Origin of the sequence: Flavobacterium zhairuonense, from assembly GCF_004352915.1 — a bacterium.
GTDB classification, from domain to species: Bacteria; Bacteroidota; Bacteroidia; order Flavobacteriales; family Flavobacteriaceae; genus Flavobacterium; species Flavobacterium zhairuonense.
Map to the genome: position 1 here is coordinate 1 of NZ_SJSY01000058.1, position 57,671 is coordinate 57,671.

The 57,671-nt window shown below is 33.6% G+C and carries 51 protein-coding genes (1 of these 51 running past the window's edge); 37 read left to right on the top strand and 14 right to left on the bottom strand.

The window, feature by feature from the left end; all coding sequences use genetic code 11:
* Positions 1 to 309: 309 nt before the first annotated feature.
* Positions 310 to 741 (bottom strand): TerB family tellurite resistance protein, encoded by a 432-nt coding sequence (locus tag EYY60_RS01035; RefSeq protein ID WP_132987559.1) that lies wholly within the window; start codon positions 739 to 741, stop codon positions 310 to 312.
* A 169-nt stretch (positions 742 to 910) separates the two neighbouring features.
* Between EYY60_RS01035 and EYY60_RS01040 the strand changes: the two genes are divergently transcribed.
* The 5 genes from EYY60_RS01040 to EYY60_RS01060 all read left to right on the top strand — a co-directional run bounded on the left by EYY60_RS01040 (position 911) and on the right by EYY60_RS01060 (position 4,305).
* Entirely contained in the window at positions 911 to 1,504 is a 594-nt protein-coding gene (locus EYY60_RS01040; protein WP_132987560.1) for a HupE/UreJ family protein, read from the top strand.
* Between the two features lie 5 nt (positions 1,505 to 1,509).
* Positions 1,510 to 1,941, top strand: a complete 432-nt coding sequence (locus tag EYY60_RS01045; protein WP_132987561.1) for a deoxycytidylate deaminase — start codon at positions 1,510 to 1,512, stop codon at positions 1,939 to 1,941.
* Positions 1,942 to 3,525, top strand: coding sequence for a S41 family peptidase (locus EYY60_RS01050; protein ID WP_132987562.1), 1,584 nt, complete (start codon positions 1,942 to 1,944; stop codon positions 3,523 to 3,525).
* 12 nt (positions 3,526 to 3,537) lie between these two features.
* A complete protein-coding gene (locus EYY60_RS01055) occupies positions 3,538 to 3,903 on the top strand; it encodes a nuclear transport factor 2 family protein (RefSeq protein WP_132987563.1) in 366 nt (121 codons plus the stop codon).
* Positions 3,904 to 3,990: 87 nt separating this feature from the next.
* Entirely contained in the window at positions 3,991 to 4,305 is a 315-nt protein-coding gene (locus EYY60_RS01060) for a hypothetical protein (protein WP_132987564.1), read from the top strand.
* A gap of 392 nt (positions 4,306 to 4,697) precedes the next feature.
* On the opposite strand, the gene EYY60_RS01065 is transcribed toward EYY60_RS01060, so the two are convergent.
* From EYY60_RS01065 to EYY60_RS01075, 3 genes are all read right to left on the bottom strand, one after another.
* A complete protein-coding gene (locus EYY60_RS01065) occupies positions 4,698 to 5,303 on the bottom strand; it encodes an FAD-dependent oxidoreductase (protein WP_132987607.1) in 606 nt (201 codons plus the stop codon).
* 1 nt (position 5,304) lies between these two features.
* Positions 5,305 to 5,508: a hypothetical protein gene (locus EYY60_RS01070; protein WP_132987565.1), complete on the bottom strand. Its 204-nt coding sequence runs from the start codon at positions 5,506 to 5,508 to the stop codon at positions 5,305 to 5,307.
* 105 nt (positions 5,509 to 5,613) lie between these two features.
* Positions 5,614 to 6,192 (bottom strand): MarC family protein, encoded by a 579-nt coding sequence (locus tag EYY60_RS01075; RefSeq protein ID WP_132987566.1) that lies wholly within the window; start codon positions 6,190 to 6,192, stop codon positions 5,614 to 5,616.
* A gap of 292 nt (positions 6,193 to 6,484) precedes the next feature.
* On the opposite strand from EYY60_RS01075, the gene EYY60_RS01080 reads away from it, so the two are divergent.
* The 12 genes from EYY60_RS01080 to EYY60_RS01135 all read left to right on the top strand — a co-directional run bounded on the left by EYY60_RS01080 (position 6,485) and on the right by EYY60_RS01135 (position 20,163).
* Positions 6,485 to 7,267, top strand: a complete 783-nt coding sequence (locus tag EYY60_RS01080; protein ID WP_162847830.1) for a DUF4412 domain-containing protein — start codon at positions 6,485 to 6,487, stop codon at positions 7,265 to 7,267.
* A gap of 89 nt (positions 7,268 to 7,356) precedes the next feature.
* Positions 7,357 to 7,926: a DUF3109 family protein gene (locus tag EYY60_RS01085; protein WP_026728413.1), complete on the top strand. Its 570-nt coding sequence runs from the start codon at positions 7,357 to 7,359 to the stop codon at positions 7,924 to 7,926.
* 337 nt (positions 7,927 to 8,263) lie between these two features.
* The gene (locus tag EYY60_RS01090) at positions 8,264 to 9,241 is read left to right on the top strand and encodes a ribonucleotide-diphosphate reductase subunit beta (protein WP_111287426.1); all 978 of its coding nucleotides are present in this window, start codon (positions 8,264 to 8,266) and stop codon (positions 9,239 to 9,241) included.
* A gap of 263 nt (positions 9,242 to 9,504) precedes the next feature.
* Positions 9,505 to 11,898 (top strand): ribonucleoside-diphosphate reductase subunit alpha, encoded by a 2,394-nt coding sequence (locus EYY60_RS01095; RefSeq protein ID WP_132987568.1) that lies wholly within the window; start codon positions 9,505 to 9,507, stop codon positions 11,896 to 11,898.
* Between the two features lie 115 nt (positions 11,899 to 12,013).
* On the top strand, positions 12,014 to 12,391 hold the full coding sequence (locus EYY60_RS01100) for a hypothetical protein (protein ID WP_132987569.1): 378 nt from the start codon (positions 12,014 to 12,016) through the stop codon (positions 12,389 to 12,391).
* A 7-nt stretch (positions 12,392 to 12,398) separates the two neighbouring features.
* Complete coding sequence (locus EYY60_RS01105) at positions 12,399 to 12,653, top strand: hypothetical protein (protein ID WP_132987570.1); 255 nt, start codon at positions 12,399 to 12,401, stop codon at positions 12,651 to 12,653.
* A 217-nt stretch (positions 12,654 to 12,870) separates the two neighbouring features.
* Positions 12,871 to 14,268, top strand: a complete 1,398-nt coding sequence (locus EYY60_RS01110) for a DUF1800 domain-containing protein (RefSeq protein ID WP_132987571.1) — start codon at positions 12,871 to 12,873, stop codon at positions 14,266 to 14,268.
* Between the two features lie 12 nt (positions 14,269 to 14,280).
* Positions 14,281 to 15,447 (top strand): DUF1501 domain-containing protein, encoded by a 1,167-nt coding sequence (locus tag EYY60_RS01115; RefSeq protein WP_132987572.1) that lies wholly within the window; start codon positions 14,281 to 14,283, stop codon positions 15,445 to 15,447.
* A gap of 568 nt (positions 15,448 to 16,015) precedes the next feature.
* A complete protein-coding gene (locus EYY60_RS01120) occupies positions 16,016 to 16,855 on the top strand; it encodes a prephenate dehydratase (RefSeq protein ID WP_132987573.1) in 840 nt (279 codons plus the stop codon).
* Between the two features lie 96 nt (positions 16,856 to 16,951).
* Positions 16,952 to 18,097, top strand: a complete 1,146-nt coding sequence (locus tag EYY60_RS01125) for a pyridoxal phosphate-dependent aminotransferase (protein WP_132987574.1) — start codon at positions 16,952 to 16,954, stop codon at positions 18,095 to 18,097.
* Between the two features lie 109 nt (positions 18,098 to 18,206).
* On the top strand, positions 18,207 to 19,067 hold the full coding sequence (locus EYY60_RS01130) for a prephenate dehydrogenase (protein WP_132987575.1): 861 nt from the start codon (positions 18,207 to 18,209) through the stop codon (positions 19,065 to 19,067).
* 13 nt (positions 19,068 to 19,080) lie between these two features.
* Positions 19,081 to 20,163, top strand: a complete 1,083-nt coding sequence (locus EYY60_RS01135) for a bifunctional 3-deoxy-7-phosphoheptulonate synthase/chorismate mutase type II (RefSeq protein WP_132987576.1) — start codon at positions 19,081 to 19,083, stop codon at positions 20,161 to 20,163.
* A 413-nt stretch (positions 20,164 to 20,576) separates the two neighbouring features.
* Here EYY60_RS01135 and EYY60_RS01140 read toward each other — a convergent pair whose 3' ends face one another.
* Positions 20,577 to 21,626, bottom strand: coding sequence for a sialidase family protein (locus EYY60_RS01140; RefSeq protein WP_132987577.1), 1,050 nt, complete (start codon positions 21,624 to 21,626; stop codon positions 20,577 to 20,579).
* 238 nt (positions 21,627 to 21,864) lie between these two features.
* On the opposite strand from EYY60_RS01140, the gene EYY60_RS22215 reads away from it, so the two are divergent.
* The 11 genes from EYY60_RS22215 (at position 21,865) to EYY60_RS22405 (ending at position 38,635) form a co-directional block, all read left to right on the top strand.
* The gene (locus tag EYY60_RS22215) at positions 21,865 to 25,539 is read left to right on the top strand and encodes a VIT domain-containing protein (protein WP_162847831.1); all 3,675 of its coding nucleotides are present in this window, start codon (positions 21,865 to 21,867) and stop codon (positions 25,537 to 25,539) included.
* Between the two features lie 140 nt (positions 25,540 to 25,679).
* Positions 25,680 to 26,657 carry a ribosome small subunit-dependent GTPase A gene (rsgA, locus tag EYY60_RS01150; RefSeq protein ID WP_132987578.1) on the top strand — a complete coding sequence of 326 codons (978 nt, stop codon included), beginning with the start codon at positions 25,680 to 25,682 and terminating at the stop codon, positions 26,655 to 26,657.
* Between the two features lie 133 nt (positions 26,658 to 26,790).
* Positions 26,791 to 27,243, top strand: a complete 453-nt coding sequence (gene dtd, locus EYY60_RS01155; protein WP_132987579.1) for a D-aminoacyl-tRNA deacylase — start codon at positions 26,791 to 26,793, stop codon at positions 27,241 to 27,243.
* A gap of 63 nt (positions 27,244 to 27,306) precedes the next feature.
* Complete coding sequence (locus EYY60_RS01160; RefSeq protein WP_132987580.1) at positions 27,307 to 29,214, top strand: DUF3857 domain-containing protein; 1,908 nt, start codon at positions 27,307 to 27,309, stop codon at positions 29,212 to 29,214.
* Between the two features lie 26 nt (positions 29,215 to 29,240).
* Positions 29,241 to 31,253: a DUF3857 domain-containing protein gene (locus tag EYY60_RS01165; RefSeq protein WP_132987581.1), complete on the top strand. Its 2,013-nt coding sequence runs from the start codon at positions 29,241 to 29,243 to the stop codon at positions 31,251 to 31,253.
* A gap of 3 nt (positions 31,254 to 31,256) precedes the next feature.
* Positions 31,257 to 33,248, top strand: coding sequence for a DUF3857 domain-containing protein (locus tag EYY60_RS01170; RefSeq protein WP_132987582.1), 1,992 nt, complete (start codon positions 31,257 to 31,259; stop codon positions 33,246 to 33,248).
* A 2-nt stretch (positions 33,249 to 33,250) separates the two neighbouring features.
* Complete coding sequence (locus EYY60_RS01175) at positions 33,251 to 33,577, top strand: nucleotide pyrophosphohydrolase (RefSeq protein ID WP_012022600.1); 327 nt, start codon at positions 33,251 to 33,253, stop codon at positions 33,575 to 33,577.
* Positions 33,578 to 33,675: 98 nt separating this feature from the next.
* Entirely contained in the window at positions 33,676 to 34,905 is a 1,230-nt protein-coding gene (locus EYY60_RS01180) for a 3-phosphoshikimate 1-carboxyvinyltransferase (protein WP_132987583.1), read from the top strand.
* A 364-nt stretch (positions 34,906 to 35,269) separates the two neighbouring features.
* Positions 35,270 to 36,319, top strand: a complete 1,050-nt coding sequence (gene queA, locus EYY60_RS01185) for a tRNA preQ1(34) S-adenosylmethionine ribosyltransferase-isomerase QueA (protein WP_109190745.1) — start codon at positions 35,270 to 35,272, stop codon at positions 36,317 to 36,319.
* A 327-nt stretch (positions 36,320 to 36,646) separates the two neighbouring features.
* Positions 36,647 to 37,921 (top strand): kynureninase, encoded by a 1,275-nt coding sequence (kynU, locus tag EYY60_RS01190; RefSeq protein ID WP_132987584.1) that lies wholly within the window; start codon positions 36,647 to 36,649, stop codon positions 37,919 to 37,921.
* Between the two features lie 450 nt (positions 37,922 to 38,371).
* Entirely contained in the window at positions 38,372 to 38,635 is a 264-nt protein-coding gene (locus tag EYY60_RS22405) for a YMGG-like glycine zipper-containing protein (RefSeq protein ID WP_235832263.1), read from the top strand.
* A gap of 49 nt (positions 38,636 to 38,684) precedes the next feature.
* Here EYY60_RS22405 and EYY60_RS01200 read toward each other — a convergent pair whose 3' ends face one another.
* The gene (locus EYY60_RS01200; RefSeq protein WP_132987586.1) at positions 38,685 to 40,496 is read right to left on the bottom strand and encodes a hypothetical protein; all 1,812 of its coding nucleotides are present in this window, start codon (positions 40,494 to 40,496) and stop codon (positions 38,685 to 38,687) included.
* 11 nt (positions 40,497 to 40,507) lie between these two features.
* On the bottom strand, positions 40,508 to 40,696 hold the full coding sequence (locus EYY60_RS01205; protein ID WP_132987587.1) for a hypothetical protein: 189 nt from the start codon (positions 40,694 to 40,696) through the stop codon (positions 40,508 to 40,510).
* Positions 40,697 to 40,887: 191 nt separating this feature from the next.
* Here EYY60_RS01205 and EYY60_RS01210 point away from each other — a divergent pair, with 191 nt between their 5' ends.
* Positions 40,888 to 41,202, top strand: coding sequence for a GIY-YIG nuclease family protein (locus EYY60_RS01210; protein WP_132987588.1), 315 nt, complete (start codon positions 40,888 to 40,890; stop codon positions 41,200 to 41,202).
* Positions 41,203 to 41,289: 87 nt separating this feature from the next.
* Here the strand turns inward: EYY60_RS01210 and EYY60_RS01215 are convergent, their stop codons facing one another.
* The gene (locus EYY60_RS01215) at positions 41,290 to 42,846 is read right to left on the bottom strand and encodes a hypothetical protein (RefSeq protein WP_132987589.1); all 1,557 of its coding nucleotides are present in this window, start codon (positions 42,844 to 42,846) and stop codon (positions 41,290 to 41,292) included.
* Between the two features lie 116 nt (positions 42,847 to 42,962).
* On the opposite strand from EYY60_RS01215, the gene EYY60_RS01220 reads away from it, so the two are divergent.
* Positions 42,963 to 45,350: a penicillin acylase family protein gene (locus EYY60_RS01220; protein WP_132987590.1), complete on the top strand. Its 2,388-nt coding sequence runs from the start codon at positions 42,963 to 42,965 to the stop codon at positions 45,348 to 45,350.
* A gap of 90 nt (positions 45,351 to 45,440) precedes the next feature.
* Here EYY60_RS01220 and EYY60_RS01225 read toward each other — a convergent pair whose 3' ends face one another.
* From EYY60_RS01225 to EYY60_RS01245, 5 genes are all read right to left on the bottom strand, one after another.
* Complete coding sequence (locus EYY60_RS01225) at positions 45,441 to 45,890, bottom strand: hypothetical protein (protein ID WP_132987591.1); 450 nt, start codon at positions 45,888 to 45,890, stop codon at positions 45,441 to 45,443.
* A gap of 148 nt (positions 45,891 to 46,038) precedes the next feature.
* Entirely contained in the window at positions 46,039 to 47,487 is a 1,449-nt protein-coding gene (locus tag EYY60_RS01230; protein ID WP_132987592.1) for a serine hydrolase domain-containing protein, read from the bottom strand.
* A gap of 144 nt (positions 47,488 to 47,631) precedes the next feature.
* Positions 47,632 to 48,708: a serine hydrolase domain-containing protein gene (locus EYY60_RS01235; RefSeq protein WP_132987593.1), complete on the bottom strand. Its 1,077-nt coding sequence runs from the start codon at positions 48,706 to 48,708 to the stop codon at positions 47,632 to 47,634.
* Positions 48,709 to 48,786: 78 nt separating this feature from the next.
* Positions 48,787 to 49,581 (bottom strand): helix-turn-helix transcriptional regulator, encoded by a 795-nt coding sequence (locus EYY60_RS01240; protein ID WP_132987594.1) that lies wholly within the window; start codon positions 49,579 to 49,581, stop codon positions 48,787 to 48,789.
* A gap of 68 nt (positions 49,582 to 49,649) precedes the next feature.
* Positions 49,650 to 50,243 carry a GNAT family N-acetyltransferase gene (locus EYY60_RS01245; RefSeq protein WP_132987595.1) on the bottom strand — a complete coding sequence of 198 codons (594 nt, stop codon included), beginning with the start codon at positions 50,241 to 50,243 and terminating at the stop codon, positions 49,650 to 49,652.
* A 280-nt stretch (positions 50,244 to 50,523) separates the two neighbouring features.
* On the opposite strand from EYY60_RS01245, the gene EYY60_RS01250 reads away from it, so the two are divergent.
* The gene (locus tag EYY60_RS01250) at positions 50,524 to 51,873 is read left to right on the top strand and encodes an FAD-dependent oxidoreductase (protein ID WP_132987596.1); all 1,350 of its coding nucleotides are present in this window, start codon (positions 50,524 to 50,526) and stop codon (positions 51,871 to 51,873) included.
* A 134-nt stretch (positions 51,874 to 52,007) separates the two neighbouring features.
* On the opposite strand, the gene EYY60_RS01255 is transcribed toward EYY60_RS01250, so the two are convergent.
* Positions 52,008 to 53,525: a helicase HerA-like domain-containing protein gene (locus EYY60_RS01255; protein ID WP_132987597.1), complete on the bottom strand. Its 1,518-nt coding sequence runs from the start codon at positions 53,523 to 53,525 to the stop codon at positions 52,008 to 52,010.
* Between the two features lie 379 nt (positions 53,526 to 53,904).
* Here EYY60_RS01255 and EYY60_RS01260 point away from each other — a divergent pair, with 379 nt between their 5' ends.
* From EYY60_RS01260 to EYY60_RS01285, 6 genes are all read left to right on the top strand, one after another.
* Positions 53,905 to 54,729 (top strand): MotA/TolQ/ExbB proton channel family protein, encoded by an 825-nt coding sequence (locus tag EYY60_RS01260; RefSeq protein WP_132987598.1) that lies wholly within the window; start codon positions 53,905 to 53,907, stop codon positions 54,727 to 54,729.
* Between the two features lie 61 nt (positions 54,730 to 54,790).
* Positions 54,791 to 55,417 carry an ExbD/TolR family protein gene (locus tag EYY60_RS01265; protein WP_132987599.1) on the top strand — a complete coding sequence of 209 codons (627 nt, stop codon included), beginning with the start codon at positions 54,791 to 54,793 and terminating at the stop codon, positions 55,415 to 55,417.
* A gap of 19 nt (positions 55,418 to 55,436) precedes the next feature.
* Entirely contained in the window at positions 55,437 to 55,997 is a 561-nt protein-coding gene (locus EYY60_RS01270; protein ID WP_132987600.1) for an ExbD/TolR family protein, read from the top strand.
* Positions 55,998 to 56,035: 38 nt separating this feature from the next.
* The gene (locus EYY60_RS01275; RefSeq protein WP_132987601.1) at positions 56,036 to 56,836 is read left to right on the top strand and encodes an energy transducer TonB; all 801 of its coding nucleotides are present in this window, start codon (positions 56,036 to 56,038) and stop codon (positions 56,834 to 56,836) included.
* Positions 56,836 to 57,066 carry a hypothetical protein gene (locus EYY60_RS22410; protein ID WP_053472547.1) on the top strand — a complete coding sequence of 77 codons (231 nt, stop codon included), beginning with the start codon at positions 56,836 to 56,838 and terminating at the stop codon, positions 57,064 to 57,066. The genes EYY60_RS01275 and EYY60_RS22410 overlap by 1 nt, the downstream gene beginning before the upstream one ends.
* A gap of 2 nt (positions 57,067 to 57,068) precedes the next feature.
* Positions 57,069 to 57,671 carry the 5' portion of a PstS family phosphate ABC transporter substrate-binding protein gene (locus tag EYY60_RS01285; protein WP_132987608.1) on the top strand. It continues 318 nt past the right edge of the window, so 603 of the gene's 921 nt are visible here — the first part of the coding sequence; its start codon is at positions 57,069 to 57,071; the stop codon falls past the right edge of the window.

Sequence of the window (57,671 nt, forward strand, 5' to 3'; positions counted from 1 at the left end):
AAAGCCTGTCGGGTTTGTTATTTGATAAAAAAGCAGATTCTCTTTTTCTTAAATCCATTGATTGCATTTTTTAATCTAAACTGGACTGAAGTCCAGCTCTACAATATAATTTGTTCCTTCGGAACTGAAAGAGAGCTTTAGCTCGGCCCATGTTGTAGGGCCGGACTTCAGTCCGGTTTGTGGTTGAAAGTATAAAGCACAAAAAATAAACCCGACAGATTTTTAAAATCTGCCGGGTTTGTTATTTAAAACGCATTTCAATTTTCGATTAATTTAAACTGAAAACTGAGACCGAAATCTGAAAAACTATTATTTATGCATGTGCTGCATTTCGTAAATAAAAGTATCTCCATCAACTTTTTTGTCTACTAGCGACAATGCTTTTGCAATAATATAATCAACGTTGCTTGGAGTAAATCCTAAAGCAACACTTATTTTCTTTAATAATACTTCTTGCTTGTCTTCAAGTTGGTGGTCAACATGTACCATTCGGGTTAAATCGTATAAGCGCTCCAAACGTTGAACATAAGAATACGGCGGGTTGATAGGATATTTTAACGGATCACTTAAGATTTCCTCGTACTCAGACTCTGTAATTTCTAAACGTGAAGCTAATTTGTCTAAAAATTGTTTTTCCTCTGGATACACAACTCCGTCTGCTAATGCTACACGAACGATAGCTGAAAAGTGCCCCTTGTTTCTTTGTTTGAATTCGCTATCAAATAATTCTGAAAATGACATAATTATAAAGTTTTATTAACACAAATATAAATCTTATTTTAATTTAACGATTTTAAATTTCTCATAAAATTTAACGTAACTTTCTGCGTTGTTTTAAAGATGGACTTCACGAAATTTTCAAAATAAGTCGTAAGTTTACATCCCCTAATCATTTAATAGAAACAACCCCATGTCAGAATTTTGGATTTATTTTCAGATAGGATTAAAACACGTTTTAGATATCCATGCCTACGATCACGTTCTTTTTTTAATCGCACTAACGATTCCTTATACATTTAAAGACTGGAAACGAATTTTGCTCTTGGTTTCTGTTTTTACAATCGGCCATACCGTAGCATTAATTCTTTCTGTTTTCGGAATAATTGCAGTAAAGGTAAATCTTGTTGAATTCCTAATTCCAATTACGATTTTAATAACCGCCTTATATCATTTGTTTACGGCTGGAAAAGCTACCAAAAATGAAGGTGTAAATTTGGTTTTCATTGTTGCATTGTTTTTTGGACTAATTCACGGACTTGGATTTTCAAATTATTTTAAAACAATTTTAGGTGGTACGGCAACTTCAAAATTATTACCTTTAGGGGAATTTGCTTTAGGAATTGAAGCAGCACAATTAGTTGTGGTTTTTGTAGCTTTGATATTATCATATATAGTGCAAACTGTATTTCGTTTTTCAAAACGCGATTGGGCACTTGTAATGTCGGCTTTTATTGTTGGAGTTGTGATTCCAATGATTATTGAAAGCCCAATTTGGAACAGATAAAATAAATGGAGATAAAAAAATTAAACAAATACGATAAAGCTTATTTGAGAATTGCAAAAGAATGGAGTTTGCTTTCGTACTGCAAACGCAAGCAAGTAGGTGCCATTATCGTAAAAGACCGAATGATTATTTCTGATGGCTATAACGGAACGCCGTCTGGATTTGAAAATTGTTGCGAAGATGAAGAAGGTTTGACCCGTTGGGATGTTCTTCATGCCGAAGCAAATGCAATTTTAAAAGTAGCTCGGTCAACGCAATCTTGCGAAGGTGCGACATTGTATATTACGCTTTCGCCTTGCAAAGAATGCAGTAAATTGATACACCAATCCGGAATAAAAAGAGTGGTGTACAAAGATGGATATCGTGATGATTCTGGAATTCAATTTTTAATAAAAGCAGGTATTGAAGTCGAACATATTCCTGTTTTAGAAGAGTAAATGAAATTTAATTCTAAATATTTGCCAATTGTTATCGGAGCGACTTTTGCTCTTGGAACCGTGCTTGGAAGCTTGATGAATGCTCCCGCAGATGATCAGCTTTTGGCTAAAAATTACTCTAAAACCAAACTCAACAAACTGATCGATTTCATTAATAATGAATATGTCGACAGTATCAATACAGATTCGATTGTAAATCTTACAGTTGATAATATTCTTTCCAAATTAGATCCGCATTCGGTTTATATTCCGCCAAGCGAACAAGCCGAAGTTGCCGAAAGCATGAAAGGTGATTTTGTTGGGATCGGAATTAATTTTTATATGTATAAAGATTCCGTTGCGATTATAAAACCAATTGAAAACGGACCTTCAGCGAAAGCGGGAATTAAATCGGGAGATCGCATTTTATTTGCTGGAAAAACGAAATTATTTGGAAGAAAATTGCCTTCAGACAGTTTGTTTTCGAAATTAAAAGGACTTCAAGGTTCAGAAATTGAATTGACAGTTTTTAGAAAATCGGAACAAAAGAAACTGAAATTTAAAGTTCGTCGAGATGTTATTCCGATAAAAAGTGTCGATGCTTCTATTTTACTCGGAAACAATACGGGTTACATCAAAATCAATCGATTTGCCGAAACAACTTATAAAGAATTTAAAACCGGCTTAACAAGATTGAAACAAAGCGGCATCCAATCACTTGTAATTGACCTTCGTGACAACGGAGGAGGTTATATGGAAGAAGCTGTGGCAATTGCCGATGAATTTTTGAAAGACAAGCAATTGATTGTTTTTACAAAAAATAAAAACGGTGAAACCGAAAAAACGTACGCTACCAAAGCTGGAAGTTTTGAAACAGGAAAAGTATATGTTTTAATAAATGAAAATAGCGCTTCTGCAAGTGAAATTTTAGCTGGAGCTATTCAAGATAATGATCGTGGAATTATTGTTGGACGTCGTTCTTTTGGGAAAGGTTTGGTACAGCGTGAAATGGATTTTAATGATGGATCAGCGGTAAGATTGACTGTGGCGCGTTATTACACACCAACAGGAAGATCGATTCAAAAGCCTTATAAAAAAGGAAACGAAGAATATTTTAAAGAATCAGAATCTCGAATTAAATCGGGAGAGCTTTATGCAAAAGATAGTATTAAAGTAGCAGATTCTTTAAAATTCAAAACTCCAAAAGGAAAAATCGTTTATGGCGGAGGAGGAATCGTTCCTGATGTTTTTGTTCCGATGGAAGCAGAGCACGGAAATGAAAACGTCGCGTATTTGCTTCAAACAGGAATTGTAGGCCATTTTGTTTTTGAAGAATTGGATAAAAACCGAAATGCATTTGCCGGACTGAATTTTGCCACGTTTTTAGACGAAATGAAAAACTCAGATGTTTATTTCAAAAAGTTTAAAAAATACGTCGCAATAACAGGTTTGGATTTGAAATTGGATAAAACTAAAACTTTGGTAAACCGCTATATTACTGCAGAATTTGCAAGACAATTGTTTGGCGAAATATATTACTACAATGTTGTTTTGAAAGATGATGCAATGATCAAATCGGTTTTGAATCCAAAGAAACAATCCTGAAATTTTTAAAATATGAAAACAGAAGCCGTTGTAAATGCTGAAATCGAACTTTTGACTGCAATAAAAAATGCTGATGTTTCAACCTTAGAAAAAATGCTGCACGACGATTTGCTTTTCAGTTTACCCGATGGAAATACAATCACAAAAAACTTTGATTTAGATTCTTATCGTTCGGGAAAAATGCAAGTAGAATCATTGGAAGCTTCAGATCAAATTATTAATATAATTGGTGATACGGCTGTGGTTGCTGTTACAGTTTCGTTAAGAGGAGTTTATGATAATACTCCAATAAATGGTGTTTTGAAATATATCAGAGTTTGGAAACGGTTTGATGAAGGGTTAAAAGTTATCGCCGGAAGCTGTGTTCCATTGGCATAAATTTTGGTTTAAAATAATATTAATTTAAAGCAAAACTTGCCGAGCATAGAATTTGTTTTAGCGTAATTTGCAATCAAAATATAAAATATGAAAAATTTAAAGAAGATTGGTTTCCTTTTATTGTTGGTGACTTTTATGATTTCTTGTGCTGGTGCAAAGGATGCAACAAGAACAGTTTCAGGGAAAGTGGAATCAATTGAAGGCGGAAAAGACGGTTACACGGCAAAAATCAACACAGCTCAAAAAGAAGTGTATTTTGCTACTATCAGTATTGTAAATGTGGGCGGACCGCAAAACTACAAACAAGTAAAAATTGGTGATCAAGTTTCAGTAAAAGGAGAATTCTGGAAAAACGAAGATGAAAACCATATCAAAGTTACGCAGATTATTTCGGTGAAATAAAATATTTTTAAAACGATTTACTAATTTGCATCGATATATCGGTGCATTTTTTTTGAACTAAAACAGACAGAATTTGAAATCAATAAATACTTTTTTCCTGATTATCATAATTGGTATTGTCGCTTTTTTTAGTTTTTTTTGGATAGGAAGTTATGAGGATAAATTAGAGTTAAATAAAGAACTTCCTTTTTCGTTTATTTTTCGATTTCTCGTATTATTAATGATTGGTATAATAGGAATCGGATTTCTTCTGCTCTTTAATTATTTAATAAAAAAGTTGATTTTTAAAGGGATCAATGTTTCGGACTTAAAGAAATTGGCAATTAATGGTGTGGTTGCGGTGGGAATCGTTGCTTTAATTGGAACCATACTATTTTTTTTTCTAAAAAATATTATCGAATGCTGTCATGCGCATGTGTCTGTACGCCATTATTCCATAAAGTAAGAATATCTGTAGCAACAGCGGCACCGCTTCCGGCAGCAATGGCCAATTGACTTCTCCAGCCCGCTAAAGTTCCAATTACATAAATTCCGTCAGCAACTTTGTGATCTTCGTTTTTCAGCTGAATACGCTGTTTTTCTGGAAGCGCTTTTTTGTGTGGTTCAACAAACTGCATCAAACCTTCAATGTCAAAAGTATTAGCGGAGCCAATTCCAACAACAATATTTTTTGTCTGATATGCATTTTTATTGGTTACGACAGTGAATTTTGGATAATCGCCTTCAATGCGAATTACCTTTTCATTAGGAATCTGATTAATATGAGGGTAAGTCGTTGCTAAATCCTGTGTGCTTTCTGTAAGCAGTTCAGAACCTAATTTGCCTGGCGTAATGCCATAAGCATTGTAGAAGATTGCCTCTTGTAACGAAGAATTCTTTTGATGTGTAAAAATTCCGATTTTTTTATCGGTAACAAAAGCTTTGTTTTTTGCAGAGCCTAAGACCAAAGCACAAGACATGCCCGATACGCCTCCACCAATAATAAGAACATCAAACATGTTATCTGTTTTCATTCATTTTTTCTTCAATTCTTTTTGATATTCTAAAAATCAAAAGAATCAATACGGCGCAGAAAGAAGCTGCGATTCCAATAAAAGCTACCATACTGTCACCCTGAAATGGGTTTTTAAAGTCTAATAGCGTAATATTAAAAACAATTAAAGCCAATGCCAAAAGCACTAATATTGAAGTAAAAATTTTCATATGGTTGTTTTTGTTTGTCTAAAACATAAAAGTGAACTTTAAGTGAAAAAAGTCTTAAAGTTATATTTTTAGAGATTTTATGGGGTAAATGTATAAAAATAAATTTTAGACAAACAAACCTTTAACATTAGCGGCGAATAATTTAACAGCAATTGCTAAAAGTATGACGCCAAATGTCTTGCGAACCACTCCAAGTCCGTTTTCTCCTAATAAATTTTCTATTTTTTTTGAAGATTTTAAAACAATGTAAACCAGGACGATATTTAATAAAATCGCAATCACAATATTGATTGTATGAAATTGAGAACGAAGTGAAAGCAAAGTCGTCATTGTACCAGCTCCCGCAATTAAAGGAAATGCCAAAGGTACAATAGATGCGGATCCTGGTTCTTCGTCACGATAAATTCGGATTCCTAAAATCATTTCTAATGCCAAAAAGAATAATACAAAAGAACCGGCAACTGCAAAAGAGTTTACATCAATGCCGATGAGGTTAAGGACCCCTTCTCCAACAAATAAAAAAACGATCATTATAAGGCCGGCAACGATAGACGCTTTTTCGGAATCGATGTGGCCAACTTTTGCTCTTAAATTAACAATAATAGGAATGGAGCCTACAATGTCAATTACAGCAAAAAGTACCATTCCAACGGTAACAATTTCTTTAAAGTTGATTTCTAACATATTGTTCTGATTTTAAGCGATTAATAATTTGCGGCAAAAGTAGGTAATAAAGTTAGTTGATTTTTTGATACGCTGTATTTTTGTTATAAAAACATTGTTTTGATGTGTAAAATGTGATATTTGTAACAGTATTAAGTTTAATTTATTGATTTAAAGAAAAAAGAGCGGTTTGCTTTTGAACTTGATTTATTCTGTTTTTTTGGCTGCAAAGATTTGATGAAATCAAACGTTAAATGTTTTAACTTGTTGAAAATCAATTGTTAAATTTGTTTATGGTTTAAAGTTAATGATTATGAAAAAGATGATGTTTGTTTTAGTCTTCTTGTGTTTGTTGTTTTCATTCAATACTACACAAGCCCAAATCTGGCAGCAAATTAAAAAAGCAGCGCAGCAAAAAAATCAAAATAATAGCGGAACTGCTGATCAGAATGTAAGTATGGAAAATGCTGTTTTGAATTATGGTAAAAATAAGGTTGATCCTTCGGCAGTTCCAGATTCTTATTCTTTCAGTTGGAAATATGTAATGGAAATTAAAACCGATGAAGGCAAGGCTATGAATGCAAATTATTTTCTGGAACCAAATGCTCCTTATTTTGCAATGAACATCGATCAAGGGAAAGGTCAAAACATGATGATGATTATGGATTCAAAAAATAATATTACAGTGACAGGTTTTGGTGATGGCAAAGATAAAATGGCGACAGCTTCAAAAATGCCAGACTATTCGGGAATGGCAAAAAAAGAAGGTGAAAAGTCAAAATACACAATTAAGACATTGCCTAATAAAACTTTTTTAGGGTACAATTGCAAAGGAATTCAAATGACAAACGACGAACATGATATTATTTGTTATTACACGAGTGAGGCAAAAGTGAGTTTTGGAGATATGTTCAAAAATCAGAAAGGTTGGAAAATGCCCGAAGGATTGTCGGATTATTTCAAACCTGACGACCGTACCTTATTAATGGATATGACCATGAAAGATTTAAAAAGCCGTAAAGTGACTACCATGAAGTGTGTTAGTTTGGAGAAAAGTGCCTATGCATTCAATAAATCGGATTACAAGTTCATGTAAAAAGAGAATATTCTGTTAATTTTTTTGTTGCGGAGATCTAATATGTCATGGTGGTTTTTATTTCCTGAATCTTTAATTACCTTTGCAAAATGTTTCAATTAGGAAAAACCATAGTATCAGAGGATATCCTCGAAAAAGAATTTGTTTGTAATTTATCAGCTTGCAAAGGGGCTTGTTGTGTCGATGGAGATGCCGGCGCGCCTTTGAATGAAGCTGAAACTAAAATATTGGAAGAAATTTATCCAAAAGTCAAGCCTTTTTTAAGAAAAGAAGGAATTGCCGCTATTGAAGCGCAAGGAACTTGGGTAAAAGGAACCGACGGCGATCTTGAAACGCCGCTTATTGACAATAAAGATTGCGCTTACGTAATTTTTGATGGAAAAACTGCACTTTGCGGCATCGAACAAGCATACAATCAAGGAATTGTTGATTGGAAAAAACCTGTTTCTTGCCATTTGTATCCAATCCGTGTAAAAGACTTTACTGAATTTGCTGCTGTTAATTACGATAAATGGGATATTTGTGATGACGCTTGCTCGTTGGGTAAAGAATTAGAAGTTCCAGTTTACAAATTCGTAAAAGAAGCATTGATTCGCCGCTTTGGTGAAGATTGGTATTTGGAGCTTGAAAAAGTTGCCGAAGAACTTAAAAATTCTTAATAAATCTGCGGTCATCCGCTGTACTTGAGATTGCTCAAGTTTTAGTTGAAAAAGCAAAGCTTGAGCATCAAAAAAAAACTTTTAAAAACAATTAAAAAATCTTGCTTTTTATTTCAAAAAGTCTATATTTTACAGCCCTTCGAGATGTAAAATAAGGTTTTAAAATGTTCATTTACAATTAATTAATTATTGTCTGAAAAGTTTGCTGCTTTTGGTGTGTTGTTAAAAACTACGCCCGATTGTGAATAAGTTTGACTTTTATTTTTGGCAACAATTAACAATCTTTGTAGTGTACTGAAAAAGCAAAATTTTGGTATAAAAATTAAACAAAATTGTCATGTCGCAAATAGAGCCAATCTTACAAGAAAATAAAAATCGTTTCGTTATTTTTCCTATCAAACATCATGATATTTGGGAATGGTATAAAAAAATGGAAGCTAGTTTCTGGACTGCTGAAGAAATCGATTTGCACCAAGACTTGACAGACTGGAATAATAAACTTAATGATGACGAAAGATATTTCATTAAGCATATTTTAGCATTCTTTGCGGCTTCTGACGGAATCGTAAATGAAAATCTTGCTGAGAACTTTGTAAACGAAGTTCAATATGCTGAAGCTAAATTTTTCTATGGTTTCCAGATCATGATGGAAAACATTCACAGTGAGACATATTCTTTATTAATTGATACTTACGTTAAAGACGAAGCAGAAAAAACAGAATTGTTTAATGCTTTAGAAGTGTTCCCTGCAATTGCTAAAAAAGGAGAATGGGCTTTAAAATGGATTGAATCTGATTCGTTTGCAGAAAGACTTATTGCTTTTGCTGCGGTTGAAGGAATCTTTTTCTCAGGAGCTTTCTGTTCAATTTATTGGTTGAAAAAACGTGGTTTGATGCCAGGTTTGACTTTCTCTAATGAATTGATTTCTCGTGACGAAGGTGTACATTGTGATTTTGCAGTTCATTTGCATAATCACCACTTGGTTAACAAAGTTCCAAAAGAAAGAATTAAAGAAATCATTGTTGATGCCTTAGATATCGAAAGACAATTTGTTACAGAATCTCTTCCGGTTAGTTTAATTGGTATGAACGCTACTTTAATGACGCAATATTTAGAATTTGTTGCTGATAGATTATTAGTAGAATTAGGTTGCGAGCGTGTGTATGGATCAGCGAATCCGTTTGATTTCATGGACATGATTTCTCTTCAAGGAAAAACCAATTTCTTTGAAAAACGTGTTGCAGAGTATCAAAAATCTGGTGTGATGAATACTGATAGTGATGCTCAGAAAATTTCATTTGATGCAGATTTTTAGACAACAAGAATACTTTTAGCATTTACTTCTTCAAGAAACGCTGAAAAAAGATTAACAGAATATTTTAAGGTTGAATCTCTTTCCCAAATCGAAGATTCAATAGCAATTTTTGACGTATTTAAGTTCGATTTCCGAATTTGAAACGGGTAACTATTGAGAATTTGACAATTCTCTAAAATTAATTTTAAAACACGCAATGTTTAAGTGCTGGAGTTCGTTCTCTATGTACTTTCATTTTTTCAATAACTATAAATAGTAAGCTTATGTATGTAGTAAAAAGAGATGGCCACAGAGAGCCAGTAATGTTTGATAAGATTACAGAAAGAATCAAAAAATTGTGTTACGGCTTGAATGAGCTTGTAGATCCAGTAAAGGTAGCCATGAGAGTTATCGAAGGATTGTATGATGGGGTTTCTACTTCTGAACTAGATAATCTTGCGGCAGAAACGGCGGCTTCTATGACTATTGCGCATCCAGACTATGCTCAATTGGCAGCGCGTGTGGCAATTTCGAATCTACATTCAAATACTAAAAAATCTTTCTCTGAAACGATGAAAGATATGTACAATTACGTAAATCCAAGAAACGGACAAGATGCGCCGTTAATTGCAGATGACGTGTACAAAGTAATTCAGGAAAATGCTGCTTTTTTAGATTCTCATATTATTTATACAAGAGATTTTAATTACGATTACTTTGGTTTCAAAACTTTAGAACGTTCTTATCTTCTTAAAATAAACGGAAAAATCGTGGAGCGTCCGCAGCACATGTTAATGCGTGTTTCTGTGGGTATTCACTTAGACGATTTAAAATCGGTTATTGAAACTTACGATTTAATGTCTAAAAAGTTCTTTACGCATGCAACGCCAACGTTGTTCAATGCAGGAACTCCAAAACCGCAAATGTCTTCTTGTTTCCTTTTGGCTATGCAGGATGATAGTATTGATGGTATTTACGATACATTAAAACAAACAGCGAAAATCTCGCAATCTGCGGGAGGAATCGGACTTTCTATTCATAATGTTCGTGCAACAGGATCTTACATTCGCGGTACAAACGGAACTTCAAACGGAATTGTTCCGATGTTGAGAGTTTTCAACGATACAGCTCGTTATGTAGATCAAGGTGGAGGAAAACGTAAAGGTAGTTTTGCGATTTATATTGAAACTTGGCATGCTGATATCTTTGAATTCTTGGATTTAAAGAAAAATACAGGAAAAGAAGAAATGCGTGCGAGAGATTTATTTTTCGCAATGTGGACTTCAGATTTGTTCATGAAACGTGTTCAGGAAGATTCAACTTGGACTTTAATGTGTCCTAACGAATGTCCAGGTTTATATGATGTTTACGGAGATGAATTCGAAGCGTTATATACAGATTATGAATTTAGAGGAAAAGGAAGAAAAACAATCCGTGCTCGTGAATTATGGGAGAAGATCCTGGAATCTCAAATCGAAACCGGAACACCATATATGTTGTACAAAGATGCAGCAAACCGTAAATCGAACCACAAGAATTTAGGAACTATCCGTTCTTCTAACTTGTGTACAGAGATTATGGAGTTTACTTCTAAAGATGAAATCGCAGTTTGTAACTTGGCTTCTATTTCGTTGCCAATGTTCATCGAAAACGGAAAATTTGATCACGAAGCGCTTTACAACGTTACAAAACGTGTAACTCGTAACTTGAACAAAGTAATCGACAGAAACTATTACCCAGTAAAAGAAGCCGAAAACTCTAACATGCGCCACCGTCCAGTTGGTTTAGGTGTGCAAGGTTTGGCAGATGCTTTCATTATGTTGCGTATGCCGTTTACAAGCGACGAAGCAAAAGCTTTGAACCAAGAAATTTTCGAAACATTATACTTCGCTGCTGTAACCGCTTCTATGGAAATGGCAAAAGAAGAAGGGCCATATTCAACTTTCGAAGGTTCTCCAATGTCACAAGGAGAATTCCAGCACAATATGTGGGGAATGAAAGATGAAGAATTATCAGGCCGTTGGGACTGGGCTTCATTAAGAAAAGAAGTTATGGAACATGGAGTTCGTAACTCTTTATTAGTTGCGCCAATGCCAACTGCGTCGACTTCTCAAATCTTAGGAAACAATGAAGCTTTCGAACCATATACTTCAAATATTTACACGCGTCGTGTATTGTCTGGAGAGTTTATCGTAGTAAACAAACATTTACTTGAAGACTTAGTAAAACTAGGTTTATGGAACGAGTCATTGAAACAAGAAATTATGCGTCATAACGGATCTGTTCAAAATATTGATATTATTCCGCAAGACTTGAAAGATCTTTACAAAACAGTTTGGGAAATGTCGATGAAAGATATTATCGATATGTCTCGTCAAAGAGGATATTTTATTGACCAGTCTCAGTCGTTAAACTTGTTCATGCAGGATGCAAACTATTCTAAATTGACTTCAATGCACTTCTACGCTTGGCAATCTGGTTTAAAAACAGGAATGTACTACCTAAGAACAAAAGCGGCTGTAGATGCGATTAAATTCACATTAAACAACGATAAAAAAGAAGAGACAGCACCATCTTTAGTTCAGGAAACTGAAGCAATCAGCGTTGAGGATTACAAAGCGATGCTTTTAAAAGCACAAGCGGCAGATCCTGAAGATTGTGAAATGTGTGGGTCTTAATGATTTTAGATTGTAGATCTGAGATTTTAGATTTTAAATTGATATATGAAAGCAGTTATTGTAATGATAGCTGCTTTTTTTGTTTATTTGTTAGTAATCTAATTGTATCAGTTTTATGTATAAGACTTTAATCTTAATTTTATTTTTGATTAATTCTGCCTCTGCTCAGAAGAGAGATATTGTTTATAGAATTGCTTATGATTCTTATCCTGCAATTGGTTATTCGTATGATGTTAGTGTTTTGTATTTACGAGATGATAATACTTATAAATGTTTGTTTCAGAAGTATAATTCAAGAAGAATGGCAAGAAAGAATATTTTAAGAAGCTCTACTGATGAATATGGTAAATGGAAGATGTATGGTGATACATTATTACTTTATGATAATGAGAGGCATCCAATGAAATTCTTTAAAGTAGATGATAAAAGAATAGCTTTTATATTTGATAATGTTGACAGATCTAAATATTATTGGAAAAAGGTAAAATATTAATGTTCGAATGGATTTAAAAGTTATTCAGTGTAAAAATGAATATTATGAGTTAGCTCAAGAATATTTAAAAAAAATGGATATTCTTGACTTTAATACTAACGAAATCATTTCAAAATCAATCTCAATTTTAGTAGATCATGATTTTATTCCAACTCCATGCATTGAAATCAAACTAGAGCTTCTCGAAAATCAAAAAAAGACCGCGAATTATTTTCTATATCTAAATGAAAATAAAGAATTCATAGACGAATTTTTATATTAAAAAGGTTAACTTTTTTTTGTAAAACATAGCCCGTGGTTGAAACCACGAGCTATGTTTGATTATGATTATCAAATGTTGCGTAAACAATATCCCGAAAAATTCCCCGTTTTAATTATTACCAAAGACTTTTTCAAAACTTAGTACCTCAGAATCTTAGCATCTTTTAAAATTAAACCTTTAAAAGAAAGTCGAGTCATATAGTAATAATTTCTGAACAATGAAAAAAAGCAGTCTTTGGTCCTTACGATTAGGTTTTTCAGGAAAACAAACTTCGAAAATTGAAAAACTCGGCTTAGAAAAATTTCTAAAGCAATCTTATAATTCGAAATTTGACACAACACTTCCAGACTTTCTGCATGATCAGCCTAAAACAACTTTAGAGTTGAAACAAGTTCGTGAAATAATCAAAACTTCAGATCCCGAAACCAAAAAGGAAATTCAGAAAAAAGAAAATCTAGCCACTGCCGAATTCAAAAAATGGTGGATTGCCAAAATGCGCACGGATGAATTTCCGCTTCGCGAAAACATGGTTTGTTTTTGGCACAATCATTTTGTTTCCACTTCTCAAAAAGTAAAAATCAATTATTGGATTTATCAGCACAACATGATTTTGCGCGAAAATGCTTTTGGCAATTTTAAAGAATTAACCAAGCAGATTCTAAAATCGAATGCAATGGTTCGATATCTCGATAATGGCGATAATAAAAAAGGAAAAGTAAACGAAAATTTAAGCCGTGAATTACTTGAACTCTTCACAATCGGAATCGGAAATTATACCGAAAATGATATTAAAAACGGTGCAAAAGCTTTGGCTGGACTTAATATTGGTGATGAAGGTGCCGTTTACAGAAAAAATATCGAAGATAACAGCGATAAAATCTATTTCGGAAAAACAGGAAACTGGAAAGCAGATGATTTGGTGGATATTATTTTCGAACAAAAAAACATTCCGTATCTCATCACCCGAAAAATTCTGAAATGGTTTATTTATGATAACCCGCCAGAAGATTTAGTAGCGTATTACAGCGATTATTTCCGAAAAGAAAAGTTTGAAATACAGCCTTTGCTGACTAAGATTTTTACTGAAGAATTCAAAAAAGAAAATGCAGGAAATAAGATAAAAGATCCGTTGGTTTATATTTTACAGCTTTGTGACGAATTGAAGATAGAAAATGTGAATGATGCTGCAATTATGGCATTTTTAAAACAGCAGGGAATGGATTTATACAATCAGACCAATGTAAAAGGATGGGATGGCGGAAATTCCTGGCTTACTTCACAAATTTATCTGCAAAGAAACAATACAGCCGATTTATTATGCAGTGGCAAAAGCCTAAATAGAAGAGTTTTGAAAATGATGATGAACGGAGTTGAAAAAGAAAAATCGGAATATGAAAAAGTTACGGTAAAAGTCAGTTTTGATTCAGATGGAAATAACAAAACTATTATTTCCGAATTATCAGACCGATTATTGTTTAATGTCAGCTATTCGGCTCAAAAAGACATGGAGAATCTTTTGAAATACGATTTTGATCCCAAAGATCCGCACGCTGATTTTGCTGTGGTCAGACTTTTCAACTACATCACCAAACTTCCCGAATATCAATTAATCTAAAAAGCAGTAATCATGAACAGAAGAAATTTTCTAACATTGACAGGAACTTTCACAGGTGGATTGCTTGTGCTTCCTGATTTTTTACACGCTTTTGGTTCTCAGAACAATTTGGTTGTGGGAGAACAATGTGTTGTTTTTGTACAGCTGAATGGAGGAAATGACGGTTTAAATACTTTTATTCCGTACGACGACCCTTTGTATTATGATTTGCGAACAAAGATTGCTTTAAATAAAGATATTGTTGTTGGAAAAAATAGAGGAATGGCATTTCATCCTTCATTGAAAGATTTTGCCCAAATGCAACAAAATGGAGATTTGACTGTAATTCAGAATGTAGGTTATCCAGAACCAATTCGGTCGCATTTTAGAAGTCAGGAAATTTGGCAAACGGCAACTGATTCTAATAAGTATATAAATGAAGGCTGGCTCGGAAGATATTTAGATCTTCAGTGCAACGGTCATCAGGCAACGGCGGGTATAAATTTAGATTCCATTGATAATCTCGCTTTAAAAGGAGTCGAACCCAATTTTATAACGGTAAAAGATCCAAACCGATTTAAAGTAAAATCAAAAGAAGAAGATACAACGTTATCTAATAATCCGCATTTGGATTTTGTTCGAAAAATAGCCAATTCGGTTACAGAAGGTTCAGATGAAATTCAGAAAGCTTTGGCAAAATCAAAAACAGAAATCAGTTATCCCAAAACCGAATTATCTAAAAACTTAGAATGGATTGCGAGACTGATAAAAGGAAACTTAAATTCAAAAGTATATTATACGTCTCTTAACGGATTTGATACGCATGATAATCAGCTTGCGATTCATGAAAGAAAATTGACCGATTTAAACGATTCGCTGTTCAGTTTTTATTCCGATTTAAAACAATCACAATTATTGCAAAACGTCACAGTGGTAGTTTTCTCAGAATTCGGAAGACGTGTAAAAGACAACGGAAACGGAACCGATCACGGAACAGCTGCGCCAATGTTCATTATTGGAGGAAATAATAAAGGCACTATTTTAGGAAACAATCCAAATTTAGCAGATCTAGATAATGGCGATTTAAAATATGAAATCGATTTCAGGAGTGTTTATGCTTCTTTATTAAAAGAAAAAATGAATTTCGATTATACTAAAATTGGGATTATGAATAAACCAGTTTCGGGATTGTTTACATAAGTTTTGAGTGTATCCCCAATCCTGTCATTCCGAGGAACGAGGAATCTCCACGGAGTAATTCCGTAAAGTATATCTCCAATCTTTGTAGAGCTACTTTCGGAGATTCCTCGTTCCTCGGAATGACAAGAGGTAAGAAAAACATGGCTTTAATTCGAGAAATTGAATCAAATAACCACAACGATTTGCGCTAATTCGTGAATTCGTGGCGAAAAAATCTTAGAATCTTAGAATCTCAGCACCTTAGAACCTCAGAATCTCATTTTAATATTCTCATTTTAAGCCGATTTTTTTATATTATCATACAAAACCTGCTAAATTTGTTAAGAAATCCTTTTTTGTTTCATAAAATGCAATCTTTTTTTTGGCGCACTAAAAATAATTTATACATTCGCAAAGATTTTAAAACAAAACACAAACAAAATGGCAAGTAACCGTTTTTATTTTAGCAACAATTTTTATTTCTTCTTTAGTAGAAGTCAGGATTGTGCTATGGTTATTTGAGATAAAATTTAAGACAAATAAAACTAATATACAATCCTGATGCAAATCAGGATTTTTTTTTGACTATATGACAACGAAAATTGCAATACAAGGTATTAAAGGATCATTTCATCATCAGGTTGTAAAAGAGTATTTCTCTGAAAATGTGGATATTGATGAATGTTTGTCTTTTGAAGAATTGATCGACAGCCTTATTGCCGGAAAATCTGATCAGGCCGTAATGGCGATCGAAAATTCAATTGCAGGGCCAATTATTCCAAATTATGCATTGATTGACAAAAACAATCTGCACATAATTGGGGAGCATTATTTAAACATTCAACAGAATTTAATGGCTTTAAAAGGTCAGAAAATTGAAGACATAAAAGAAGTTCATTCGCACCCAATGGCACTTTTGCAGTGTATGGATTTCTTGAAACAATATCCAAATATCAAATTGGTTGAGGATAAAGATACGGCTGAAACAGCAAGAAGAATTCAGGAAAAACAATTGACTGGAATTGCAGCAATTGCGAGTGAAACGGCAGCTGAAATGTACGATCTTGATATTATTGCATCATCGATTCAAACGATCAAAAACAATATGACGCGTTTCGTAATCATCAAAAAGCAAAATTCATTTTTGCCAGAAAGCGAAATCAACAGAGCCTCTGTAAAATTTGAATTGGATCATAAAAGAGGAAGCTTAGCAGCGGTTTTAAATGTAATGAGTGACTGCAAACTGAATTTGACAAAAATCCAGTCGCTTCCAAAAATCGAAACGCCTTGGAAATACTCATTCTTCGTAGATGTAACATTTGAAAAATACGAAGATTACGCAAAAGCAAAATCGCTTTTAAATATAATGGCAGAATATTTTAAGGTATTAGGAGAATATCGAAATACAAAACCTTTAAGTGAGTCTTAAAGTTGGAAAGTCGAAAGTCTTAAAGTCAAAAAAAATAAATTAAAGAGTTTAAAAGAGCCTAAAGCCTAAAGCTTACGGCCTAAAGCAATAAAAAAAATGATTACAACAGCAAAACGATTAGACACAGTTGAAGAATACTACTTCTCATCAAAACTAAGAGAAGTTCGTCAGTTGATGTCTGAAGGAAAATCGATCATCAATATGGGAATTGGAAGCCCTGATTTGAGTCCGTCAAAAGCAGTAATTGAAGCAGTCGCTGCGGCAATTCAAGACGAAAACGGGCATGGTTATCAAAGCTATCAGGGATTGCCAGAAATGAGACAAGCGATGGCAGATTTTTATCGTGATCAGTTTGGTGTTGAAGTGAATCCGAATAATGAGATTTTACCTCTTATGGGTTCGAAAGAAGGAATTATGCACATTTCGTTGGCATTTTTAAATGAAGGCGATCATGTTTTGATTCCGAATCCAGGTTATCCAACTTATACTTCGGTAACCAATTTGGTTCAGGCAGTTCCGGTTTATTATGACTTGAAAGAAGAAAATGGCTGGGAACCGGATTTTGAAGCTCTTGAAAAACTGGATCTTTCGAAAGTGAAAATTATGTGGTTGGGTTATCCACACATGCCAACAGGAGCTAGAGGAAGTTTAGCGTTATTTGAAAAATTGGTTGCTTTTGCTAAAAAACACAATATATTATTGATCAATGACAATCCCTATAGTTTTGTTTTGAATGATAATCCAATGAGTTTGTTGCAGGTTGAAGGCGCGAAAGACGTGGCTTTAGAATTAAACTCTTTAAGTAAAACTTTCAACATGGCAGGCTGGAGAGTCGGAATGGTTTTAGGAAATCCTGAAATTATTGATGCAGTTCTAAAAGTAAAAAGCAATATGGACAGCGGAATGTATTACGGAATTCAAAAAGGTGCAATTGCTGCGTTAAAATGTGATAAATCTTGGTTTGAAGACCAAAACAAAATTTACAGACGCCGTAGAGAATTAACGGAGAAATTAGCTGAAAAGCTAAACTGTAAAGTGTATAAAGAAGGAGTTGGGCTTTTTGTTTGGGCCAAACTTCCCGAAGGAATCAAGTCAGCAGAGAAGTTCATTGACGAAATATTATATGAGAAACATATTTTCATCACGCCGGGAACTATTTTCGGAAGCAACGGCGAAGGATATATCAGATTCTCATTGTGTGTGAAAGAAGAAAAAGTACAAGAAGCGATAGATCGATTTTAGATTTTAGAATGCAGATTTTAGATTTCAGATTTTGCGAACCTTGCGTAAATCCTTTGCGGTAAATAAGGTTGGAATTTGGAATTTTAAAATTGGAAATTAAAAAGATAGTATGAAAGTATACGTAATAGGAATAGGATTAATAGGCGGTTCGATGGTGTTGGACATCAAAGAGAAGCATCCGAATGCGACTATTTTCGGAATTGATAATAACGAAAAACATTTGCAGGAAGCAATTGATCTTGGCGTTATTGATGAAGTAGGAAGCTTCGAAGATTTACAAAAAGCAGATTTTGTAATCGTTTCAGTTCCGGTAGATGTGGCGTTGACAGTTTTGCCTAAAGTTCTGGATGCAGTTGGAGATAAAACAATTGTTTTTGAGGTTGGTTCAACCAAAAAGCCAATTTGCGATGTAGTAGCAAATCATCCGAAAAGAAGAAATTTTATCGCTACACACCCAATTGCGGGAACGGAGTTTTCAGGACCTTCGGCGGCGATAAAAGGTTTGTTTAACGGAAAAACAAATATTATTTGCGAAGTGGAAAAAACCACTTTTAAATTGCAGGAAAAGGCATTGCAACTTTTCAGCGAGATCGGAATGAGGATTCGATATATGGATCCGACTTCTCACGATAAACACATTGCTTATGTTTCGCATTTATCGCACATTAGTTCGTTTATGCTCGGGAAAACGGTAATGAACAAAGAAAAAGACGAACAGGATATTTTTGATATGGCGGGAAGTGGATTTGAAAGTACCGTTCGTTTAGCCAAAAGTTCACCGGCAATGTGGACGCCAATTTTTAAGCAGAATAAAGAACACGTTCTAGAAACATTAGAAGAATATATCTCAAATCTCAGTCGGTTTAGGGATTTGTTAAAAGAAGAAGATTACAACGCCATTTTTGAAGAAATGGAAAGCACAAATAAAATTAAAGAAATACTAAACGGATTAACAACAACTAAAAAGTAAAATTAGAATTAAGATGGAAAATAAGAAAGAAATGAGAAAGTGGTTAGAGGATTTCAATTTAAATCACCCACTTGTGATAGCTGGACCTTGTAGTGCAGAAACTGAAGATCAGGTTTTGAAAATTGCTCACGAATTAAAAGATTCAAAAGTAAGCGTTTTCAGAGCTGGAATCTGGAAACCAAGAACGCGTCCGGGAGGATTTGAGGGTGTTGGTGAAATCGGATTAAAATGGTTGCAAAAAGCTAAAGCTGAAACTGGTTTATTAATGGGTACTGAAGTGGCAACTGCAGCGCACTGTAAACTAGCTTTAGAACACGATATTGACGTATTATGGGTGGGAGCACGTACAACGGCTAACCCTTTCGCAGTTCAAGAAATTGCAGATACTTTAAAAGGTACTGATAAAATTGTTTTGGTTAAAAATCCAGTAAACCCAGATTTAGCTTTATGGTTAGGTGGTGTTGAGCGTTTACACATGGCTGGAATTGAGAAATTAGGTGTTATCCACAGAGGTTTCTCTACTTACGAAAAAACGAAATACAGAAACATTCCAGAATGGCAGATTGCTATCGAATTGCAAAATAAATTCCCTGATTTACCATTAATCATAGATCCATCTCACATTACAGGAAATCGCAATATGATTTTCGAAGTAACTCAAGAGGCTTTAGATTTGAACTACGATGGTATGATTATCGAAACGCACATCGATCCAGACAATGCTTGGTCTGATGCTGCGCAGCAAGTTACTCCAGACGTTTTGAAACAAATCATCAAAGATTTGACGATCAGAAAAACGGATGATACTACAGACGAGTACAGCCAAAAAATGAAAAAACTAAGAGCTAACATCGACGTTTTGGATGCTAACTTATTAGAATTGTTAGGAAAACGTATGAAAGTAGCTGACGAAATTGGTCAAGTGAAAAAAGATGCAAACGTTGCGATTCTTCAAAACAACCGTTGGAACGAAATCTTAGGAAAAATGATTTTAGAAGGTGAGAAAAAAGGACTTACTGAAGAATTCGTTTTGAGAATGTTCAAAGCAATTCACCAAGAAAGTATTGGACACCAAGAGAAAATTTTCAACGCATAATTTTCTTCAAAATATAATAGTGATATAAGATAATTTTAGTTTTCCTTGAAAACTGTTCTTGAGTTTTATTATATCACGAATTTAAAAGTAGATTGTTTTTTTTATATTAAATCCCCAGTGCTTTCAGGCTTTGGGGATTTTTTTGTGCTAATTTCAAATAGAAAATAAATCTGTTGATCTGCAAAATCTGCGAGAAAATTTTCGCCCGCAGATTTTACAGATTAAGCAGATAAAAACAGATCGTTTTAATATTAAATCTCTATTGCTTTCAGGCTCTGGAGATTTTTTTTGTACTAATTTCAGATAGAAAATAAATCTGCTGATCTGCAAAATCTGCGAGAAAAATTAATCACTCACAGATTTACATTGCACACTAAGATGATTACGATTTAAGAGCTCTTATGTTATACTGATTAATTCAAATCGAATGCAGTATGTTTGATGTACTTTCTATCATAAGTATATAAAACATGTATTTTTTTATCGGTAGTCTGAATGATTGCCGGGTAGCTGAATTCGCCTTTTTCCTGTTTTTCCAGATCAAATAATTTTTTCCAGTTCAGACCATCTTTTGAATATTCTACGTCCAAAATAGTTCTTCCGTTAAACCAGTCTTTTCCTTGCGGTAATGGATTATTTACTAATAAAAAAAGGTTTTTATTTATGGTTAAAGCATCTATCCCTGAATTAGAATTAACCACATTGATGGTATTGGTTCTAATCCAGCTTTTTCCGTTATCTCCAGACCAGCTAGAAACTATTTTATTGTGTTTGCTTCGGGATAACATCTGAATATCCGTTGCACTATGAATTAAAAATGTCGGTTGAATGACATTAAAGTTCTGATTGTTTTCTACGGCTATTTTCTTCCAAGAATCTGTTGCTTCTGTATATTCTTCAACATGAATTCTCCATTCGTCAGTATTAACACTTTCGGTACTGCTCCCACATAAAATTACGCCTGGAGTAGTTTCGATTGGTTTATTACGAATTGGCCCGTAAATTCCTTCTGGAAGATATTTTGGTTCTCCCCAAGTTGTTCCCTTATCTTTGGAAACAATCATAGCTCCAAACCATTCTCTCGGGTTTTTTCCTACTTTGTAAAATAAATACAAATTCTGGCTTTTAGCTTTAAAAAGAACCGGATTCCAGCAAGGCAGTGTATCTGCACCTTTTATTAAGGGCTGAATCAATTCTTTTGGCGCCGACCATTTTTTATCTTTATAAGCTGAAATATAAATTCCGACATCTTTAGCTCCTTCATATTTTCCTCCAAACCAAGCTGCTAAAATCTCATTTGGTTTGTATTCCACTAAAGTTGATGCGTGGCTGGCTTTCGTTACGGGTGGATCTGCAATATAACTGCTTTCTATATTAATTGCTTTTGTCTGTGCTTTCAATCCGTTGGAAATAAGAAAGATTGCCAATAAAGCAGTTATGGCAGATTTTGTTTTTGATGTCATTTTATTCTTTTTTTTCAGATGTTAAATGATGGATTTAAAAATCTGTATCATTTAACTATTATTTACTTGTTTACTCGCTGAATATAATTAAATAATTTGATATGATTTACAAGGTCACTAAAGATAAACTTATTGCTATTTTGAATTCAGATTAAACTGGTAAAAATAAAATAATTATCTTCCCAACCTTTTGCAGTTTTTTGTTCTCTATAACAATATGAACCTTAATTTTTGTATCATGAAATTAAAATTGTTTTCGTCTGCGCCGCGAATTTTTCAAATGAATTGGAATGTGTTGTTTTTCTTTTTGTTTTTCATTGGAACAAAAACTTTTGCACAAAGTCCTGAACTTACCGTGAAAGGTGAAGAGGCAGAAAAAGTGCGAATGAACAAGCTTATCGTCAATGTAAAAGTGGTTGGCAATATCGCTTATACAACTGCCGAAATGCATTTTTTTAATTCGGGTACACGACAAATGGAGGCAGAACTTATTTTTCCGTTGCCAGAAAATGTTTCGGTTTCCAGATATGCTATTGACATTAATGGGAAATTGAGAGAAGCTGTTCCTGTAAATAAAAATAAAGGAAAACAGGTTTTTGAGGCAATCGAACATCGCCGCGTTGATCCGGGATTGTTGGAGAAAGTCGACGGGAATAATTTCAAAACGAGAATTTATCCATTAATGCCAAATGGAGAAAGAATTGTGGTTATTGGTTATGAAGAAGAACTTTCGGCTTTTGACAAGGATAATTTGGCATATCAGCTTTTGAGCCGTTATCCTAAAAAGTTGGATAAATTTGAAATCTATGTTTCGGTTTTAGGAACTTCAACAGCACCAATTGTTACTGATAATTCAGGAAAAGAAATTGCTTTTTCAAAATGGAACCAAGCTTTTCAGGCTTCAGTTAAAAAGGAGAATTATCAGCCTGACGAAAAATTAGTTTTTAAAATTCCGATCCAGCAAAATATTCCGAGTGTCGTAATGCAAGACGCTGGCGGACAATATTATTTTTATGGAAATACTTTTATAGAAGGAAATAAAACCGCTAAAAAATCACCCGCTTCAATTGGTTTGATTTGGGATAATTCTTTGAGTTGTCAAAATCGTGATTTGAAGAAAGAATTGAGTTTATTGGATGCTTATTTTCAGAAGATAAAAAATACAAAAGTTACATTGTACTTTTTGAATTATACTTTTGATAAGCAACAAGAATATATTATTTCTGAAGGAAATTGGTCTGCTCTAAAAGCTGTTTTAGAAAAAACAAGATACGATGGCGGAACTCGTTTTTCGCAATTGAACTTTTCAGGTCAGGATGAATATTTGTTTTTTACAGATGGATTATCATCTTTGAGTGAAAACTTTCTGCCAAAAACAAAAAAGCCAATTTATACTATTACTTCTTCCGTTTCTGCTGATTTTGCTTTTCTGAATTTTTCGTCAACGAAAACTGGCGGTAATTTTATCAATTTAAATCAGATAAATGCTGAAATAGTTTTGGATAAATTGACAAATACCAATTTGAAATTTTTAGGAATAAAAGAGAATTTGACAGTAACCGATTTATTTCCAATGGAAGGAACTTCGATTTCTGGAAATTTCAGTTTTTCAGGAATTTCTTTAAATCCAAAAAATGAGATTACGCTTCTTTTTGGTTATGGAAATGAAGCTATTTTGGAACGAAAAATTATACTTGATGCTTCTGCCCAAAATGCAGGAGATATTAATGTGGAGAAACTTTGGGTACAGAAAAAAATCGCCAATCTCGAATTGCAATACGCTAAAAATGCAGATGAAATTGAGCTTCTTGGAAAGAAATTCGGAATTGTTACTAAAAACACGTCGCTGATTGTTCTTGAAAATGTGAGAGATTATATTTTGTATGATATTGTACCGCCGGCAGAATTGCGTGCTGAATTTGATCAAATTAAAAAGCAGGAACGTGATGCAACTTTAGCTCAGCAAAAAAATAACTGGGAAAGTATTGAAAGTTATTTTAATGGATTAGATGTTTGGTGGAAAAAAAATATTAAGTATTCAGGCCCTAAAAAAGTGGCAAAATCGAAAAATAGCAACATACAAAGATCAAATAATAATAATGTTACTGAGCCAGTTTTGCAAAGAAACACAAATGTTGCTGCTGGATTTGTTTCAGGTTTAATATTGGATCAAACAGGTCAACTATTGCCTGGTGCAAATGTTGTTTTAAAAGGAACAAGAACAAGAACCCAGACTGATTTTGATGGCAAATTTACTATACAGGCTCCAGCGAACAGCGAACTTGAAATTAGTTATATTGGTTTTGAATCTACTCAAGTAAATGTGGGCAGAAATAATATGGTTACAATACATTTACGAGAAAACGCTAACAGATTGGAAGAAGTTGTTACAGTTGGTTATGAAACCATAAAAGGAGATCCAGATGCGACACTTACAATTGATGAGCCTGTTGGTGCGGGAACGGCTACAACAGTAATTGAAGAAGACAATAATGTATATAACACTGCTGCATCAAAAGTTGATCAGGTAAAATTTGTTCCACCAGTTGTTGCAAAATCAGAGGACACACCAAAAATCACTGAATTAAAAGATAAAAAAGTTGGTAGTGAAGTAATAAGAAAAGACGAAATTATTGTAGAACCTCAAGAAACAGTTATAGTTGGATACGGAACTCAAAGGAAAAGAGATCTTGTAGGTGTTTCCGCTGGAAGTGCTGTAAAAAATGAAGATGCTGTAAAAGATTTAAAACCCGAAGTCGCAGGTCAGGTTGCAAAAACTATTCAAAGCGAAACAAATTTAGATCGAGGATATTTAGACGATGAATCGAAAAAGTCTTTAATTATAGTTGATGGTCAGTTTTATGAAGGAGAATTGACCGATTTAAAATCAGATGATATTGAGACGGTAGAGGTTGTGAAAGATAAGTCGAGAATTTCTGCTTATGGCAGTAAAGGAGCAAATGGGGTTATTATTATAACAACGAAAAAGAAAACTTCAAATAGTGGAATTGTCCAAACAAAAAGTTGGAACCCAGATCGATTGTATTTAAAAGCATTGGCTTCGGCGCCAAAAGAAAAACAATATGATTTGTATTTCGAATTAAGAAAAGCACAAGAGAGAAACCCAAGTTTTTATTTTGATGTGGCACACTTTTTCTACAATCAAGGTGACGTTAAAAAAGCGTTGCTGATTCTTAGCAATATTGCCGATTTAGGTTTAGAGAATCATCAACTTTATAAAACGTTGACTTATACTTTGCGTCAATGGAAAGATTATGATGATGCCGTTTTTACCGCAAAACAAGTTGCAAAATGGAGAGAACATGAGCCGCAAAGTCTTAGAGATTATGCTTTAACGCTAGAAGATGCTGGAAAATATCAAGCGGCATTTGATGAATTAGTAAAATCACTTGAGGTAAATTATTACGGAGAAATGAGCGGGCAATATGAAGGTGTTGAAGATATTGTTTTAATGGATATCAACAGATTGATGAGTGAGCATCCGGGATTGAAAACAGGGAAATTAGATAAAAAATATATCGCAAAAATGCCGGTTGATATCAGAATTATCATGAACTGGAACCAGATGGATGTTGATTTAGATTTGCATGTAATTGAACCAACAAATGAAGAATGTTATTACAGCCACACTTCTACACAAATTGGAGGCAGATTTTCTAAAGATTTTACAGAAGGGTATGGGCCAGAGCAATATATAATTCGAAATGCTATGAAAGGGAAGTACCAAATTAAAACCAATTATTTTGGAGAAACCGAATTAACTGAAAACGGCCCAGCGACAATTATGGTCGAAATTTATACAACAAAAGCAGGAAAAACATCAAGAACTTTGAAAACAATTCAGTTAGGAAAAGTTAAAGAAAATGATGTTCTAGCCGAAATCACTTGGTAACATTCATAAATTCAAACTAGAGATTTCAATTTTAAAAGGCGAAGTTGCGTTGTTCCATTCTAAAAACGTAATTTTGCCTTTTATTTTTTAGGTTTAAAAGAGTAATCTAAAATCTAAAATCTACAATCTAAAATTAAAGAATGACAGGAACCGTTTATAAATCTACAGGAAGCTGGTATACCGTAAAATCTGAAAATGGAGATTTTATTGAATGCCGTATGAAAGGGAAATTTAGAATTAAAGGTATAAAAAGTACCAACCCAATTGCTGTAGGCGATATTGTAGATTATGAATTGGAGGAAACTTCAGATGCTGTAACCGGAATGATTCATAATATTCACGAAAGAAAAAATTATATCGTTCGTAAATCGGTTAATCTGTCTAAGCAGATTCATATTATTGCTTCAAATATCGATCAGGTTTTTTTATTGGTCACAATCGATAATCCGCCAACAACTACAAGTTTTATTGACCGTTTTTTGGTTACTGCCGAAGCATACGGAATTGAAGCGATTCTGATTTTTAATAAAATCGATACGCTGAATGATCAGACTTTAGACGATCAGCTTTATCTGCAGCACATTTATTCTGAAATAGGATATAAATGTCTCCGAATTTCATCTACAGAAAATAAAGGTGTTGATAAACTCAAAGAAATGATGATTGGCAAAGTAAGCATGTTTTCCGGACATTCAGGAGTTGGAAAATCAACTTTGGTAAATGCGATGGAACCAAGCCTTCATTTAAAAACGACTGTAATTTCAGAACAAAGCAAGCAAGGTCAGCATACGACTACTTTTGCCGAAATGTATGATTTGTCTTTTGATGCCAGAATTATCGATACGCCAGGAATTAAAGGTTTTGGAATTGTAGATATGGAACCGCAAGAAATTAGTGGTTATTTTCCGGAATTTTTCAAATTAAAAGATCAATGCAAGTTTAACAACTGTTTACATAAAGAAGAACCGCATTGCGCCATAAAAGCAGCTTTAGAAAAAGATGAAATTGCTTGGTCACGTTATAATAGTTATCTAAAAATCCTCGAAGGCGACGAAGAGCATTATCGTACCGATACTTATGGTGAAGATCGCGCTGCGAGTGATGAAACGAGGAAATAATTGTGAATTGTAAATGGTTAATTATAAATTCCAAATTCCAAACGAAATTATATTGTAGAGATGCACTGCAGTGCATCTAACGTCAGAATTTAAAATCTGTTTAATCCATATAATCTGTGGCTAAAAAAAAATAATGAGAGTAGTTATCCAGAGAGTTTCCCAAGCATCAGTAACAGTCGATTCTAAAATTGTTGCCGATATTCAAAAAGGTTTATTGGTTTTAGTCGGAATTGAAGATGCCGATACTCAGGAAGATATTGATTGGCTTGCCGGGAAAATCATTAAAATGAGAATTTTTGGCGATGAAAATGATGTCATGAACTGCTCGGTTCAAGATATTGATGGCGAAATTATTGCAGTTAGCCAATTTACACTTCATGCTTCTACAAAAAAAGGAAATCGTCCTTCCTACATAAAAGCGGCAAAACCAGACTTCGCAATTCCTATGTATGAGAACTTTGTTAAAGCATTAGAAAAGGAATTCAATAAAAAAATCCAAACTGGAATTTTTGGCGCCGATATGAAAGTCAGTCTCTTAAATGATGGTCCCGTAACGATCGTTATGGACAGCAAAAATCGAGAGTAAAAAAATATAAACAAATGTTAAGGATTTCTAAAAATAATATATATTTGGGGAAATTACTTACTAATGAAAAACCCCTTTTTTGCGTTATTTTTATTCTTAACTACGCTTAATTTTTATGCTCAAAAAGCAAACTATGCTGTTGTTGCAATTCCAGATAGTTTAAAACAAAATGCAAATGCGGTCGTACGACTAGACCAAATGGATGTGAACATTGTTTCGCAACGAAGTATGATCGTCAAAAAGCAAAGAGTGGTAACTGTTTTAAACGACAAGGGACTTTCTGATATTGAAGCTTATGAGCACTACGACAAAACAACTTCAATAAATAGTATCGAAGCGATTGTTTATGATGCGGCCGGCAATGAAATCAAAAAAATAAAGCGAAAAGATTTTAGAGATCAAAGTGCGGTAAGCGGCAGTACGCTTTTCTCAGATAACCGAGTGGTTTATCTAAATTATACACCAATTTCATATCCGTTTACGATTGCTTATAATTGTGAAACAGAAACTTCAAACACTGCTTTTTTACCACGATGGTATTTTATAAGTGATTACAATGAAAGCGTTGAAAAATGTGTTCTAAATGTTGCTTTTCCAAGAGATTTAGGTTTTAAGAAAAAGGAATTTCAGTTTGCAGGATTTAATATAAAAAAAACAGAGGAAACTGCTACAAAGCTGAGCTATGTTGCATCGAATATTTTGGCACAAAAAGCCGAAGATTTGAGTCCGTCTCCTGGAGATTTATTTCCAAAAATTATAATGGGTTTAGAGAAATTTCATTTAGAAGGTGTTGACGGAACTGCAACAACTTGGGAAGCATTTGGGAAATGGTACGGAGAAAAGATTCTTGCAGGAACTACAACTTTGCCAGAAGAAACCAAAGCAAAAATGAAAGCGCTTGTAGGTAATGAAAAAGATCCAATCAAGAAAGCAAAAATCATTTATGATTATGTCCAAAAAAAATCACGTTATGTAAACATTGCAATTGGTATTGGCGGTTGGAAACCAATGCAGGCAAGCGACGTTGATCGTTTAGGATATGGAGATTGTAAAGCTTTGTCTAACTATACAAAAGCACTTTTGCAGGCAGTTGATGTGCCTTCGTACAATACCATTTTATATGGCGACCGTTATAAATCTAATATTCAGTCTGATTTTGTTTCAATGCAGGGAAATCATATGATTTTGGCAATTCCAAATGGTGATAATTACACTTGGCTGGAATGTACAAGTCAAGATGATCCTTTCGGTTATCAAGGGACTTTTACAGACGACCGAGATGTTTTAGTAGTAAAGCCAGAAGGTGGCCAAATCGTTCGAACAAAAGTATATGATGACAAAGGAAATGCCCAAAAAGATAAAGGAATTTACACCATTGATGAAAACGGAAATTTTTCAGGTTCAATTTCAATTGTGTCTGAAGGTTCTCAATACAATGAGAAATTCAGAATCGAGAATTATCAGCCAACAGAAAAAGAAGCGCATTATAAAGAATATTGGGATAATATCAATAATCTAAAATTAGGCAAAATCGCATTTTCAAACGATAAGGAGAATATTCGTTTTACCGAAGATGTACAACTAAGCGCAATAAATTATGCTTCTATTTCTGCAAACAAAATGATTTTTGCTCTGGATGTTTTCAATCAAAATAATCAAAGTGTGAAGCGTATCAGAAACAGAAAAAATCCATTTGAAATTCAGCGAGGTTATTTGGATTCAGATGAAATTGAAGTAAACCTTCCAGCTGGTTTTTCGGTCGAGTTTCTTCCTACTAATTATGAGTTGAAAGGGAAATTTGGAGAGTACAAAACTGAAATCATCAAAAAAGATAATAATAAGCTCATCTACAAAAGAAGCATGTTTTTGAACAAAGGAAAATATTCGAATAAAGAATACGATGAATATCGCCTTTTTATGGAACAGGTTTCAAAAAATGATAATGCCAAAATAATATTGACCAAAAACTAATAATAAACTAACCAAGAATTGCCAAAATGAAACCAATTAAACTTTTTAGTCTTGCAATAACCCTATTGCTTTTTTCAAAAATAACAGCTCAAGAATTCAAACTAGGAAAAGTAACTGTTGCCGAATTAGAGCAAAAAATACATCCTAAAGATTCAGCAGCACCAGCAGCTATTTTGTACAAAAAGGGAAAAGCAAGAATTGAGTACGATCAAGCAGACGGTTTTGTGACTGTGACCGATGTAGAAGCCCGAATTAAAATTTATAAAAAAGAAGGTTACGACTGGGCAAATAAGGCGGTTTGGTATTACAAACAGTCTAATTTTACTGAAAAAGTATATTTTTCAGATGCTTATACCTACAATTTAGTAAATGGTAAAATTGAGAAAACGAAGCTTAAAACAGAAGGAACATTTGACGAAGTTTTGAATAAATTCAGATCTCAAAAGAAAATCACGATGCCTAATGTAAAGGAAGGTTCAGTAATTGAATATAAATATACCATCAAAAGTCCAAGTGATCGAGCGATAAGAGAATGGGAATTTCAAGAAACAATTCCAGTAAATTATTCGGAATTTATGACGGCTATTCCGGAGTATTATGTTTTTAATTCAAGGCAAAAAGGATATGTTTTTCCTAAAATGACGGTTGAAAAAAGTCCAAAATCGATAATTTTTACAAATAAAGAAAGATCTCAAGGGCAAGTTTCTACAACGACATTTAGTACAGATAAAATTGATTATACTGAAACAAGAACGACCTATGTAGCACAAGATTTTCCAGCCATTAAAGAGGAAGCTTTTGTCAATAATATGGATAATTATGTTTCAAGTATTCAGCATGAATTATCGATGACAAAGTTTCCAAATTCACAAATGAAAATGTATTCTACAGATTGGAATTCAGTTGCAAAAACCATTTATGATTACGAAAGTTTTGGTCCAGAATTAAACAAAACAGGTTATTATGAAGATGATCTAAAAGCCCTTCTAGCCGGAAAAAATACGCCAGAAGAGAAAATTTGGGTTATTTTAAATCATGTGAAATCTAATGTGAAATGGAATGGCTATAGAGGTTATGACTGTGACAACGGAGTTAAAAAAGCGTATAAAGAAAAAACTGGAAATATTGGCGATATTAATTTAATGTTGACTTCAATGCTTCGTTACTCAGGTTTGGAGGCAAATCCAGTTTTGGTGAGTACACGTGAAAACGGAATAGCATTATTCCCTAACAGAACAGCTTTTGATTATGTAATTGCTGCGGTTGAAACGCCAACAGGTTATTTGTTATTAGATGCATCTGACAAATTTTCAACGCCAAATATTCTTCCTTTTAGAACCATTAATTGGACCGGAAGATTGATTCGTAAAGATGGCACTTCTGAAGAAATTGAGTTGACACCAAAAAAACTATCAAATGATGTCGTTTTTATGAGTTATAGTATTGATGCCGAAGGGAAAATATCAGGAAAAACCAGAAGACAATGTTCAGATCACATGGCACTAATAACAAGAGAAAGAATTGATGGTGTTAAACAAGAAGATTATCTGGAAAAATTAGAAAACAAAAACGGAAAAATTGAAATCAACGATTACACCCGAACAAATGAAAAAGAAATTTTACTGCCTACTATAGAAACCTATTCATTTACAGGAAATGATTTGTGCGAAATAATTGGAGGCAAGATTTATGTTAGTCCGATGTTGTTTTTTACCAATGATAAAAATCCGTTTAAACAGGAAGTTCGAGAATATCCTGTAGATTTTGGATTCCCACAATTGGAGAAATACAGTATCAATATCCAAATTCCGGATGGATTTACGGTTGAAACTTTGCCAGCTTCAGCAGCGATAAATATGGAAGACAATGCAGGAAGCTTTAAATTTGTAGTTGCTCAAAATGGAAATACTGTCCAATTTTCTATTGCAAGCCAAATTAACGAGGCAATTTTTTCTGCAGAAAAATATGAAATGCTTAAAGAATACTACAAAGGAATGATTGCGAAAGAAACAGAAAAAATTGTTTTAAAAAGAATTTAGAAAATGAAGTTTTCAGGTTTAAGGGTTATCATTTTATTTTTACTCATTTCGCTAAAAGGACAATCTCAAAGTTACGAACTTGGGAAAGTTACAATTGCTGAACTGCAGGAAAGATCAAATCCAAAAGATACAGCGGCTCCGGCCGCTATTTTGTTTAAAAAGGGGCGAACTTTTTTTACTTATAACAAAGATGTTGGTTTTTCGGCCAATCATGTTTACGAGTTTAAAATCAAAATCTACAAAAAAGAAGGACTTAAATGGGCCGATCAAAAAGCTCGTTTTTATATTGGTTATGAAAATTTAAACGAAGATCGTTTGGAGTTTTCAAACGCGATTACATACAATTTGGAAAATGGCACAATTGTAAAAACAAAACTCGATAATCAAGGGGCTTTTAAGAAAAAAGTCAATAAGTTTTGGAAAGAAAAAACAATAACGCTTCCTAATGTAAAAGTGGGTTCAGTTATTGAATACAAATATGTTTTGAAATCAGAGAATATTGTAAAATTGCCTGATTTTGAAATTCAATATGATATTCCTGTAAATTATGTAGAATATAAAACAGAGATTCCAGAATACTTTATTTATAAGCCAATTCTTATTGGAAATTATCCTATAGAGTCTGATGCGAAATTAGAAGGAAGAAGTCAGAGTTATGAGAATGAACATAATCAATCGACTATAATTTCTTTTAAGCAAATCAGTACTTTGTACAAAGGAAAGGATGTTCCTGCATTGAAAGATGAACCATATGTAAATAATGTCGATAATTATAGAGGTTGTATTCAGTTTGAAATCGAACGCGTTCGTTATCCAGATAAACCTGATAAAGATTATGCACTTACTTGGGAAGGTGTTGCAACAAACATTTTTAAAAATGAACATTTCGGAAAAGAACTTAATCAAAAAGATTTCTTGGTCGATGATGTCAAAAGATTATTGACCGGAGTTGAATCGCAGAATGATCGAATGAATATCATTTTTAAATATGTTCAGAATAAAATGCATTGGAATGAGGAAAATGATTATTATACTGATAAAGGAATTGCAAAAGCCTACACTGATCAAACTGGAAATGTAGCCGAAATTAATTTCATTTTAATCAATATGCTAAAACTAGGAGGTATTGATGCAAATCCAGTTTTAGTGAGTACAATAGAAAATGGTGTGCCTGTTTATCCAACAAGAACAGGTTTCAATTATGTGATTGGAGGCGCACTCATAGACGGAAAACTAGTTTTGCTGGACGCAACCCGTAAATACACATGTCCAAACATATTGCCATTGAATATTTTAAACTGGAAAGGAAGGCTGATTAAAATTGATGGATCTTCGCAAGAAATCAATCTAGACCCAACTGCATTGTCTAAAGAATTTTCGACTGTTTTTGGCAAAATAAATGAAACCGGTAAAGTTGACGGTAAAATGAGAATTCAAAGAACAGATTATGATGCTTATAATTTCAGATCAAAACATTCAGAACAAAATCAGGAAAATTATCTTGAAAAGTATGAAGAAGAACTGGGAGATCTAAAAATCGCCAATTATAAAATTGAAAACGCGAAGGCTAATTTTTCAGATCCAGTAATCGAAACTTTTGATTTTGCATCTGATAATGTTGTTGAAATTATTGGAAAACAAATGTTTATTAATCCACTTCTGTTTTTTACTCGATCTAAAAACCCTTTTACTCAGGAAACAAGGCAAATGGGAATTTATTTTGGATATCCTACACTGGAAAAAATTAGTTTGAGTCTCGAAATTCCAACTGGATACACAATAGAATCGATGCCAAAACCAATTCGTATTACATCGCAAAACAAAGAAATCACTTATACTTTAAATATTTCAAATCTCGAAAATAAAATTCAAATTAGCTGTATCAAAGAAATAAACAATAGTATTTTTGCAGCTGGCGATTATGATGGATTAAAAAAACTCTTCCAACAAGTCATTGCCAGCCAAAATGAAAAAATTGTCCTTAAAAAAATATAGCAATGGATTTGAAAAATGCACAATTAGATGTTGATACTTGGATAAAAGAACACGGTGTTCGTTACTTTAACGAATTGACCAATATGGCACAGCTTACAGAAGAAGTTGGAGAAGTTGCCCGAATTATTGCACGCCGTTACGGAGAACAATCAGAAAAAGAAAGTGATAAAAACAAAGATTTAGGTGAAGAATTAGCCGATGTTGTTTTCGTAGTTTTATGTTTGGCGAATCAAACCGGAATTGATTTACAGGCCGCTTTTGACAAAAAAATGGATTTAAAATCGGTTAGAGATAAAGATCGTCACAAAAACAATGATAAATTGAAATAATTGTGAAATTTCAGTGTGAATTTTGATTTACGAACGAGGAGTGGTAAATTGCGCACTCGAATTATATTTCTAATAATTCGCAACTTATAATCAAAATCATGAATTTAAAATTAACGACGAATTCACCATTCACAATTGATGATTCGCAACTAAATATTACTGGTTCAAAAAGTGAAACGAACCGTTTATTATTACTAAAAGCATTATTCCCAAATATTACTTTAGCCAATACTTCAAATTCTGATGATAGTGAAGTTATGCAAAAAGCTTTGGCTGGAAATGACGAAATTGTAGACATTCACCATGCGGGAACGGCAATGCGTTTTCTTACTGCTTATTTTGCTGTAAACGAAGGCAGAGAAGTGGTAATGACAGGTTCTAGTAGAATGCAGGAACGTCCAATCAAAATTTTGGTTGATACTTTAAGACAATTGGGAGTTGAGATCTCTTATGAAAAAGAAGAAGGTTATCCGCCAATCAGAATCAAAGGAAAAAAAGTTACGGCTTCAAAAGTAAACTTGGCAGCAAATGTTAGCAGCCAATATATTTCGGCACTTTTGCTTGTAGCTTCTAAATTAGATAATGGTTTAGAATTGACATTAGAAGGAGAAATTACTTCAATTCCATACATCAAAATGACTTTGGCTTTGCTGACTGATTTGGATATCAAAACAAGTTTTGAAGGAAACGTAATTAAAGTTTTCCCTAAAGAGTCGGTTGAATCAAAAGAAATGGTGGTAGAATCGGATTGGAGTTCGGCTTCTTATTTCTTTAGTTTAGTAGCTTTATCTGAATCTGCAAAAATTACTTTGAGCAGTTATAAAGAAAACAGCCTTCAAGGAGATTCAGAATTAGTTTCTCTTTATGAAAAAATGGGTGTGAAAACGACTTTCCAAAACAACAAAATGACTTTGGAAAAAGTAGCAGGATTCAATTATCAAGACGTAAATTTTGAATTGAATAATACTCCGGATATTGCACAAACTATTGTGGTAACTTGCTTAGGTTTAGGAATTGGATGTCATTTAACTGGTCTTCACACTTTAAAAATTAAAGAAACAGACAGACTTGAAGCTTTAAGAATTGAATTGACAAAATTAGGAGCTAATATTTCGGTTACAAACGACAGCTTGACTTTGGTAAAATCTGATAATATCAATCACGACGTAAAAATCGGAACATATAATGATCACCGTATGGCGATGGCATTTGCACCTTTAGCAATTAAAGTTCCAATTATTATTGAAGATGCTGGAGTAGTTTCAAAATCGTACCCAGATTTCTGGAACGATTTAAAAGCTTTAAACTTTCAAATATCAGAATTGTAATTTTTTTTGAACCATATAAGAAATATAAGTTCATTTAAATAAAGCTCGATAAATATAGCCTCTGGTTTTAACCAGAGGTTTTTTTTATGTGTATTTAAAAGTAAACACCTGACAGTTTTTCAAAGCCTCAGAGCCTTTGTTGCTTTGTAACTTTGCAACTTTGTAACTTTTTTAATGAACTTGTATTTCTTATATGGTGCAAAATAACATTTTAATGGTTCTCGAAACCTCACAAAATCAAGGACTTTTGAAAATAAACGTCAAAACACTTGACAACGCCTATTTCACAATCGTATATTTGCAAGCGATTTAAAATTTTAGATAAAAAAATCTAAGATTGATATTTTAAAATCTAACTTCAAATATGAAATTATCACACTTCAATTTCAATTTACCGAAAGAACTTTTGGCTGAATTTCCAGCAGAAAACAGAGATGAGTCTCGTTTAATGGTAATTGACCGTAAAAAAAACACGATCGAACATAAAATGTTTAAAGATGTTATCAACTATTTTGATGACGGAGACGTTTTAATTCTTAACAATACAAAAGTTTTCCCTGCGCGTTTGTACGGAAACAAAGAAAAAACGGGAGCGAGAATTGAGGTTTTCTTATTAAGAGAATTAAATTCTGAGCAACGCCTTTGGGATGTTTTAGTAGATCCTGCTAGAAAAATCCGTATTGGTAACAAACTTTATTTTGGTGATGACGATTCATTAGTTGCTGAGGTAATCGACAACACAACTTCGCGTGGTAGAACTTTACGTTTCTTATACGATGGTTCTTATGAAGAATTCAGAAACAAATTGACAGAACTTGGAGAAACTCCAATCCCAAAATACATCAACAGAGATGTTACTCCGGAAGATGCTGAAAGATACCAAACAATCTACGCAAAAGAAGAAGGAGCTGTAGCGGCACCAACTGCTGGTTTACACTTTTCAAAACACCTTTTGAAAAAATTAGAAATCAAAGGAGTGAACTTTGCTGAGGTAACTTTACACGTTGGTTTAGGAACTTTCAATCCAGTTGAGGTTGAAGATTTATCTAAACACAAAATGGATTCTGAGGAATTAATCATTACTCAAGAAGCTTGTGATATCGTAAACGAAGGAAAAGCAAAGAAAAAACGTATCTGTGCTGTAGGAACAACTTCTATGCGTGCAATCGAAAGTTCTGTTTCTTCTGCGAATACTTTGAATCCTTACGAAGGATGGACAAATAAATTTATTTTCCCTCCTCACGATTTTAGTATTGCAAACTGTATGATTACCAATTTCCACACACCAAAATCAACGTTATTAATGATGATTTCTGCTTTCTGTGGACATGATTTAATGAAAAAAGCATACGAAGAAGCAATCAAAGAAGGATACAAATTCTATTCTTACGGAGACGCAATGTTAATTCTTTAATTAGAATTTATTTTCAAAATAAGAACCCGACAGTTTTTTAGAAGCTGTCGGGTTTTCTGTTTTTTAATGGTTTCAAGTTTCAGGTTTCAAGTTTGAAGTTCGTTGTGAAATTTAAACGCAAAGTTCGCAAGGTTTTTTTGCTCAGTTTGTGTTTGCCGAATGCAAAAGAACGCAAAGCTTTGCGAACTTAGCGTTTGTAAACGTTAACCTTGATAAAAATCCTTGCGAACTTTGCGGTTAAAAAAACACAAAGTATATAAACTTGAAACCTTAAACCTGAAACAAAACAAACAATTTTTGTTATTTTAGCATCCAAAACAAAAAACAATGACTTTTCAAAATACACGCGAATTTGCACGAGGGCTAGATTCGCAAGACACATTAAACCACTATCAGGAACAATTTATTTTTCCTAAAGTAAATGACAAAAGAGTGATCTATTTTACAGGAAACTCTTTAGGATTACAGCCAAAACGTACCAAAGCATATATTGATGAAGTAATGAATGACTGGGCTGAATTGGCAGTTGAAGGTCATTTTTATGCTGAAAAACCTTGGTGGGATTATCAAGAAAGATTTGCTGAACCATTGAGTAAAATTGTTGGAGCACTTCCATCAGAAGTTACGGTGATGAATACTTTGACCGTAAATCTTCACTTATTAATGGTTTCTTTTTATCAGCCAAAAGGGAAACGTTATAAAATTATCTGTGAAGAAAAAGCTTTTCCATCAGATCAGTATATGTTTCAAAGCCAAGTAAATTTTCATGGATATAAACCCGAGGATGCGATTGTAGAAATTAAACGAAGAGAGGGCGAACATAATATTCGTCTAGAAGATGTTTTAGCTAAAATCGAGGAAGTAGGCGATGAGCTTGCTTTGGTTTTGATTGGTGGCGTAAACTATTACACGGGGCAAGTTTTTGATATTAAAACTATAACTGCTGCCGGACAAAAAGTTGGAGCAAAAGTGGGTTGGGATTTAGCACATGCTGCTGGAAATATCAAATTAGAACTTCATGATTGGAATGTAGATTTTGCTGCTTGGTGCAGTTATAAATATATGAATTCGGGTCCAGGAAATGCTTCAGGATGCTTTGTTCATGAAAAACATCATAATTCAGATTTACCAAGATTTGCCGGATGGTGGGGACACAATAAAGAACGTCGTTTCAAAATGGAACCTACTTTTGATCCTGTTCACGGTGCAGACGGCTGGCAGATTAGTAATCTTCCAGTTCTTTCATTAGCGCCTTATTTAGCTTCTGTAGAAATGTTTGCTGAGGTTGGAATGGATGCTTTAATTAAAAAACGTGATCATATTACTTCGTACTTAGAATTTATTCTTCAAGAAATCGATAAAGAAGTAGAGAGTACTTTTGAAATTATTACACCTTCAAATCCAGAAGAAAGAGCTTCGCAATTATCTGTTTTTCTTCATGGAGAAGGTAGAGCTTTATTTGACTATTTAATGAAAAACGGAGTAATAACAGATTGGCGCGAACCAAATGTAATTCGTCTTGCTCCAGTTCCTTTATATTGCTCTTATGAAGATATGTACGACTTTGGACAAATTCTGAAAAAAGGAATTTTAGGGGAGTAAATTATTTCACGCAGATTTTGCAGATTCTAGCAGATTTAAAATGATTTCTATAAATAATCTGCGAGCATCTGCTTAAATCTTTTTTAAATCTGCGTGAAAAAAATCTGTAACTACAAAAAAGAGAAAAAACTTTGCGACTTTGCGCGATTAAAACATTCGACTTTAATAAGAACACTGCGAGAAACAACATAAAAATCTTCTAATCATATAAACTTTAAAAAAAATTCTGTAACAAGCATTGTATCAGATTGTCGGAACTTTGTGATATAAATTTTAAAAATTAAAATCATGAAGGGCTTATCTATTTTACTCGCAATTATATTATTTACTTCTTGCCAAAATCAGAGTAAGGAGGATATAAATAAAGCCAAGCAAGCCAGTATTGATTCAATGAAGGTGGAAATTAGCAAACAGCGTGTTATTGATTCAATGAAGACTGAAATGGCTAAGATGAAGGAAGAACAAAAAACGGAAACTCAAAAAACCGTGGTTGTTCATCAGCAAGATGGAACAGCAACATCCACAACAACAAAAAAGAAAGGATGGAGTTCAACGGCTAAGGGCGCTGTAATTGGTGCGGGCGTTGGTGCAGCAACCGGAGCAATTGTCAGCAAGAAAAAAGGTGAAGGTGCTATTATTGGTGGATTGGCCGGCGCTGGAGTAGGCGCTGGAACAGGTGCTATAATTGACAGCAATAAGAAGAAGAAAGAATAAGTTTATATAAAGAAACGCCGATTTAAAATATTTAAATCGGCGTTTTGTTTTAGGCTAATTGCAAAGTCGGGATTTGAATTGCGTTTAATTCTGATTTATAAAAGTCGAATTGTTTTTTGATCTTTGCTCCATCGGTTTTGAAGTACAAAGTTTCAGAAAACAGGGTTTGATAATATTCAATCCCTTCTAAAATATTTGCTTTAAAAGAAGTCCATTTTTTTAGCTGATTGGCAGTGACTTCTCCAGAAATGCTTTCGATTTCATTTCTGAAATAATCCACATACATTTTCAGTTCTTTGATAAATATATTTGGACGATCATTGGTTCTTAAAATTGATTTTCCCTGATAAATATGCTGTATCATTTGCCTTAAGGAAACTTCTTGATCAAAATATGCCAAATTTGGTCCCGGACAAATAACCACACCTTGCGCCTGACCTTTAATTTTAATATCATTTTCCAAATACGAAGCATTTGCCAAACCAACACACAAACATGATTTTTCGGTGATCTTGATTTTGCTTTTTTCGAATTCGGAATTAGTTATAGAATCTTTTTTGGTTTCCAATTCTTCCAGTTTTATATCCTGATATTTTTTCGAAGCAGTACAAATTCCATGCGGATCATATTCTTTGCTCAACGCTAAAAATTTCTTCGGGCAAGAGCTTCCGGCTTTATTTTCTTGAATTCTTTTTTGTTTTAAAAATTCATTTGTTGTGCCTTTTAAAGTATTAAATGGAACTCCCAAAGGTGAAATGTTGCTCAAGTAAAAATCATCTTCTTTAGCGTTCATCAATAAATTTCGGGTTTCTTTATCAACAGAAGTTGCTTCTGGAACCAATAAAAACGGAGAACCCCAGCCTACAGCATCTACTTGATATTTGTCTAGCAAAAATTCATGTTCTTCTGCGGTTCCTACGCCACCTTGAACTGTAATTTTCAATTCAAGTGGGGTTTTCGGGCAATATTGATTTTTTGCTTGTAGGGCCTTAATCATCAAATCGTGGGCAGATTGTATCAACTGCTCTTTTTTTTGCTTGAATTCTTCTAAAATTGTGCCCAATAAGAGTCCATCAGTTGCAAAGGCGTGTCCGCCACAGTTTAATCCAGATTCAATTCGGTATTCTGAAACCCAAAGACCCTTTTTAGCCAAAAAATTTCCTTGAATCATTGCGGATCTAAAATCACTAACTTTTAAAATGATTTTCTTTTTCAGCTCATTATTTTCATTTGGAAAAAAAGCTGCAAAATTTTCGAAGTAGCCAAACAATCTCGGATTCATTCCGGCAGAAAGCACAACAGAAGATTCCAGATTGCTGTTTGCAAAACCTCTCAAAGCCGCATGTGCATCATTAAACTCAATCGGAAGTTGTTCGTTTTTTATGAAATTATCCTTGTCTAATTTCGTCATAATGTTCACGTCAATTTCTCCGGGAAAAAGATGGGATTCTATATAATGCTGCATGTTTTCTTTAAAAGCAATTCCGTCGTCCAATAAATTCTGAAAGCCTTTTTTGATGTCAGAGGTATTCGGGAGTATCGACATGAAATTTTCGAGAGCTGTTTTGCTTTCTGCTAATTCAGATTTGAAACTTTCGAATTTTTCTTTTACAATTTTGTCAACTAAATTCAAATAAGATGTAATTCTTTCAGCGCGATAATCATGAAATTTCTGAGTGATTTCTTCATAAGGAATATTGAATTTGGTGCTATAAAAGTTGCGCATTTTTTCAATCAAATCATCATCAGCGAGAGCAATAACAGATGAAATTCCGTATTGTGCCACGCGTATCGGACTGTCAATCGTGTATGCAAGCCCCATTACAGGTATGTGGAAAGTATGTAAAGGCGTTTTTGTCATTTGTCTTTAGATTAAAATAAAGACAAATATTGAAAAAAGGATTTTCCTAAAACCTGATAATTGTCAGGTTTGCGGGTAAAGTTTTTCCACCACGAATTATACAATCTTGTCATCCTGACGAAGGAAGGATCTTCGTAAGTGGCTCCACAATCCAAATCGCCAATCTTTGTAGAATTTCTTACGAGGATTCTTCGTGCCATAGAATGACAAAAGTGAGAATAGGTTTCAGTTTTCACGAAATCTTTGTCATCCTGACGAAGGAAGGATCTTCGTAAGTAGTTCCGCAATCTAAAGATGCAAAGCTCGCTACTAATTCGATAAGGTACTAATAAAACATGAAAAAGAAAGAATATTCTTTCTTTTCATAAGAAAAAAGAATTAATGTAGTTTCATGAAATTACATGAAGGCTACCATACGTATTACATTTACATTATAACAAACAAATTTAAAACAGTCTTTTACACCGGAGTGACCAATAACTTAAGAGTTCGTTTAAGTCAACATAAAGAGAATATTACTGGAGAAAATAAAACTTTTGCCTCAAAATATAAAGTTGAATTTTTGTTATACTATGAAAAATTTACTTGGATTCAAGAAGCGATTGGCCGTGAAAAAGAGATAAAAGGCTGGACTAGAGATAGAAAAATAGAATTAATTAAAACAATTAATCCTGATTTGGATTTTTTGAATTATATCTTTAGTTGAGTTACTATGTCGAAATACTTTGTAGAGTTTCTGACGAAGATTCTTCGTTCCTCAGAATGACAAGATTGAGGGAAATCTTTGTGATTTTTATATCAAAATCTTCTTCAATGATTCAGCAATACTTCGCCATAAAAAGTTGTAGAATGATTTTTCCTGAATTCTTTCGATTTCAACATCGGCTGTTTTGGCTTTGTCTTTAGAATCGTTTTTGACTAATAAATTCGCGATTGCCGATTTTAATTTGGCTTCTTTTTCAGGATCTTTCTTTTTGTATAATTTCACTTTTAGATCATCATAATCCAGAGATGCATTTCCTTTTGAAGCATTATCATTTCCGTAGAAATTAAAACGGTATTTATGAAAAGCTCCCGTAAATGTGGCGTTCATATACGGTTTGCTGAATTGCCCCATCGCTCGAACATCAAAATTTGAAATTACGCCCTGAATATGAAAACCGTCGCTTTTGTCCAAAACATTAAAACTCCAATCGACATCAAGTGGAGAAGTTTTCATGAAAATGGTTTTTACTTTGATCTTTACATCGTCGGTTTTTTTCAACCCAAAACCACTTCGCAGATTGGTTGCCTGCAAGTTAAAATTGTCGAAAGTTAGAACTCCTGGACTTTTGGAAAAATCCATTTCTTCTTCGTAAACCAATTTCGATTTCAAAACCTGAAGCGTATCAATCTGAAGTGGAAATTTAATGTTTCGAAGTAAATGATTGTAAAGGTATTTTTTGCTCAAATCGTCTTTTGGCATTTTTCCGCGGTAGATATTCGCATCAAAATGATTCATTACAATAGAATTGGCTTTGAAGAAAAAACGATCATCTTTAAATCCCCAATCCATTTTTTGAATGTTAGCCGAATCTACTTTTAGCGTGTAAATATCTTTTTCCGCCTTAAGTCTTTTTATAAATTCCGGACGTGTAAACTGCGGAATATTAGCAAAATTATTAATCTTCAAAAAGTTCTTTTCAGTGCTTATTTTTCCAATTGTGATATGATAAAATTCACTCGGACGATAAAATAAACTATCACAGACTAAAGCATAACTTTTATAATGAAGAGGAATTTTTTCTTTTAAAGTGGCATCAGTTATTAAAATGCCTTCTAGTTTGAGAAGAATTTTTTTAATGCTGAAAATTGGTTTTTGTGTATCTAAAGAAACCACATCGACAGTTCCGTCATTCAGATAAATATTTGAAACGCCGACGATTTTTTGAAAAGGTTCGACTATTTCGTTTTTAATGCTTTTGCTGTTGTTGATGAGTTTTTCGCCTTTTTTATACAGAATTACACGTGGTCTGTTTATGATAATACTTTCGGCTTGGATAATATCGCGAAAAGCTAAATCCCAAATATTAAAATTTTTAATCGTTATGGATTCTATTTTAGAAAAAAGGCCGTTTTTGCTGTCTTTCGGTTGGTTCTTCGGGCTTACTAATAATGTTTGAGCGTAAATGTTTCTAGAGAAAAGCGAAACTTCAATTTTTTCGTAATTTATGTTATAAACGGTTTTGTTTTTTTCATGAACAATAATGGGAAGCTGTTTTTTTATCCAATAATTCAAGCCAATATTGACTGAAATTAGGATGAGAAAAAGAGAAATTAGCCCAATTGCTATTTTTTTATAGATCGACATTTATGTATTAATTTTAAATACATAAATTTAGACTTTAGAAAAGAAGAATATTTACATTATTTGCCAATTTGGTTACATCATTTTAAAGACTTTATTATTTATACTTTTTCGAAAATATGAGAAGATTTAAAAAAATTCTGCTGGTTTTAGTACTCTTGATTGTGGTTTTGGGAATTGGTTTGTGCGCTTACATTTTCCATTTGAAACCGAAATATGAAGGTGAATTGGAATTGAAAAATCTTCAAAAGGAAACAACAGTATATTTTGATGATTTTGGAGTTCCCCACATTTATGCCGATTCTGAAAAGGATGCCATGACAGCTTTAGGCTACGTTCATGCGCAAGAGAGATTATGGCAAATGGAATTGCTTCGCAGAATTGCGCCAGGACGTTTGTCTGAAATTTTCGGATCAGTAGCGCTTAAAAATGATAAATTTTTCTCTGGAATCGGCATTGAAGAAGCTTCCGCGAAAGCCATTTCTAAATTGGATAAAAACAGCCAGGCCTATCAATTGACTTTGGCATATTTGGATGGAATTAATCAATATTTGGAAGAAGGTGTAACCCCGATCGAATTTACTTTAGTTGGTGTGAAAAAGCAAAAATTTACGATTAAAGACGTTTACAATATTTTCGGATACATGTCTTTTAGTTTTGCGATGGCACAAAAAACAGATCCATTGTTGACTGATATTCGAAATAAATATGGCACCGAATATTTGAAAGATTTAGGAATTGAAGGAGAATTCAACACGACTCAGTTAAAAAGTGCTAAAGCGAATTCAGAAGAATATAGTGCCATTGCTAAATCTGTTGCTTTGTTGTTGGATAAATCTCCGATTCCACCATTTATTGGAAGCAACAGTTGGGTTGCGGGACCTCATAAGACCAAAAGTGGAAAAGTGATTTTTGCAAATGATCCGCATATTGGATTTTCGCAACCAGGAACTTGGTACGAAGCACACATTATGACACCGAAACACGAATTGTATGGTTGTTATTTGGCAGGAACGCCATTTCCGCTATTAGCGCATAATCGTGATTATGCTTACGGTTTGACCATGTTTGAAAATGACGATATTGATTTTTATCAGGAAAAAAATAATCCAAACAATTCGGGCCAATATCAAACACCAATTGGTTTTGCAAATTACGAAGTGAGAACGAAAACTATAAAAGTTAAAGATACTTCAGATGTTGTGCTGACGGTTAAGTCAACTCGTCACGGACCAATAATGAATGATGTTTTGGATCGCTTGGGCAAGAAAAATCCAATCGCAATGTCGTGGACTTTCACTCGTGAGCCAATTCAAATTTTGGATGCCGTTTACGGACTTTCGCATGCAAAAAGTAAAGATGATTTTAGAAAGGCAGTCCAATTGGTTGCTGCGCCCGGACTGAATGTAATGTATGGCGATGCTAAGGGAAATGTAGCTTGGTGGGCAACTGGAAAATTGTATAAACATGACAAAGGCGTAAATACATTTTTGATTTTGGACGGTGCTAGCGGAAAAGATGATATTAAGGAATATTTAGATTTTTCTAAAAATCCATCAGCTGAAAATCCAGAATGGGGTTATGTTTATTCGGCCAATAATCAGCCGGAAGCGATTGACGGTTATTTGTATCCGGGATATTATTTGCCAGAAGATCGTGCCAAAAGAATTTCAAGTTTAATGAATGCTAAATCAGATTGGAATAAGGAGGCAATCAGCAAAATGATTTATGACAATACTTCGCCAATTGCTCCAGGAACTGCTCAAAAATTGATTTCGATTTTAGATAACAAAACATTTTCTGCGGAAGAAAAACAAGCAATTGAAATTTTGAAATCGTGGAAAGGAACAACAAATCTTGAAGATGTTGCGCCAACGATTTATAATAAATGGATTTATCTGTACTTGAAAAATACTTTTGAAGATGAAATGGGAAAAGACAATTTCGATTTGTTTTTAGGAACTCACATCGGTAAACAAATTATTGCTAGACAAGTTGACAATGAAAATTCGGTTTGGTGGGATAATATCAAAACGAAAAACGTAAAAGAAACCAGAAAAAATATTGTTTCAAAATCTTTTCATGACGCGATTTCTGACCTTCAAAAGCAATTAGGAACTTCAATTTCTGATTGGAATTGGGGCAAAGTTCACACTGTAGAACATGAACATCCACTTGGGAAAATTGCAGCACTTCGTAAATTATTTAATGTTGGTCCTTTTGAATCTCCAGGATCAAATGAAGTAATTAATAATTTATTTTTTGGTTTTAACGAAGAAGGTAAATATTACGTAAAAGGCGGTCCTTCGACAAGAAGAATCGTCGATTTCTCAGACATCGAAAACAGCTGGAGCATTTTACCAACTGGACAATCCGGAAATCCATTCAGCAAACATTACCACGACCAAGCAGAAATGTATAATGAAGGCAAATTCAGAAAAATGAAATTGAATAAAGAAGAAATCGTGAAAACCTCGACAAAATTGGTTTTGAAACCGAAAAATTAGTTTCAAGTTTAAGGTTTCAAGTTTCAAGTTATAGCAAAGGTTCAAAAGTTTTAGTTTTTAAAACCTTTGAACCTTTGTTACTTTGAGCCTTTACTTAGAAATATACTTTCCTAAAACAATATCATTTGCAAAAATGTTCAAATTATTTACAAGTGCTTTATTTGCAAGCATTACATTTTTGGTTTGATAGGCAGTATCTTTTTCGTATGCTTTCAGCAGAGTTTCTAATTCGACTTCATCATAAAAAGCGAAAGAATTATAAATAGCGTCTCTGAAGTTTTTATAATTAATGCTTTGCGTAATTTCCATTGCTTTTTGCTCGTTCCAGCCTTCTTTGGCGGAAGCCTCATTAATTTTGGTCAAGCAAAAATCAATTACATACGTTTTATAATGAGTGGCTTCGACAATTTTATCTACAATGATTTTGTTTTGTTGCGTAGGCATCGGCGGTGGTGGGGGATTGTTTTGCGATAAACATTTTGAAGAAATAAACAAACATAACAATGCAGTCAAAAAACTGTGCTTTTTTAGATTTTTCATAGGTTATTTAATTGTTTTTGGGACGGCTAAAATAGTATTTTTTATGATAAATCATCATGTTTGAATGTTACAAGTTATAACAAAAAAAACTCTGATAAAACGGTTTTGAATAGGTTTTATCAGAGTTTTTCGGAATGTATTATTTAGGCTATTTTTTCGAAAGTTCAGCTAAAACTTTTTTTCCACCTTCATTAGTTGGATCAAGCTCAACCGACTTGGTATAATTTTCAATTGCCAGTTTTTTATCACCGTCGGCTAAATAAGCTTCGCCAAGGCTGTCATAAGTGTTTCCAGATTTAGGGAAAGTCTCCACATTAATTTTGAAAACTTCTATTGCTTCTTTTTTCTTCCCAGTTTGCAATAACTGATACCCAACTCGGTTCATGTCGCCTTCTTTGATAGCGTAAGTTGGATCATTTTTTAGTTTTTTGTAAGCATCATTTCCAGCTACAGTTCCTTTAGTCGTGTAAATGTCCAATAAATCAAGTGCTAATGATTTTTTTGGCTGATCAAAAGGCTGATTGTATAAAATAGCTCTGATTGAATTATTCATTTCACCTAAAACAGTTCCGCCAGTATTGTTTAACAAAACTACCAGATTTTTATCGGCAGGAATTCTAGAAATTATAGTATTGAACCCGTTGATTCCTCCGCCGTGTTCTATAATTTTTACTTTTTTATTTGCAAGCGAAACCTCTTCAATTCCCCAGCCATATCCATACGAACCGTCCCAAGCTTTGATGTAAGGTTTGAATAGTAGTTCCATTGATTTTTCTGAAAGCAGTTTGTTCGTATTAAGTGCTTGATCCCACAAATACAAATCTTCAACAGTTGAGTACAAAGATCCGGCTGCATAAGGAATGCTCATGTCGATATATGCTGCATTGACAATTTTTTTACCGTCTTTTTCATATCCGGCTGCTCTGTTTTTTATGATTAAATCACTGTGGTCATAACCTGAATTAACCATTTTTAAAGGTGTAAAAATGGTTTCCTGTAAATATTGCTCATAAGTTTTACCAGTGATTTTTTCAATAATATAACCCAATAAAAAGTAACCAGAATTACTGTAATTAAATTTCTCGCCCGGCGTAAATTCAAGTGGCAATGCCGAAAATGTCTTTACAAATTCTTCAGGAGTATAAGGATTTTTGGCTTTGTCTTTAAAGAAATTTGGAGCGTTCGTATAATTCGGAATTCCTGATGTATGTGTTAGTAAGTGATGAATGGTTATTTTGTCACCGTTTTCCTTTGGATAGTCAGGAAGATAGGTTGTAATTGGAACATCTAATTTTATTTTCCCTTCTTCGGCTAATTTTACAATCAAAAGCGCCGTGAATTGTTTGGTAATTGATCCTAATCTAAATTTTGTATTGGGCTGATTTGGAACATTCCATTCAAAATTTGCTGAACCAAAACCTTTTTTGAATATTACTTTTCCGTTTTCAGCCACTAAAGCTGATCCGTTAAATTGTCCGTATTCGGTGTATTTGTTTAAAAGCTGTTCGATTTGTTTGGCTTTGTCTTGCGCAAAAGTTGTAAAGGTAAAAAGGAGTAAGGCTGCACTTAGGATGATTGGTTTGATTGATTTTTTCATAATGATTAATTGATTATCGTTTTAAGATTAAGAAATGATTTGTTTTTTGATTGATGATTGAAACGTCGTAACATTTAGATATTCAATAGTTTAATTTAAAAATACCAAATAAATTTTATTCGTTCTAAATGTTAGACGATTGATTTACGATTTGGTTTCAATCTCGATCAATTTTTTTCCATTTTCTCCTAAAAACTGTTCAATAAGCTTAAAGTAAACTTTATATCCATCATCGACATTAGTAAAAATAAGTAGTCCTTGTTTTGTTTTTGGAAGCAGAAAAAATAATGTCTGCACGCCTTGATCTGCACCACCATGTGACAAAGCATAATTCTCGTTTCCTAAGTCGTAAATTTCAAAACCCAGCCCAAAATATTTATCTTTTTTAGTCGTAACCTGATGCGAATTCATTTCTTCGATAACCTTTTTGCTTAAACCATCGCCGTTCATGACGCTGCATAAAAATGTTCCATAATCCTCAATTGTTGTCAATAAATCATCGGCAGCACTTGCGGTTTTGTTTTTTACCGGTTCGTAAGCATTCCCGTTTTTGTCATAATTGACAGCATATCTCGAAATATCAACTTTATCATTCCAAATAAATTGAGTGTCATTCATTTTCAGTGGTTGAAAAATTAATTCCGATGCCATTTGATCTAAAGTTTTGCCGAATTTCTTCTCCAAAGCTTTTCTCAAATATTCCATTCCTTCGCCAGAATATTGATATTGCGTTCCAGGTTTGAATTTAAAATCGAGTTTGCCGGATTTATTCATATATCTCCAGTTTGGGAAGCCGGTTTGATGACTCAAAACTATTCGTGTAGTCAATAATTTATGATTTGGGTCACTTGCAATATCAGGATCAATCCAGTATTTGTCCAACGGTTCATCCAAATCCCATTTTCCTTGGCTTACTAATTTTAGCGTTGTAATTGCTGTAACTGGTTTTGTTAGTGAAGCTACATTCCAAATGGTATTATAAGGCGCTGGAGAATCTCTTTTAAGATTTCCAAAAACTCTAATTTGCTTCAGTTTTCCTTCCGAAATAATTCCGAGACCTAAAGTCGGAACATTATTTTCCTTTAGCCATTTTTCTGTTTCTTTGTCATTGTCAAAAAGATCGTGTTTTTCTTCCTGAGAAAAAACAGTTTGATTGCAGAATAATGCGATTCCGAATAATATGATTTTTAACTGGAAAGCAACAAAATAGATGGTTTTCATTTTGATAATTGATTGATGATTAATGATTTTGCAAGAATACGGCAATCAAAATTATGAAAATTGTACAAAAGCGAAATCTTATCTTTTTTGAGAAAGAAAATACGAATTCGGGTTGAACGTTTTTGGACTTGCTTTTGTTACGTCTTTAAAGTTCCGTATAAAATGAGATTGATCAAAATATTTATTATAGAGCGCAATATCGGTTAAACTCATTTTTTCTAAATCGGCAGCAATCATTTGGTCAACAGATTTTCTGAATTTCAAAATCTGAATGTATTTTTTGATCGTGAGTCCGGTTGCTGTTTTAAATTTAATTTGAAGAAGACGTTGCGAAGAGTTTAATTTTTTTGCAATTTCCGAAACCGAAATTTCTTCGTCCCGAATTCGGATTATTTCGCAGATTTTTTCGATTGTATTTTGATGCAAATTTGAATTGTTCAATTCTTCAAAATAACAATTTATCTTTTCTAATAATGTTACGATATCAAAATCCATCTGAATTTGAAAAGGCAATTCTGCTGCATCAATTTTAATAATGGAATCAGCAAAATTGCTCAAATCATATTTAGGAAACATCGAAAGCGTCCAAGCATGAAACTGAATGATAGTAACCTTGGTTTTCGGCTGAATATTGACCAAAACTTTATTGGTCATTTGAGAACAGAAATAATTGCCTTCGTTCATTTCATATTTCTGTTTGCTTGTATGAACTTCAATAGCATTTCCAGAAACAATTGCAAGATTGAAACAGCCGTTTGGTAAAACGAGTTTGTTTTCGATTAGGCTTTCGCCGATGCTATTGTCCAGACACCAAATTTTATTGACGAACCTTTCAGATTTTGGGCTTACATAATGTTCTGAATATAATTGCATTTTGGTCGTCTGTTTAAAGATTCGTCGTTTGAAATCGAAGACTAAATTACAGTTTTCTAAATCATTGTTTAACGAAACTCCCCAAAATAATCTCGCTTAGTATTTTCCCATTCCTCCAAAATAATACTATAATAAACATCATCCTTGCTTTTTCCTTCAGAATTAACATAATTATTTCTAAAAATGCCTTCTTTTAAAGCACCAAGTTTTTCAATAGCTCTTTGAGATCTTAAATTTTCGAGATCGGCGCTGAATTGTATCCTTCTAAATTGAATTCTTTCAAAACCAAAATTCAGCAACTCAAATTTGCAGGCTTTGTTTAAACCGGTTCCTTGAAATTCTTTTCCGTACCAAGTCCAGCCAATTTCGCATTTTTGGCTTGCATGATTTAAATAACCGTAACGTGTGCTTCCAGCAACTCTATTTGTGGCTTTGTCTATAATAAGGAAGGGATAACAAATCCCGTCTGCTTTTTGTTTTAAGGTATTTTGAATATAATTTTCAAAATCCTGAGCATTCCGAATGTACATTCCCATATATTTCCAGATTTCATCATCAAAAATGATTTCTTTGAGTTCTGCGTTTCTCTCGCTTTCAAATGGAATTAAAAGAACTTTTTCATTTTCCAGAATAATATCTGTTTTTAGAATCTCGCTGTTCATGAATTTTTATTTTAATTAGAGTAAATTATGAGACAAAAGTACTTGTTTAATTTCTGTGAATAAATCAAATAAAATAACATTTTGTTTTATTTTAGACAAAATAAAAAAACCAATTGTGAACTCATTTTATTTGATTATATATTAAGGTATAAGTTAGTTTTTAAATATCCCACAAATTGAAAAGCTTACAGCAAATCTATAGCAGCAAATAATTGCTTTATTTTAAGGGTTATCTATAATTATTACTTATTTTTACGACCCAATATTAGAATTTCCCTCGATGCAAACTTCACTAAAAATTGCTGTAGTTGGTTCTGGACTTGTAGGATCACTTTTGGCAATTTATCTTAAAAAAGCTGGCCACACCGTTCATGTTTATGATCGTAGCCCTGATATTAGAAAAATAAACTTTTCTGGCCGTTCTATAAACCTGGCGATGTCCAATCGTGGATGGAAAGCACTTGATGCTGTTGGTGTTGGAGATTCGGTTCGAGAAATTGCGATTCCTATGGACAAGCGCGCTATTCATTTGGTTGATAAATTGAATTTTCAGAATTACGGTCAGGAAGGAGAATCGATTTATTCAATTTCGAGAGGAAAGCTAAACAGAAAAATGATCGACTTAGCGGAAGAAGCTGGAGCTGAATTTCATTTTGAGGAAAAAATTTGGGATGTGACGCTAAGTGATGCAACGCTGCATATTGGTGAAACGGAAAGAGGCGAGTGGGAGGAAAGAAAATACGATATGGTTTTTGGTGCCGATGGCGCTTTTTCGAGAATTCGACACAGAATGCAACGTCAAAGCATGTTCAATTATTCACAAGAATTTTTGAATATGGGCTACAAAGAATTGAATATTCCCGCAAATGCCGACGGAACACATAAATTAGATAAAAACTCGTTTCATATTTGGCCAAGAGGCGAATATATGTTGATTGCGCTTCCAAATCTTGATGGAAGTTTTACTTGTACCTTATTTATGCCTTTTGAAGGCGAAAATTCATTTGAATCATTGACAGATCGTAAAATGGTAGAAGATTTCTTCGAGAAAAATTTCCCAGATTCTATCGAAGTAATTCCAGAACTGGCAAATGATTTCTTTAAAAACCCAACAAGTACATTGGTTACAATGAAGTGTTTTCCATGGACTTATGAAGATAAAATTGCGCTGATCGGAGACGCTTGTCATGCTATTGTCCCTTTTTATGGGCAAGGAATGAATGCTGGTTTTGAGGATATTACCGTTTTGAGTGAAATGATTGAAAAGTACCAAGACGATTGGAGAAAAATCTTTTCAGAATATCAAATTTCAAGAAAGCCAAATGCAGATGCAATTGCAGAGCTTTCGTATCGAAATTTTATGGAAATGAGCACAAAAACAGCAGATGAAAAATTCTTGCTGCAAAAGAAAATAGAGAAGGTTTTTTCAGACAAACATCCAGACAAATGGATTCCGCTTTATAGCCGAGTGACTTTCAGTGATCGCCCTTATGCCGAAGCTTTGGCAATTGGAGATTATCAAAACGGAATCATGGAAGAAGTGCTCCGAATGGAAAACATTGAAAACATCTGGAATACTCCAGAAGTTGAAAACAAAATTCTTGCCTTGCTACAAAACTCACAGAAATAAACTATGTAAGCAATATAAGTTAATATAATACTTTGCGTATAATAATTAAACGCGATAGGTTTCTAAAACCTATCGCGTTTTGTATTTGTAAAATTAAATGAACTTATATAGCTTATATGGTTTAAATAAGTTTTTTACTTTTTAAATATTTTGGTCAAGACGCCAAAAACGCCTCTTATAAAAGTAGCGCTTGTAACGACTTTCAGAACAGATTTGGTAACAACCTCTGTAGTACTTGGTTCAGATTTTGATGGTTTTGCTGGAGCTTGTTCTTCTTGCTGCGCAGCTGTTTCTGCTGCTTGCGCAAGTTTTTTGTTTAGGATTTCGTAAGCACTTTCACGATCAATTTCTTCAGCATATTTTTTTACCAATTTTGATTTTCCGTTAATTTCTTCAATTTCCTCATCTGATAAAATATCCATTCTGCTCATTGGCGCGCGCATCATTGTAGCAACAAGAGGAGTTGGAATCCCTTTTTCGTTTAGTGCAGTGACCAATGCTTCGCCAATTCCTAAGCTCGTTAGCAATTCATCTGTTTTATAATATTCTGATGTTGGGTAATTATCAGCTGTTTTTTTAATTGCTTGGCGGTCGTTCGCAGTAAAAGCCCTAAGCGCATGCTGAATCTTCAATCCTAATTGCGCCAAAACTCCACTCGGAACATCCATCGGGTTTTGCGTAACAAAATAGACACCAATTCCTTTTGAGCGGATCAATTTTACAATTGTTTCGATTTGTTCCAATAGTACTTTGCTGGCTTCATTAAAAATCAAATGCGCTTCATCAATAAAGATTACTAGTTCCGGTTGTTCAGCATCTCCCTTTTCAGGCATTTTTTGGTAAATCTCAGCCAAAAGACTCAACATAAAAGTAGAGAATAATTTTGGCTTGTCCTGAATATCCGTCAAGCGGATGATATTTACGTAGCCTTTCCCGTTTTCGTCAATTCGCATTAAATCATCGGTTTCAAAAGACAGTTCTCCAAAAAACAAATCACCGCCTTGTTGCTCCAATTCGATGATCTTTCTTAAAATTGTTCCAGTCGTGGCCGTTGAAATTTTGCCATAACTCGCTGCAATTTCGTCTTTGCCTTCTTCTGTAATATAATTAATGACTTTTTTAATGTCTTTTAAATCTAACAAAGGCATTTGTGTGTCGTCACAATATTTAAAGATTACGGCAACAACTCCAGCTTGAGTGTCGTTTAAATCTAAAATTCTAGAAAATAGAACAGGGCCAAATTCAGAAACTGTTGCGCGCAAACGAACTCCATTCTGTTTTGATAAAGACATTAATTCAACAGGAAAAGAAGCTACATTATAAGGTATATTCATTTTGGCATGACGCTCAGTTATAAAGCTTTGTTCTTTTCCTTCTTTTGCAATACCACTGAAATCACCTTTTATATCCATCATCAAAACTGGAATTCCCGCATTTGATAATTGCTCAGAAAAAACCTGAATTGTCTTTGTTTTTCCTGTTCCCGTCGCTCCAGCTATAAGTCCGTGGCGGTTAAGGGTTTTTAGAGGAATTTTTACATGAGCTTCAGCAATAGCTTCTCCATCCAGAATTGCACTTCCCAAAGTAATGCTGTCGCCTTTAGAAAGATAACCGTTATTTATGTCTTGAATGAAATTATCTTTTTTATTCATGTTTTTATTTGTAATTTATATGATTATGAAAGTTTTGCTTCGTTTTTAACAATTTAACTGTATTTTTTTTAGTAAGAAAAAGCTTTTTTTGATTGAAAAATGTATAAAAAAAAAATTCGCAGCTTTTTAAGAAGATTTCAATGGATTAATTGAATATTTACTAAAACGTTGTAATTTTTTTACTATTCGACCTTTTTTTTGTTTTATCAAAAAAATGATGCAGGCAATTTAATGAGATATTTTTTAAATTGACGTTAAATTTCCTTCAATAAAATTAAAAAAAGTTTTTTTATTTAAACTAAACGTATAAATTTGCTCCTCTACAAGTTAAATATAACTAAAAAATAAAAATTATTTAAAACTATTAAAATTAAAAAAAATGGCAAACGTTAAAGTTAAAAAAGAAAGCACTTCAAATGGGGGAGGAATGATTTCAGGAATCATTATTGCAGCATGTGTTTTTGTTGGTTGGTGTATTTGGAAATTCGTTATGGGGGATTCAGCTAACTTTGAAGGAGGGAATCCAGAAACAGGTCACCCAATCAATACTTTAGGTATGGTTTACAAAGGAGGTTTCATTGTACCTGTATTATTAGGTATGCTTTTAATGGTTGTTGTTTTTTCTATTGAAAGATTTATCGTTATCGGTAAAGCTGCTGGTAAAGCTAACTTAGACAAATTCATGAAAAGTGTTCAAGTAAGCATTAAAGAAGGAAACATCGAGGCTGCTATCGCTTCATGTGACAAACAACAAGGTTCAGTTGCAAACGCAATTAAATCTGCTTTGATTAAATATCAAGACGTTAAAAAAGAAGGTTTCAACAGTGAAGAGGCTTCGGAAGTAATCCACAAAGAAATCGAAGAGGCTACTTCATTAGAAATGCCAATGTTGGAAAAAAATATGACTATTATCTCTACTTTAGTATCTTTAGGTACATTAGGAGGATTATTAGGAACAGTATCAGGTATGATTAAAGCGTTTGGTGCGTTAGCTTCTGCTGGAACTCCTGACCAAGCTGCTCTTGCAACAGGTATCTCTGAGGCACTTATCAACACTGCAACAGGTATCTCTACTTCTATCTTTGCAATTGTTTCTTACAACTTCTTTACTGCTAAAATTGACGATTTGACTTACTCTATCGATGAGGCTGGTACTACAATCGTTAATACTTACAGAAAATTCAGAGGAAGTTTAAAACAATAATTAATTTTTGATATATAAATAATTAAGATTTAATTATATCAAAAAAATAAAATAAAAGATAATGGCTAAAATTAAAATGAAAAAGAAGTCGACATCGACAGATATGACTGCCATGTGTGATGTTGCGTTCCTTTTGCTTACGTTCTTTATCTTGACTGCTACTGCTAAAGTTCCTGAAGCGCTTCCTGTAGATATGCCTGCTTCTACTGTAGAACATAAATTACCAGATTCTAATTTGGCAATTATTACAATAGGAAAAGGAAAAGACGGGAAAAGCAAAGTTTTCTTCGATATCAAAGGAAGAGAGATTCGTAAAAAAACTCTTGAAGGTATGGGAGCAAAATTAGGTGTAACTTTTTCAGAAGATGACAAAGCTAAATTTGCATTAATGGATGACTTTGGTGTTCCATTGGCAAATTTGAAGCAAATCATCGATATGAAAGCAGCTGATAGAACTAAAGCAAATCAGCCAGGTATTCCAATCGATTCTTTGGATAATCAATTAAAAGAGTGGCTTTTGGTTTCAAGAAGAGCTACAATTGACCTTGAAGATAAAGAGTTAGAGATTGCAATCAAAGGAGATGCTAAAGAACAATATCCTCAAATCAAAAAGATTATGGATATTTTACAAGAGCAAAAAATCAATTCCTTTAACTTAGTTACAGGTACAAGAGGAAAAGACTTTTAATTAAAAAAGATACACTAAAATGGCTGAATTAAATACTGGCGACAGTGGTGGCGGAAAAGGTGGCAAGGTAAGAAGTAAAAAGCAAAATTCGAAAGTCGATTTAACGGCAATGGTGGATTTGGCATTCTTATTGATCACGTTCTTTATGTTGACCACATCGTTGTCAAAACCTAAAGCAATGGATTTGTCATTGCCAGATAAAGATGATGATCCAAATAAACCAAAAGTTGACACTAAAGTAGATGAAAATCGTACTATGACAGTAATGTTGGGTGCTGATAATAAAATGGTTTACTACATGGGATTGTTAGCTAGTCCTAAGGTTGGTCCTAAGGATATAGCTTACGGAAAAGATGGTATCCGTAGAGAATTGTTAAAACAAAAACAAAACGTTTTGGCATATTCTGCAGCTTTAGGGAAACCTAAAAACGGAATCATTGTCATCATTAAACCAACTAAGAAATCAAATTATCGTAATTTGGTTGATATCTTAGATGAGATGGCTATCACTGGAGTTGAAACTTACGCAATTGTTCCTGAGTTCACACCAGAGGAAACAAAGGTTATAGATAAACAATAAGAGTAATCTTGAGTTTTGTCAACTAAAAATCTAGAAAAATGAAATTAGATATTATAAAAAATCAATGGCTTGATATCGTATTCGAAGGTCGTAATAAGATATACGGTGCATATGAGTTGAGAAAATCGAACAACAAAACTACGGTAAGAGCTCTTATCATAGGTTCGATCATTTTTAGCTTTGCTGTAGCTGCTCCTCTTATTGCAAGTTATTTGCCAGATTCTGGTGAAGACGATACGAATAATGATATCAAGATCGTAACAGCGAAAATTCCTGTTAAGAAAAAAGAGGAGGTAAAACCTAATGAACCGCCACCACCACCCCCACCACCAAAAGTGGATCAAGTGAAGTTTGTGAAGCCGGTTGTTGCTAAAGCAGAAGAGGTTACCGAAGATCCACCAAAAATTGAAGATCTTAAAGATAAGAAGGTTGGTGCTGAAACTATCAAAGGAGATCCAGATGCAGTTTTAACTGTTGAGGAGCCAGTAGGTACTGGAACTGCTGCAGTAGTTGAAGAAGACAACCAAGTATATAACACAGCTGGTATCGAAGTAAAACCAGATTTCCCTGGAGGAATTGAGAAATTCTACAAATTCGTAGGAAACAATTACAAAACTCCAGAAGAAGAAGGTTTAAAAGGTAAAGTTTACGTTACGTTTGTAGTTGAAAAAGACGGTTCATTAACCGACATTAAAGTTTTAAGGGATATCGGTTACGGTACAGGAGCAGAAGCAATTCGTGTTCTTAAAAAATGTCCAAAATGGACTCCTGGCGAGCAAAATGGTAAAAAAGTTAGGGTATTATACTCTCTTCCTATTACTATTCAATCTGCAGAATAATGTTAAAAGATATGCTTAATAATATTCAGAAGAAATCGCTCAAAGAGCGATTTCTTCTTGTTTTAGGAATACTGTTTTTTTTGATATATCTTGTGCTGGGTTTAATGATTATGTTTTGGGAAAAATTGCCATTAAATATGGAACCAAAATATAGATACGCTTTCGGCGGATTATTGATTGTGTATTCAGCTATACGTTTTCTGAGATTAATTAATTCAAATACAGAGTAATGATGTTAAAGTATACTAAAGTTGCGGGAGTAGTTCTTTTTGTCTTTTTGTTTGCCATGTGCAACCAAAAAAGCAAGAATGATACTAAAGAAACAATTTTGAAAGGATCTCTTGATGTTACAGTTGATGAAACTGTAAAACCTATTGTTGATGATCAAGTTGCAGTTTTTGAGGGCACTTATTATGATGCTAAAATTCATGTAAAACCTAAATCTGAGGCGGAGGTTGTTAATGATTTATTAAATCAGAAAGCTAAAGTTGTTGTAACTGCTCGAACTTTGACTAATGAAGAGTTGAAAAGATTCGAGAAAAGCAAGATTAATCCTAGAATTACTCCTTTTGCTGTTGATGCAATCGCTTTTATTTCAAGTAAAAGCAATAATGATACATTAATTGCGTTGAAAAGTGTGATTGATTTTATGCAAGGAAAACCAGACTCGAAGATTAAAGGTCTTGTGTTTGATAATCCGAACTCTAGTACTGTTCGTTATATGAAAGAATTAGCTAAAATTAAAGATATTCCAAAAAATGGAGTTTTTTCTTTTAATACTAACGATGAAGTTATTAAATTCGTTTCTGAAAATGAAGGAATGATTGGAGTAATT

Coding starts and splice junctions, on each gene's coding strand:
- EYY60_RS01035 (WP_132987559.1), bottom strand. CDS start 741: ATGTCATTTTCAGAATTATTTGATAGCGAATTCAAACAAAGAAACAAG.
- EYY60_RS01040 (WP_132987560.1), top strand. CDS start 911: ATGTCAGAATTTTGGATTTATTTTCAGATAGGATTAAAACACGTTTTA.
- EYY60_RS01045 (WP_132987561.1), top strand. CDS start 1,510: ATGGAGATAAAAAAATTAAACAAATACGATAAAGCTTATTTGAGAATT.
- EYY60_RS01050 (WP_132987562.1), top strand. CDS start 1,942: ATGAAATTTAATTCTAAATATTTGCCAATTGTTATCGGAGCGACTTTT.
- EYY60_RS01055 (WP_132987563.1), top strand. CDS start 3,538: ATGAAAACAGAAGCCGTTGTAAATGCTGAAATCGAACTTTTGACTGCA.
- EYY60_RS01060 (WP_132987564.1), top strand. CDS start 3,991: ATGAAAAATTTAAAGAAGATTGGTTTCCTTTTATTGTTGGTGACTTTT.
- EYY60_RS01065 (WP_132987607.1), bottom strand. CDS start 5,303: ATGTTTGATGTTCTTATTATTGGTGGAGGCGTATCGGGCATGTCTTGT.
- EYY60_RS01070 (WP_132987565.1), bottom strand. CDS start 5,508: ATGAAAATTTTTACTTCAATATTAGTGCTTTTGGCATTGGCTTTAATT.
- EYY60_RS01075 (WP_132987566.1), bottom strand. CDS start 6,192: ATGTTAGAAATCAACTTTAAAGAAATTGTTACCGTTGGAATGGTACTT.
- EYY60_RS01080 (WP_162847830.1), top strand. CDS start 6,485: ATGAAAAAGATGATGTTTGTTTTAGTCTTCTTGTGTTTGTTGTTTTCA.
- EYY60_RS01085 (WP_026728413.1), top strand. CDS start 7,357: ATGTTTCAATTAGGAAAAACCATAGTATCAGAGGATATCCTCGAAAAA.
- EYY60_RS01090 (WP_111287426.1), top strand. CDS start 8,264: ATGTCGCAAATAGAGCCAATCTTACAAGAAAATAAAAATCGTTTCGTT.
- EYY60_RS01095 (WP_132987568.1), top strand. CDS start 9,505: ATGTATGTAGTAAAAAGAGATGGCCACAGAGAGCCAGTAATGTTTGAT.
- EYY60_RS01100 (WP_132987569.1), top strand. CDS start 12,014: ATGTATAAGACTTTAATCTTAATTTTATTTTTGATTAATTCTGCCTCT.
- EYY60_RS01105 (WP_132987570.1), top strand. CDS start 12,399: ATGGATTTAAAAGTTATTCAGTGTAAAAATGAATATTATGAGTTAGCT.
- EYY60_RS01110 (WP_132987571.1), top strand. CDS start 12,871: ATGAAAAAAAGCAGTCTTTGGTCCTTACGATTAGGTTTTTCAGGAAAA.
- EYY60_RS01115 (WP_132987572.1), top strand. CDS start 14,281: ATGAACAGAAGAAATTTTCTAACATTGACAGGAACTTTCACAGGTGGA.
- EYY60_RS01120 (WP_132987573.1), top strand. CDS start 16,016: ATGACAACGAAAATTGCAATACAAGGTATTAAAGGATCATTTCATCAT.
- EYY60_RS01125 (WP_132987574.1), top strand. CDS start 16,952: ATGATTACAACAGCAAAACGATTAGACACAGTTGAAGAATACTACTTC.
- EYY60_RS01130 (WP_132987575.1), top strand. CDS start 18,207: ATGAAAGTATACGTAATAGGAATAGGATTAATAGGCGGTTCGATGGTG.
- EYY60_RS01135 (WP_132987576.1), top strand. CDS start 19,081: ATGGAAAATAAGAAAGAAATGAGAAAGTGGTTAGAGGATTTCAATTTA.
- EYY60_RS01140 (WP_132987577.1), bottom strand. CDS start 21,626: ATGACATCAAAAACAAAATCTGCCATAACTGCTTTATTGGCAATCTTT.
- EYY60_RS22215 (WP_162847831.1), top strand. CDS start 21,865: ATGAAATTAAAATTGTTTTCGTCTGCGCCGCGAATTTTTCAAATGAAT.
- rsgA (WP_132987578.1), top strand. CDS start 25,680: ATGACAGGAACCGTTTATAAATCTACAGGAAGCTGGTATACCGTAAAA.
- dtd (WP_132987579.1), top strand. CDS start 26,791: ATGAGAGTAGTTATCCAGAGAGTTTCCCAAGCATCAGTAACAGTCGAT.
- EYY60_RS01160 (WP_132987580.1), top strand. CDS start 27,307: ATGAAAAACCCCTTTTTTGCGTTATTTTTATTCTTAACTACGCTTAAT.
- EYY60_RS01165 (WP_132987581.1), top strand. CDS start 29,241: ATGAAACCAATTAAACTTTTTAGTCTTGCAATAACCCTATTGCTTTTT.
- EYY60_RS01170 (WP_132987582.1), top strand. CDS start 31,257: ATGAAGTTTTCAGGTTTAAGGGTTATCATTTTATTTTTACTCATTTCG.
- EYY60_RS01175 (WP_012022600.1), top strand. CDS start 33,251: ATGGATTTGAAAAATGCACAATTAGATGTTGATACTTGGATAAAAGAA.
- EYY60_RS01180 (WP_132987583.1), top strand. CDS start 33,676: ATGAATTTAAAATTAACGACGAATTCACCATTCACAATTGATGATTCG.
- queA (WP_109190745.1), top strand. CDS start 35,270: ATGAAATTATCACACTTCAATTTCAATTTACCGAAAGAACTTTTGGCT.
- kynU (WP_132987584.1), top strand. CDS start 36,647: ATGACTTTTCAAAATACACGCGAATTTGCACGAGGGCTAGATTCGCAA.
- EYY60_RS22405 (WP_235832263.1), top strand. CDS start 38,372: ATGAAGGAAGAACAAAAAACGGAAACTCAAAAAACCGTGGTTGTTCAT.
- EYY60_RS01200 (WP_132987586.1), bottom strand. CDS start 40,496: ATGACAAAAACGCCTTTACATACTTTCCACATACCTGTAATGGGGCTT.
- EYY60_RS01205 (WP_132987587.1), bottom strand. CDS start 40,696: ATGGCACGAAGAATCCTCGTAAGAAATTCTACAAAGATTGGCGATTTG.
- EYY60_RS01210 (WP_132987588.1), top strand. CDS start 40,888: ATGAAATTACATGAAGGCTACCATACGTATTACATTTACATTATAACA.
- EYY60_RS01215 (WP_132987589.1), bottom strand. CDS start 42,846: ATGTCGATCTATAAAAAAATAGCAATTGGGCTAATTTCTCTTTTTCTC.
- EYY60_RS01220 (WP_132987590.1), top strand. CDS start 42,963: ATGAGAAGATTTAAAAAAATTCTGCTGGTTTTAGTACTCTTGATTGTG.
- EYY60_RS01225 (WP_132987591.1), bottom strand. CDS start 45,890: ATGAAAAATCTAAAAAAGCACAGTTTTTTGACTGCATTGTTATGTTTG.
- EYY60_RS01230 (WP_132987592.1), bottom strand. CDS start 47,487: ATGAAAAAATCAATCAAACCAATCATCCTAAGTGCAGCCTTACTCCTT.
- EYY60_RS01235 (WP_132987593.1), bottom strand. CDS start 48,708: ATGAAAACCATCTATTTTGTTGCTTTCCAGTTAAAAATCATATTATTC.
- EYY60_RS01240 (WP_132987594.1), bottom strand. CDS start 49,581: ATGCAATTATATTCAGAACATTATGTAAGCCCAAAATCTGAAAGGTTC.
- EYY60_RS01245 (WP_132987595.1), bottom strand. CDS start 50,243: ATGAACAGCGAGATTCTAAAAACAGATATTATTCTGGAAAATGAAAAA.
- EYY60_RS01250 (WP_132987596.1), top strand. CDS start 50,524: ATGCAAACTTCACTAAAAATTGCTGTAGTTGGTTCTGGACTTGTAGGA.
- EYY60_RS01255 (WP_132987597.1), bottom strand. CDS start 53,525: ATGAATAAAAAAGATAATTTCATTCAAGACATAAATAACGGTTATCTT.
- EYY60_RS01260 (WP_132987598.1), top strand. CDS start 53,905: ATGGCAAACGTTAAAGTTAAAAAAGAAAGCACTTCAAATGGGGGAGGA.
- EYY60_RS01265 (WP_132987599.1), top strand. CDS start 54,791: ATGGCTAAAATTAAAATGAAAAAGAAGTCGACATCGACAGATATGACT.
- EYY60_RS01270 (WP_132987600.1), top strand. CDS start 55,437: ATGGCTGAATTAAATACTGGCGACAGTGGTGGCGGAAAAGGTGGCAAG.
- EYY60_RS01275 (WP_132987601.1), top strand. CDS start 56,036: ATGAAATTAGATATTATAAAAAATCAATGGCTTGATATCGTATTCGAA.
- EYY60_RS22410 (WP_053472547.1), top strand. CDS start 56,836: ATGTTAAAAGATATGCTTAATAATATTCAGAAGAAATCGCTCAAAGAG.